This window comes from Lentzea waywayandensis, from assembly GCF_900115955.1.
Taxonomy (GTDB): domain Bacteria; phylum Actinomycetota; class Actinomycetes; order Mycobacteriales; family Pseudonocardiaceae; genus Lentzea; species Lentzea waywayandensis.
In genome coordinates, this window is sequence record NZ_FOYL01000018.1 from 1 (window position 1) to 57508 (window position 57508).

Here is a 57508-nt window from a genome sequence, read left to right on the forward strand (position 1 = left end):
GTCGTATCCGGTATTAGACCTCGTTTCCAAGGCTTATCCCAGAGTACAGGGCAGGTTACCCACGTGTTACTCACCCGTTCGCCGCTCGTGTACCCCGAAGGGCCTTACCGCTCGACTTGCATGTGTTAAGCACGCCGCCAGCGTTCGTCCTGAGCCAGGATCAAACTCTCCAATAAGGATTGTGTTTGATCGCTCCAGACGGAATATGTCTGGCATCAATCTAGTCTTGCCTCAAAGGAACTACCTCGACGAGGAGGTAATTCATATATTACTGGCTGTGTTTCGGCACGCTGTTGAGTTCTCAAAGAACACGCGCTCACCGGTTCCAGTCTCCGTTTCCGGAGGCTTTCTCTCGGGGCTGTGTTTGAAGCTTATTTGGTCTCGCTGCCCGGTGTCAAATCGGCCTCTTGGAGGCTCTTTATCTTCCGGTTTTTTGGCCAGGCCCGTTCCGGTCTGTATTTCCCGGCCCGCTTCGCTCTGACATGGAGAACATTACACGGGCCTGTTTCGATCTCCAAATCGGGGGTCCTGGTGACCGCCAAACGTGCGATCACCAGGACAAATGCGTTCGTCAGGGCGCGGAGACCCCGACATCGGCCTTCGTCAGCGGCTTCCGCACCGCCGACGAGTTGTACTCATCCGCCCCGACATCAGGCTTGCCCGAACGCGCCTGCGGGTCGAAGTCACGCGTCACATAGGAGTAGGTGCCTGCCGACGCGTCGATGGCCGGGCTACCGGAAGCAAGCCGGAACAGTCCGTTGGCGTCCTTCACCAGCTTCGGGTCCACGGACTTGTAACCGGACGCCGGCATGCTGCCTCCGGTGCCACCCCAGATGACGTTGCCTTCGTACTTCACGGTCGAACCGGCGTGCATGGAGACGACGCCACCGGAAGAACCCTTGATGACGTTGTTCGCGAGCACGCAGTCCTTCGGCTTGAAATCCCCGCCGTCGCTGTCCACCACCTCGCCGGTGCCGATCAGCGTGTTGAACGCGACCGTCACGCGGTCAGGACGATCGTGCAGCTTCGAGTCGGGGCCGCTGTCGGCCTCCTTGCCCGAGCCGAACACGATCGCGCGGTCCTTGGTGGTCTCCACGTAGTTGTTGATGACCTTGTGGTCGTTTCCGTGGAAGCGGATGCCGCTGTTGAACAGCAGGTTGCCCTCGACCGTGGTGCGGTGGCCGTGACGCAGGACGATGTAGCCCTTGCTGTTGCGGATCGTGTTGTAGCGGACGATGTTGTCCGACGACTTGATCGAGATGGCCTCGGCGTCGCCGTCCGCCTTCTCGAACAGGTTGTGCTCGACGATCGCGTTCGCCGACTTCGACTGCTTGTGGCTGTAGCCGAGCCGGATCGACTCACCGCCGTTCGCGCCGGTGAACTGGTGGTTGTAGAAGTAGTTGTGGTGGATCCACGACCGCTTGGCGATCTCGCTGCCGGGGCCGGTGATCTGGAGGTAGACGCCCTCGTTGGTCCGGTTCTGGAACGTGTTGTGGTCGATCTGGACGTCGTCGGCGCTCACGCTGAGCGAAGCGCCGTCCTTGTTCCCCGAGTACGTGTTGCGGGTGATGCGCGTGGCCTGCGCTTCCGCGGGGACCGAGAGCGTGCTGGTTCCGTTGAAGACGAAGCCCTCGATTGTCACGTCTCGAACGGCTCCGAGTTCGAAGCCGCCGCGGGTGAACACCGTGCCGCCGACGGTCTGCGCGGCGACGGTGATGCCCGACCTGGTGATCTTGATGGGCTGGTCGGCGGTGTGCAGGCCTCGGGCGAGCACGATGCGCTGACCGGCTCGCGCGGTGTCGAGGGCGGCCTGCAGGGAGGACACGCTCGAGACGCTGACGACAGCCGCGTGGGCCGGCACGTGGACGAAGGACGACAGCAGGGCGGCCGCGCCGACTGCGGCCAGTGATCGGATCATTCGCCAACTCCATAGGAGGCAAGTTGGCGGCGGTAGAGCGGAATCTACCGCAAGATTCCGGCAGGTGGGGCAGTTCGATACAAACCGAGGGCCGTATCGAGGGACGGCACGCGGTCCAGTTGTCCGACCTCTGACACGGGGAACCACTGCGCGAGGTCGGTCGAGCCGCCCACCTCGTTGCGCAGCTCGCCGCCCACGATCCGCACCTCGTACATGATGCGAAGCGCGTGGTAGTCGCGGTCCGGCTCCTCTCGGAACTCGGAGTCGATACCGAGCAGGCGGAGCACCTCGACGGTGTAGCCGGTCTCCTCCTCGACCTCCCGGATGACCCCGTCGTACGGGTGCTCGCCGTGGTCGATGCCGCCTCCGGGCAGGATCCAACGTTTGCCCTTTGGGCCAATCCAGCGCGCCAGCAGGATCTCGTCGTCGTCGTTGATGCACACCCCGTACGCGGCCACGCGCTGCTTCTTCGCCCTCATGCGATCCAGCCTAACTGGCGATCACCCCGGAAAAGTGATATCACTTAGATACTACTTCGACAGGGGGTCCGGATGAGCGCGGCGCTGGAGACGACGGTGCATATGCCTGCACCGGTGGTGCGTGAGAAGCACGCACGGGACGTGACCGGTCTTCCGATGTTCTTCGCAGGATTGGCGGTGTACGCGGTGGGCGTGTGGCTGCTGGTCGACGGCGTGATCGGCAAGGCCGCGGACGGCGGTGACCCGTCCGGGGCGATCATCGTGATCATGGTGCTGCTGTTCCTCGCGGGATCGCTGATCATGAAGGGGCTGTTCACCGTCGCGCCGGGTGAGGCGCGGGTGCTCCAGTTCCTCGGCCGTTACGTGGGCACGGTGCGCACGGATGGTCTGAGGTGGGCGAACCCGCTCACCACGCGGGAGAAGATCTCGACCCGGATCCGCAACCACGAGACCCAGACGCTGAAGGTCAACGACGCGGACGGCAACCCGATCGAGATCGCGGCCGTGGTCGTGTGGCAGGTCGAGGACACTGCGCGCGCACGGTTCGAGGTCGACGACTTCGTGCGGTTCGTCGGCATCCAGACCGAGACCGCCGTACGGCACATCGCGAACAGCTACCCGTACGACAACCACGAGGAGACCGGTCTGTCGCTGCGGGAGAACGCGGACGAGATCACCGAGACGCTCGCGATCGAGATCTCGGCACGCGTGCAGTCCGCCGGCGTGAAGGTGATCGAGTCACGGCTCACCCACCTCGCGTACGCACCGGAGATCGCCCACGCCATGTTGCAACGCCAGCAGGCGAGTGCGGTCGTGGCGGCACGGACCCGGATCGTCGAGGGCGCCGTCGGCATGGTCGAGCTCGCGCTGGATCGGCTCGCCGAGCACGACGTCGTGGAGCTCGACGAGGAACGCAAGGCGGCGATGGTGTCGAACCTGCTCGTCGTCCTGTGCGGTGACCGATCCACCCAGCCCGTGGTGAACGCGGGATCGCTCTACACCTGATGGCTGAGCGCAAAAACGTTCTGCTCAGGCTGGACCCGGCGGTGCACGACGCGTTGAGCAGGTGGGCGAACGACGAGCTGCGCAGCACCAACGCGCAGATCGAGTTCCTGCTGCGGCGTGCACTGGCGGAGGCGGGCCGGCTGCCCAGCGAGGCGAAGAAGATTCCTCGCCGCGGCAGGCCCCCCAAGAACCCGGAACCTGAAGAGCCTCCGGAACAGGCGTAGTTCCTGTTCCGGAACTCCCTGGACGCAAGGCACTGAACAGGCGTTTCACCAGCATGAAAACGCTGTCATCGAGTTCAGCCGTTCGGGGGTGTCTTGGCTGACTCCTCCACGCGATGGTGTGCGGCGGGCGCACCGGGAACGTGGAGGAGTCTTGTCTTTGTTCTCCCGCAAGCGCGCTGGACTCGGCGTGCTGGGCGTTGCTGTGGTGATTGCCTCGCTGACACCGGCCGGTGGTCTGGCGGCAGGTAGAGAGATCTATTTGGACAGTCGGGCGTCAACGGAGCGGCGGGTCGAGGACCTGCTGCGCAGAATGACGGTCGAGGAGAAGATCGGGCAGATGGCCCAGATCCGCGTCGGGAAGCTGCGCGGTGACTGCAACAACGTCAACGGGCCGTTGGTCGACTCCTGTCTGAAGACGGTGCTCGCGGACGCGCACGTGGGCTCGATCCTCTCCGGCGGCGGTGACGCGCCGCTCGACAACACGCCCAAGGCGTGGGCCGAGATGAACAACGCGATCCAGCGCTATGCGTTGGAGAACAACAGGTTGAAGATCCCGATCATCTACGGCGCGGACGGCGTGCACGGGCACAACAACGTCATCTCCGCGACGATGTTCCCGCACCAGATCGGGCTCGGCGCGACGTGGGATCCCGGGCTTCAGGAGAAGATCGGCGTGTCCGCGTCGAAGGCGTTGCGCGCCACCGGTGTCTTCTGGAATTTCGCACCGGTCTCCGACATCGCGCGGGACACGCGCTGGGGCCGTTTCTACGAGACCTACAGCGAGGACCCGTTCCTGTCCGGGCAACTGGCGGCGGCGAACGTGCGCGGGCAGCAGTCCAAGGTGGACGACACCGCGCAGCTGACCGCGACGGCGAAGCACTTCGCCGGGTACTCGGCGCCGGCGAACGGGCACGACCGCGCGGCGGCGCAGATTCCGATCCGGCAGTTGCAGGACCTCGTGCTGCCGTCGTTCCAGGCGCAGTTCGACGCGGGCGTGAAGACCGTGATGATCAACTCCGGCTCGCTCAACGGTGTGCCGGTGCACGCGTCGAAGTACATGTTGCAGACCCAGCTGCGCGACAGGATGGGCTTCAAGGGCGTCGCGGTCTCGGACTGGCAGGACATGAAGTACCTGGTGGACCGGCACAAGGTCGCGCCCGACTACAAGACGGCGATCGCGATGAGCGTCAACGCCGGTGTGGACATGGCGATGGAACCGTCGAACGCGGCCGAGTTCACGTCGTTGCTGCTGGCGAACGTCCGCGACGGTTCCGTGTCGCGCGGCCGGATCGACCAGGCCGTGCGGCGGGTGCTGAAGCTCAAGTTCGACCTGGGGCTGTTCGAGAAGCCGTACGTGGACCCGGCGAAGGCCGACGGCAACGTGGTGAACGTGGATCGCTCGCTGGCGCGCCAGGCGGCCGCCGAGGGCACGGTGCTGCTGAAGAACGACGGCGTGCTGCCGTTGTCCTCCGCTGCCAAGAAGATCGTCGTGACCGGTGAGACCGCGGACGACGTGCGTCGCCAGCTCGGCGGCTGGACCGTCGAGTGGCAGGGCGTGCCGGACGACTCGCCGTTGCCGCCGACCGCGACCGTGCTGACCGGTGTGCGCGAGGCCGTTCCCGGTGCGTCTGTCGTGCACGCACCGACTCAGGCCGCGGCGGTGGCTGAGGCGGACGGTGCGGACGCGGTCGTCGTCGTCTTGGGTGAGAAGCCCGGTGCGGAGGGTCCTGCCGACACGGAGAACCCGGTGCTGACGCCCGAGCAGCAGGCGTGGGTGGACGCGGTGCAGGCGACCGGCAAGCCGGTGGTCGTGGTGCTGCTGACCGCGCGTCCGCAGGTGCTCGGTGCGGCGGCGGACGCGAACGCGCTGGTCGCGGGCTGGTTGCCGGGCAGCGAGGGTGGCCGGGCGATCGCCGACGTGCTGTTCGGCGCGGTGAACCCGAGCGGCAAGCTGCCCGTGTCGTGGCCGAAGGCGCTGGGCGACCCGACGCTGACCTACGACCAGCTGCCGGGGGCGAACACCTCGGCGGGCGCGAAGTACGACCCGCTCTACGCTTTCGGGCACGGGCTGTCGTACACGTCGTTCACGACCTCGGGGACCTCGGTGTCCGTTGATCGTCAGAACGGCGTGGTGAAGTTCACGGTGGCGAACACCGGTGGGCGTGCGGGCACCGTTGTGGTGCCGGTCTACGTGCGTCAGCCGGCGTCCCCGGTGCTCACGCCGGACGCCCGGCTGGTGGGCTTCACGCACGTGGAACTCGCTGCTGGTCAGTCGAAGCAGGTCGAGGTGTCGTTCAAGCTCGCGCAGCTGGCCCTGACCGTCGGTGACGTGGACGGTGACGGACGGCGTGAGATCGCCCGCGGCGGTTACGAGGCCGTGGTGGGTGCCGAGAAGGCCACCTTCACGGTGCGCTGAGCTGGCCTGATATCCTTCGTCGTCGTGAACGCGCGGCTCTCCGCCGTGGAGGAGACCTGGCCCTTGTGGCCGGTGCCGACATAGCGCGTCACGAACTCCGGTTTCGACAAGAAGGGTGATGTCGCATGGCGAACATCAAGTCCCAGCTCAAGCGGATCAAGACCAACGAGAAGGCTCGCCTTCGCAACAAGTCGGTCAAGTCGTCCCTGAAGACGGCTGTCCGCAAGTTCCGCGAGGCTGCCGAGGCCGGTGACAAGGCGAAGGCCCTGGAGCTGCTGCAGGACGCGTCCCGCAAGCTCGACAAGGCCGCCAGCAAGGGCGTCATCCACGCCAACCAGGCCGCCAACAAGAAGTCGGCGATGGCGCTGCGCGCGAACTCCCTCGAGGGCTGATCTCGCTCGTAGAGCTTCGAACTTCTGCAAAGGGCTCCATCTCCTCCGGGAGGTGGAGCCCTTTCGCATGCGGCCTCGGGCACGGTAGGCGTAGCTCCATGGAATCGCTTCCGCGCATCGACTTCGTCGAGCTGCACGATCTCGACGGCACGCCGGCCGTGTTGCGCACGCTGCACACGGAGTCCATCACGACCATTTACCGGCTGACGGACGCCGCGCGCGAGTACTCCCGCCCGTTGGCACTGGCCCTGCGGTCGGGCGCGGACCACCGGATCGTCGACCTCTGCGCCGGTTCGGGCGGGCCGGTGCCGCTGATCCAGCGGCGGCTGCACGCGGAGGGCGTCCACACCCAGGTCACGCTGACGGACCTGGTGCCGAACGTGCCCGCCTTCGAACGCGTCGCCGCAGCGAACCGGCGGCGGCTGCCGGATCCGTGCTGCTCGGTGGACCACATGCCGTCGTCGGTCGACGCCACGGACTGCCGGTTGGAAGGGACGCGGACGATCTACGGCGCCTTCCACCACTTCCCGCCCGCGCTGGCCGCGCGCATGCTGCAGAACGCCGTCGACACCCGGCAGCCGATGGTCGTCGTGGACACCAAGCGGTCGTGGCTCTACGTGCTGGTGTTCCCGTTCTTCCTCACGCTGGCCGTGCTGCTGGCGGCTCCGTTCCAGCGCAATCCCCTGCCGCGCTACCTGCTGCGGCTGGCACTGACCTACGTCGTGCCGGTGCTGCCGTTCATGATGTTCTGGGACAGCGTCGTGTCGTTCCTGCGCATGTACGGGCGTGCGGAACTGCGGCGGATGGTCGACGGCCTGAACGGCACCGAGTCGTTCACGTGGACGATCGGCGTCGAACCCGGCTTCACCGGAGCCCAGTACCTGATCGGGATCCCACGCCGACAGTGATCAGCGGCGGCTGTGCGCGGCCACGATCCGGAGCACGGCACGTTCGAGCGCGTAGTCGGCGTCGGCCGCCACACCCTTCACGTCGGCGTTGAGCCCCGCGACCACCTGCATCGCGTCGGCGAGCCCCGCCTGGTCCCAGCCGCGCGACTGGGCCTGCGCCTTCTTGATCTTCCACGGCGGCATGCCGAGCGGACCGGCCAGGCTGAACGGGTCGGCGCGGCCCACGGCGGACACGCGCGCGACCGTGCGCACCGCGTCCGCCAGCGCGTCCGCGACCAGCACGTGCGGCACGCCGAGCTGCATGGCCCAGCGCAGCGCCTCCATGGCGCCCGCCCGATCACCGACGACGGCCTTCTCCGCGACGGCGAACCCCGTCACCTCGGCCTTGCCCTGGTGGTAGCGGCGGATCTCCTCGACCGTCACCTTGCCGTCGGTGTCGGAGACGAGTTGCGACGAGGCCGCGGCGAGCTCGCGCAGGTTCGTGCCCACGGCGTCGATGAGCGTGGCGACGGCCTCCGGATCGATCTTGCCGCCCGCCCGCCGCACCTCGTTGCGCACGAACGCCTCGCGCTCGGCGGACTTGGTGACCTTGGCGCATTCCGTGACCGCGGCACCGGCCTTCTTCAGCTGTCCGGGCAGGTCCTTGGCCGCCTTGCTGCGACCACCGCCCGTGTGCACGACGACGAGCGTGACCCCGTCCGCGGGCGTCTTGACGTAGGAGAGCACCGTGTCGGCGACCTCCTTGCTGATGTCCTGCCCGTTCTGCAGGACGATCACGCGACCCTCCGCGAACAGCGACGGGCTCACCAGTTCGGCCAGCTCGGGAGCCGTGAGATCAGTCACCTGGACGCGGGTCAGGTCGGCCGTCGAATCGACCTCGCGGGCGGCCTCGAGAGCCGCCCGAACAGCACGTTCGACCAGCAACTCCTCCTCGCCGATGACGAGGTGCAGTGACTCCGGTGCGCTCACGCTCCGCATCTTCCCACGTCCCGAATCGTGGACGGTTGTGGCTGACCAACGGACAGGTGCCGTAGGTTGGTAGCCACAACTGAACACCGCTCATCCAGAGGGGCAGAGGGAACGGCCCGACGAAGCCCCGGCAACCGGCGTCACCGCTATGCGCAGAACTGTGCGCACACGACGATCACGGTGCCAATTCCGACCCGTTCGATTTCGCGGGAAAGATGAGGAGATACCTCGCGATGACTGCTGTCTCTGTGCCTACGAGCACCAAGTTCGACCTCGGCCCCGCCCGCGCACTGCTGTGCCGTGAGTGCGGAAATGAAACCCCTCTCGCTCCTGAGTACGCCTGTCTCGAGTGTTTCGGGCCGCTGGAAGTGGCCTACGACTTCGGGAAGATCCGGCGCGAGGACATCGAGGCCGGCCCCAGGTCGATCTGGCGCTACCGCGGCCTTCTCCCTGTTCCGTCCACTGTGGAACAGCACCCGAACACCGATCCCGGCGGCACCCGTCTGGTCGAGGCGCACAACCTCGCCAAGGCCCTGGGCGTCCGCAAGATCTGGGTGAAGGATGACACCGGCAACCCCACCCACTCGTTCAAGGACCGCGTCGTCGGCGTCGCGCTCGCCGCCGCCCGTGAACTCGGCTTCAAGGTGCTGGCCTGCCCGTCCACCGGCAACCTGGCGAACGCCGTCGCCGCGGCCGCCGCCCGTGCGGGCTGGAAGTCGGTCGTTCTCGTTCCCTCCAATCTCGAGCGCGCCAAGATCCTCATGAGCGCGGTGTACGAAGGCGACCTGATCGCCGTCGACGGCAACTACGACGACGTGAACCGCCTCGCCCAGGAGCTCGCCGCGGAGAACGAGGACTGGGCGTTCGTGAACGTCAACGTCCGCCCGTACTACGCGGAAGGCTCGAAGACGCTCGGCTACGAGGTCGCCGAACAGCTCGGCTGGCGCCTGCCCGACCAGATCGTCGTGCCGATCGCGTCCGGCTCGCAGCTCACCAAGGTCGACAAGGCGTTCCGCGAACTCGGCCAGCTCGACCTGGTCGAAGCCACGCCGTACAAGGTCTACGGCGCGCAGGCCACCGGCTGCTCCCCGATCTCCGCCGCCTTCAAGGCGGGCCACGACGTCATCCGCCCGGTCCGCCCGGACACGATCGCGCGCTCGCTGGCGATCGGCGCCCCGGCCGACGGCCCGTACGTGCTCGACGCCGTGCGCCGCACCAACGGCGCCATCGACGACGTCACCGACGAAGAGGTCGTCGAGGGCATCAAGCTGCTCGCCCGCACCGAGGGCATCTTCGCCGAGACCGCCGGCGGCGTGACCGTCGCGACGGCGAAGAAGCTGTTCGAGTCGGGCCAGCTCGACCCGGACGCCGAGACCGTGCTGCTGATCACCGGCGACGGCCTCAAGACCCTCGACGCGCTCGGCGACACGATCGGCCCGCGCGCGACGGTCCCGCCGTCCGCCGAGGCCGTCATCAAGGCACTGGGTTCACCTCGTTAGTCACCTCCCTCCGGTTCGGGGACGCGCGTGCGTCCCCGAACCGCGTTGTGCGTGATCGTCGGCTCCTGCCATATTCCGGGCGTGGACCTGTGCCCAAGCTGCTCCGCGCCGCTGACCGGCCGGACCCTCCGCCAAGCCTCGCCTGAGGACCCGCTTCGCGCGCGCCGCAAGGACATTCGTGAGCTTCGGCGATGCGGAAACTGCTGTCACGTTGCCTGGCGACACGAAGGCGGCACGGGTCCGTGGTCCGATGGCGGATCGCTTCCCGAGCACGACTACCTGTTCGCGACGCTACGACCACTGCCTGAGCCGTGGGCGGTGATCGCTGACAAGGACACCAGGGTTGCTCTGGAAGAGCAGTTGCGTACCGAGGTCGCGAACGGACACCCGTTGTTCGGCAAGACGATCATCGCGATCGCTCGCTGCGATGCCTGCGACGAGGTGGTGTTCGGTGTCGAGGAGGACCCGGCGTGGTTCGCTCAGGTCCACCTCACGTGGGGATCGGCTCCCGACCGCCCTCCGTGGCCCGACAGCAGACGCCTTTCCCTGCCGTTGGCCGACAGTCTTCTCGGCCACCATCACTGAACGCGCCGGCTCACAGGGAGATCGCGTCCGTCTTGAGCCAGCCCGTGCGCGGGAAGCGTTGCAGGCCGTCCACGACGTGTGGCCCGACCGGTTCCACGTTCGCGCGCCACGCCACGATCCGTTGCGGCCACGGGGCTTCCGCCTTGAGCGCGTTGTAGTGGTAGTCGTGCCAGACGTCCGGCGCGATCCGCAGACCGTCGTCGAACACGTGCTCCGCGGCGAGGTCGTACGCCTCCTCCGGAGTCGCGGCCTTCGTCGGCGGCAGCACATGTGTGGTCGTCGCCCGGTACGTGACGGCGCGTGTGTCGTCTTCGAGCGTTTCGCAGACGTAGTAACCGAAATCGGGTTTGAGCTCGTCGTGCGGCCACGGCGTCGCCGAGTAGTTCGTCTGCCACAGCGCCCATGCGAGCCCTTGCGTGCCACCGGGAATCGGGTAGCGCGCGTTGAACAACCTGACCCAGACCATCTCTTCTCCTTCGTACGATTCGGTTTCCCGGCAAGACCGCCAGGTCTCCGTCCTTGTCCGTGCGCAACACCAACGCGCCTCCCGTCCGCAACACGTCGATGACGTGCGGACTCGGGTGCCCGTACCTGTTGCCCGTGCCGACGCTCACCAGCGCCACTCGCGGCCGCACCGCCTTGAGGAACGCGGGCAGCGAGTACCGCGAACCGTGGTGTGGCACCTTGAGCACCTCGGCGTTCAGGTCCCGCTCCCCCAGCAACGCCGCCTGGCCGGCCAGTTCGACGTCACCGGTGAGCAACACCCGGCCTGCCCTCGTGTGCGCCTTGAGCACGAGCGAGTAGTCGTTCACCGTCGTGTTCTCGTCCTGGGCGACCGGCGGCCGCCTCGGTCCCAGCACCTCCAACTCCAGTCCGGGCAGGGCGAACCGCTCGCCCGCCTTCGGCTCCACCACCCGCACGTGCTGAGCGCGGGCTCGTTCGCCGACCTCCCTCCACGCCCACGCGGGCTCCTTGAGCGGCCCGACCGCGACCGCTCCCACCGCACGTCCGGTGAGCACGGCGTCGAGACCGCCGATGTGATCCGCGTGCAGGTGCGTCAACACCACCAGCGGGATCTTCTTGATTCCCAACGTCTTCAGGCACCGATCGGCGGCGCCGGGATCGGGCCCGGTGTCGACCACGACCGCCGTGTCCGCCGTGTCGGTGGCCAGGACCAGCGCATCGCCCTGCCCCACGTCGCAGCTGACGACCTTCCACCCGTCGGGTGGCCAGACCGGCGCCACGACTCTCACCGGCACCAGCACCACGAACACGCCGACGAGCACCGCGACGACCAACGTCCGCGTCTTCTTGAACCGCAGCAACAACACGACCGCGGCCGTGACGGCGGCCAGCGCGATCGCCCCGGCCCAGCCGTCCGGCCAGCCGACCGCCGCACCGGGCACGGACGCCGCCTGCCGTCCGACCTGGATCAGCCAGGTCACCGCGGGCCCGGCCACGTGGGTGATGACCTCGGCCGCGCGGGGCGAGAGCGGGGCGATGGCCGCCGCCATCACACCCAGCACCGTCGCCGGCGCGACCACCGGCCCGGCGACCAGGTTGGCCACCACCGACACCAGGCTCACCTGCCCGGACAGCCCCGCCACCAAAGGAGCCGTGGCAAGGCTCGCGGCCATCGGCACGACAATCGCTTCGGCCAGCCCGTTCGGCACGCCACGCCGTTTGAGCGCCCGCGCCCACCTCGGCGCGACGAGTACCAACGCCGCCGTCGCCACCACGGACAACGCGAACCCGGGATCACCACCCAGCGCCGGATCGTGAAGCACCAGAACGAACACCGCCGTCGCGAGGCTCGGCACCGCGGACCGCTGCCGTCCCAGCACCAACGCCAGCAACGCGACGGCACCCATGACCGCGGCCCGGAGGACGCTCGGCTCCGGCCCGGCCAGGATCACGAACCCGACCAGCGCGGCCATGGCGGCCAAAGCCGCCGGACGTGGACCGAGCCGCCTGGTCAGGAGATAGACCGCGCCGCACACGATGGCCAGGTTCGCGCCGCTCACGGCGAGCAGGTGGGAGAGGCCCGCTGTGCGGAACTCGTCCACGATGCGCGGCACCATCTGCTCGGTGTCGCCCACCACGAGCGCCGGCAGAAGTCCGGCTTCCTCGTCGTCGAGCACTGTGCTGGCCTGCCGCAGGCCGTCACGGAGTTCGTCGGCCCACGTCTGCCAGACCGGCGGCGGTCGTGGGTTGCCCGGCGGACCTCGTACCCGCAGCAACGCCGACGCGAGGTCGCCGCCTCTCGGTGGGGCGAGCGTGCCTTTGACCGTGACCTTCTGGCCCGGCAACAGATCCCGCCACTTGGCCGCCGGGGCCAGCAGGACCAGCTGGGCGCCGTTCGCCGTCGCTCTGATCACGACGTTCTCCACGCCTGCCTGGGTTCCGCCGAAACCCGCGGCTCGGATTCCCTTCGGTCTGGTGGTGAGCTCGACGGTGAGGGTGGTGCTGCGGCCTTCGTTGGCGGCCAGGCGGAGTGGGTGGGACTCGGCTCGCAGAACGTGGCCGCCTACCCAGGCTGCCGCCAGCGGGCCGGAGATCAGGAGGGCTATCGCGCACGTCTTGGTCCACCACGCTCTTCGCCAGGCGGCGAGGCCGATGGCTCCTGCTGCCAGGCCGGTGATCGCCGCTGCCTGCCAGCTCAGGAAGAGGCCGGCCACGGCTGTGGTCCACACCGCGGCGGCCGCCGGGACCAGGCGGTAGTCGTGGGCTATCGAGTGCTTGCGAGACACCGGGGCCTCCCCTGGCGGGTGGGAGGTCTCGGCTCAGGGCTGGGGCTGCCTTGGCGGGGTTGCGGGAGCGTCGGAGGGCCTGGCCGTGAGTGGCGCGGGAGAGCTTGCGGCTGGATCTGGGGGCGTCGGGATGTGGGGTGGTGCCAGGCGGTGTCGATGCGTGAGTGGCGGGTGATGCGGACCGAGGGCATGGCTGACTCCGATCGGTGAGTTGGGGCGGGTGCCATGGGGCCGCTGCCCGGGGACGAGTGCGGACCGGCGGCCGATCCGGGTGGGGAATCACGGCGCGGGCGGGCGGGCCCTGCTGGTTTTCGTTGGGCTGGCAGGCGAGTTCCAGGGCCGCGGCACGTTGCCGGGGAGAAGGTCTGCGGCCGGAGGAACGGATCGGGCGGCAGGGCGTGGGCACGCGGTTGATTTCGCAGGGCCGGCAAACAGATTCAGGGGTGCACGGTTGCCGCGCACAGGCGGCAAGGTCGCTGGTGGAGAGCCGCTGGGCTGGGGAGCGGAGCGGGTGGCGCCGGGCGCGGTGGTACGGGTGGGGGCGCTGGGCTGGCGAACGGAGCGGGTGTCGCCAGGCGCGGTGGTGCGGGTGGAGGCGCTGGGAAGGCTTCGGTCAGCAGGTGGCGGAGGGCTGTCGTCAGTGGGCGGGATCGGCGGCGGGGTGGGGTTGGGGAGCGGTGGACTGGGAAGGCGACGGCCAGCCGGCGGACGGGGTGGTTGTGGTCGGCTGGGAGGAGTGACGGGCTCGTCAGGTGGCGGTACTGGGCCCTGGCGCGGTGGTAGAGGGCCAGGGCTTTGGCGGCGAGGGTCATGTGTGGACCAGTTCGGCCAGCCTGGCCAGCTTCGAGTCGCCGATGCCTTCTACGTCGCGGAGTTGGTCGACCGAGGCGAAGGGGCCTTTGCGGGTGCGGTGGTCGACGATGCGCTGAGCCGTCACCGGGCCCACGCCGGGGAGGGTGTCGAGTTCGGTCGCCGTGGCGGAGTTCAGGTTCAGCTTCGGCTGGGACGCGCCGGCCTGTGCCGCACCGCCCTGGGGCGGGGGTGGGATACCCACCGCTATCTGTTCGCCGTCGGTGAGTTTGCGGGCCAGGTTCAGGTCGTGGAGGTCGGTGCCCGGTTTCATGCCTCCGGCCAGGCGGATGGCGTCGGCCACCCGTGCGCCCGACGGTGCGGTGATCAGGCCTGGGGTGGCCACCTCACCGATCACGTTCACGACGAGTTCGGGGGCCGGGGCCGAGGTGCTCACCAGTGCCAGGTCCGGGGCGGGCTCGGCGGCAGGGCTCTGCCACCAGCTGCCCAGGCCTATCACCGCGCACGCCATGGCCACGCCCACAGCGAGCAGGCCTCGGCGTGGGAGGCGCGGCAGGCGGAAGCGGTGGCGAGGCGGGCCGTGTTCGTCCGAGTCCTCTGATCGTGCGTAGACCAGGGTCGGGTCGGCTCTCACCTTGTCGGCCAGGGCGGCGAGGCGTTCGGTCGGGAGGGTGTCCTGGTGGGAGCGGGGGAACATGCGAGCGACGTTACGGAGCGGGGTGGGCGGGGAGGTGGGGTTGGCTCCGGGGCTGTGGATTACTCGCGGGTTGTGGACAGGTCGCGATCACTCGGGCCGCGAAGACGCGGAATTGTCGGGGGTCTGTGGGAGACTGTCCGGCCCTCCCGGCAGCACCACGACGCCCAGCACGCCTGGGCCCGTGTGCGCGCCGATCACCGCGCCCACCTCCGAGATCACGCATCCCGTCGAGCCGGGCAGCCGTTCGTCCAGCCGGGTCGCCAGTTCCGCGGCGCGTTCGGGAGCGGCCAGGTGGTGCACGGCCAGTCCGACCGGGCCGTCACCCGCCGCTGCCGCCGCCAGGTCGACCAGACGGCCCACGGCACGGCTGATCGTGCGCACCTTCTCCAGCGGCACGATCCGGCCGTCGTCCATGTGCAGCAACGGTTTCACGGCCAGCGCGGTCCCCACCAGCGCCGCCGCCGTGCCGATCCGGCCGCCTCGGCGCAGGTGCTCCAGCGTCTCGAGGCAGAAGAACATCCGGGTCTGGGAAGCGGCCGAGGAAGCGGCGTCCTCCACCTCGGCGGGCGAACGTCCAGCCGCTATGGCCGCGCACGCGCGCAACACCGAAAACCCGAGTCCCATGCCCGTCGACCGCGAGTCGACGACGCGAATCCGGGAGGAATCGACCTCCTCGGCCGCCAGCCGTGCGGCCTCCCACGTCCCGGACAGCTCGCGAGAGAGATGCACGGACACGACCGCATCGGAGGACGACAAAACCTCGCGGTAGACGGCGGCCACCTCGCCAGGCGTGGGACGCGACGTGGTCACCCGGCGGTGCTCGGCGAGGGCGGCGGCCAGTTCGAAGGGACCGAAGTCGACGCCGTCGAGGCGTCCGGCACCGTCCACCGCCACGTGCAGCGGCACGACAGTGATCGCATGGCGCTTCGCGAACCCCTCAGGCAGGTATGCCGTCGAGTCGGTGACGATGGAGATGCGCACGAGCGACGAGCCTACGGGGCTCACTCCTCCGAGGGCCTCAACGCCACGGGCGAGATGGTGTCCAACGAAGAGATCAACTCCGCCATCGCCTTGCCCACCAGCTCGTGCCCCTCCCAGCCCCAGTGCATCCCGTCCGGATTTCCGGCACCGGACCGCACGTGCTCCCCGATCACGGCGGGCAGGTTCAGCAACGGCACACCCGCACCCGCGGCCCACCCGCGCACAGCGGCAACCGCAGCCGCGTGCCCCTGATGCGCATACGCGTACGTAGCCGCGCGGTGCACCGACGGCACGATCCCGACCGCCGGCATCGTGTACTGAAGATTGCGGACCGACTGGTGCATGTCCCGCAGATAGCGCGCAGTCAGCGCAGGAGGCAGCGACGCGCGCGTGTAAGGCGCCAACCGCGGCTGCACGGCCTGATAGCCCGCACGCACCCAACGCCGCAGCCAGTCCGGCCGCAGATAACGCAGCCCCTCGCGCAGATACGTCGGCAACGGCGAGGGCAGCGTGTCCATGCTGCCCACCGCGAACACCAGCACGTCCGTGCGGGGCAGCAACGACCAGATTCGCGGGTCCCCGGTCAACGCCCACCAGGCGTCCCGCGCCGTCCACCCGAACCCGGCCGCCAGCTCCGCCGATCCACCCAGCGCCTCGGCACAGATGTTGTGCCACAGGCGTGGATGATCAGCGGGCAGCGGCCCGGAAGGCCCGAAGAACGACAGCGAGTCCCCGAGGACGAGCAGTCTCAACGCGTGGTGCCCGCGTTGTACGACGACAGCCGCCACCGGTCGTTGCGGCGGGTGAACACGGTCCAGTGGCAGTTCGAGATGCCGCCGAGCTGCGACCAGTTCGCCACCGGCAGCTCCAGCAGCCGCCCGGTCAACGCGCTGATCAGGCCACCGTGCGCGCACAGCAGCACGGTCCCGGAGAACTCCGCGTCCACCTCGTTGACCACCTGGATGGCCCGCTCGGCCACCTCGACGCGCGACTCGCCGTCCGGCGGCGCGAAGGTCGGATCGGTGCGCCACACCGTGACCGCACCCGGCCACTCCCGTTCGACCTCGACCACGTTCAGGCCCTGCCACTTGCCCAGGTGGGTCTCGCGCAGCCGTTCGTCGATCCGCAACGGAACGTCCGTCGACGAGGTGAACACCCCGGCGGTGTTGCGCGCGCGTTGCAGGTCGGAGGCCACGACGATCTCCGGTTCGAACCCGGCGAGCACCGGCACGGCGAACCTGGCCTGGTTCAAGCCGGTCTCGGTGAGCGCCGAGTCCAGATGACCCTGCAGGCGACCTGTCGCGTTGTAGTCGGTCTCACCGTGCCGCCACAGCACGAGCCGGCTCAGGGCCATCAGCTACCTCATTCAGCCGTGGAGTCGGCGGGGACGTCCGCTTCGAACTCGATGCGCGGGCAGTCCTTCCACAGCCGCTCCAGGCCGTAGAAGCTGCGCTCCTCGACGTGCTGCACGTGCACCACGACGTCGACGAAGTCCAGCAGCACCCAACGGCCCTCGCGGGCCCCTTCGCGGCGCACCGGCTTCGTGCCGGCCTCCCGCAGCTTCTCCTCGATGTTGTCGACGATCGCGCCGACCTGCCGCTCGTTGGGAGCGGACGCGATCACGAACACGTCGGTGATCACGAGCTGGTCGGAGACGTCGAGCACCGTCACGTCGTGCGCCTTCTTGTCGGCCGCTGCGTTCGCCGCGACCAGCGCCAGCCGTCGTGCCTCGTCGGTGGCTGCCACGTCACTCCTCTGACTTCCGGCGAGCGTCGATACGCCCACACGAGTTACTGAGGGTACCGGCGCGCGCCAACGGGTACTTCACACCCACGCATGACGAAGGCCACCTCAGCGCCCTGAGGTGGCCTTCACCGGTGCCGAAGCCTTAGAGCGGGCGGACCTGCTGGGCCTGCGGCCCCTTCTGGCCCTGTCCGACCTCGAACTCGACCTTCTGGTTCTCTTCGAGCGAACGGAAACCCTTGGACTGGATCTCCGAGTAGTGCACGAAGACGTCAGCCGAGCCGTCGTCGGGCGCGATGAAGCCGAAGCCCTTTTCGGCGTTGAACCACTTCACGGTGCCTGTAGCCAAAGTCTTGCCTTCCACGAACCAGCAACAACCCGCTGATTGTTGCTCCCCGAGCGCTCGGATGCACGCAAAATCCACTCGAACGTGGTTACGACTCGGAGTACAGGCCTGTTTTAGCGATGTATTGGACGACACCGTCGGGGACCAGGTACCAAACGGGCTGACCGGATGCAGTACGCGCGCGGCATCCGGTCGACGAGATCGCCATGGCAGGCACCTCGACGAGCGACACGGACCCCGGCGGCAGATGGCGGTCGTTCAACGTGTAGCCCGGACGGGTGACTCCGATGAAGTGAGCCAACTCGAACGCGTCCGCCGCGCGTTTCCACGACAGGATCTGCTCCAGCGCGTCCGCGCCCGTGATGAAGAACAGGTCGGCGTCCGGGTACTGCTTCTTGAGGTCTGAGAGCGTGTCCACGGTGTACGTGGGGCCCTCGCGGTCGATGTCGACCCTGCTGACCGAGAAGCGGGGGTTGGAGGCCGTGGCGATGACCGTCATCAGGTAGCGGTCCTCGGCGGCGGAGACCGCCCGCGACGACTTCTGCCAGGGCTGTCCGGTCGGCACGAAGATCACGCGGTCCAGGTCGAACCTGGCCTGCACTTCGCTGGCGGCCACGAGGTGGCCGTGGTGAACGGGATCGAACGTGCCGCCCATGACGCCGATGCGCATCAAAACAGCGTAGACCGGCGTCGGGCCGCTCCCATGGCCTGACGCCGGTCGTGCTGATCACACCGCACGGCCCAGGGGGAGAACGGGCCGTTCGGGTCGCGGCTTACCCCGAAGCAAAGCCGCGCGCACTGGAGGAACGCGCGGACCGGTCCCCCATTACGCGGGTTGGCCCAAGATTTTTCTCACCAGGCCACGACGAGCCTCAGCGGGCCTCTGACCAGCGAACCCTTGCGGAACTCGACGGGCTCCGCGAGCCGCAGACCGGGCATCCGGCGCAGCAACGCGCCGAGCGCCACCTGAAGTTCCATCCTGGCGAGCTGCGAGCCGAGGCAGAAGTGGATGCCGTGGCCGAACTGCAGGTGCTGGCCGACCTCGCGTTCCAGGTCCAGCTCGGCGCTGTCGGCGTACATCGCCTCGTCGTGGTTCGCCGACGACACGACCACCAGCACGGCGTCGCCTTCCTTCACCAGCGCGTTGCCGACCTGGACGTCCTCGGTCGCGATGCGGGGGAAGCCGGCGCCGCTGCCCAGCGGGATGAACCGCAGCAGTTCCTCGATCGCGTTCGGCAGCATCTCGGGGTGGTCCTGGAGGCGCTTCATGGCGTCCGGGTGGTCGAACAGCGTCACGACGCTGTTCGCGAGCATGTTCGCCGTCGTCTCGTGTCCCGCGACCAGCAACGTGATGCCGAACCGGACGAGTTCGTCCTCGCTGAGCCTGTCATCGTTGTCACGGGCGGCGACGAGCGCGCTCATCAAGTCGTCCGTGGGATGCGTACGGCGTTTCGCGACGAGGTCGGTGAAGTACGCGTGCAGCTTCATCACGCCGTCCATCGCCTCTTCGGGCGTGTAGCCGCCGACCGTGGACAGTGCCTGGTTCGACCACTTGCGGAAGTCGGCGCGGTCTTCGAACGGCACGCCGAGCAGCTCGCAGATGATCGTGATCGGGAACGGCATGGTGAAGCCCTCGACCAGGTCACCGGGGTTGTCCAGGCGGTCGAGCAGCTCGTCGGTGATCTGCTGGGCGCGCGGCCGCAGCTCCTCGATCCGGCGCACCGTGAACGCCTTGGACACCAGCCGGCGCATGCGCGCGTGGTCCGCGCCGTCGTGCGTGAGGATCGATCCGCCCGGTGCGATGAGGGGCTGCATCCGCGGCACGTCCTGGCCGACCGTCCGCGCACGGCTGAAGCGCGGGTCGCCCAGGACGAACTTCGTCTCTTCGTAGGACGTGACGAGCCAACCCTCGCCGCCGTACGGGTACGTCACGCGCGAGACGGGCTCATCACGCCGTAGACGTTCATAGGTCGGATCGAGGGTCAGGCCGTCAGTTTCGGAGAACGGGTAGGTGGGAGCCATGTCTCCGAACGTAGAGCTACGCCTTCGGGCGTGTGTGTCCTTCGCCCCACACGACCCATTTAGAGGACGTCAGCTCGGTCAGGCCCATCGGACCGCGGGCGTGCAGCTTCTGCGTGGAGATGCCGATCTCCGCGCCCATGCCGAACTCCGCGCCGTCCGTGAAGGCCGTGGAGGCGTTGACGAACACCGCCGCCGCGTCCACACGGGCCGTGAACCTGCGTGCTGCCGCCACGTCGTTCGTGACGATGGCCTCGCTGTGACCGGAGCCGTACGTCGCGATGTGCTTCACCGCTTCGTCCAGCGAGCCGACGACCTTCGCCGCGATGTCGAGGCTCAGGTACTCGGTGCCCCAGTCTGCGTCGTTGGCCTCGACGACATCGGGCTGGAGCGCGAACTGCTCGTCGCCGTGGACGGTCACGCTCTCCTGCTGCAACGCCTTGGTGATGCGCGGGACGAACTCCTGCGCGACGTCCTTGTGCACCAGAAGAGACTCCGCCGCGTTGCACACGCTCGTGCGGCGCGTCTTGGCGTTGAGGACGATCGCCTCGGCCATGTCGAGGTCGGCGTGCGCGTCCACGTAGACGTGGCAGTTGCCGACGCCGGTCTCGATCGTGGGAACCGTGGCCTGCTCGACGACGGCGTTGATCAGACCCGAGCCACCACGCGGAATCACCAGATCCACCAGGCCGCGCGCGGTGATGAGGTGCGTGACGGACGCACGGTCGTGGCACGGCAGGAGCTGCACGCAGTCGGCCGGCAGATTCACGCTTTCGAGTGCGTCGCGCAGGACGGCGACGAGCGTGGTGTTGGAGTGCTCGGCGGTCGAGGAACCCCGCAGCAGCGCGGCGTTGCCCGACTTCAGCGCGAGACCGGCGGCGTCGACCGTGACGTTCGGGCGGGCCTCGTAGACCATGCCGACGACGCCCATCGGGACGCGGACCTGCTTGAGCTCCAGCCCGTTTGGGAGGATGCCGCCGGTGATCACCTGGCCGACCGGGTCGGCAAGTCCCGCAACGGTTTCCAGGCCGACGGCCACGGCGTCGACGCGGGCTTCGGTCAAGGTCAGGCGATCCAGGATGTTGTCCGGGAGACCTGCTGCCTTGCCGGCTTCGAGGTCCTTCTGGTTGGCCTCGATGATCTCTGGCGCGCGCTTGCGGAGCGCGGCGGCCATCTCGAGGAGCGCGGTGTCCTTGCGCTCGCGAGTGGCGAGGACTAGTTCGTCGGCGGCGACACGGGCGCGGCGAGCTGCCGCGTGCACCTGGTCGCGCAGGTCATCAGTCACGCCACACAGCTTACGACCTGCGACAATCACAATTGTCAGACCCGCCTGGCAGGCTTGCCGCCATGGATGACGACATCGCGAGTTCGCGTCGGTCGTCCGGCACGAGCATTCGGCCGGACGACCGACTTCCCGGCGAACTCGCCGCCGTCTGCGAAGCAGCGGCCGACAAGCACGGCCTGGCAAGCTTGCCCCTCATGGACGACATCGCGTTGCGAGAACTGGCGGAGGAACGGCTCCGGGCACTGGCGGGCCCGGAGGCGGTGCTGCGCGAGGACCAGTGGACCGCGATCCACACCCTGGTGGCCCAGCGCCGCCGAGCTCTCGTCGTCCAGCGCACGGGCTGGGGCAAGTCGGCCGTGTACTTCATCGCCACGGCGTTGCTGCGTCAGCTCGGTGAGGGCCCCACGATCATCGTGTCGCCGTTGCTCGCGTTGATGCGCAACCAGATCGACGCGGCGGCGCGGGCCGGTGTGCACGCGGTGACGATCAACTCGGCGAACCCCGGCGAGTGGGACGCCGTGCAGGAGCAGGTCGCGGCCGGGGAGGTCGACGTGCTCCTGGTGAGTCCGGAACGGCTGAACAACCCTGATTTCCGCGATGCGGTGCTGCCGTCGCTGACGGCGTCCGCGGGCTTGCTCGTCGTCGACGAGGCGCACTGCATCTCGGACTGGGGCCACGACTTCCGGCCCGACTACCGCAGGCTGCGGACGTTGCTGACGGAGCTGCCGTCTGGCGTGCCGGTGCTGGCGACGACGGCGACGGCCAATGACAGGGTGGTCCACGACGTCACCGAGCAGCTGGGGCTCGGCGCCGACGAGGGCACCCTGGTGCTGCGCGGGCCGCTGGACCGCGACAGCCTGCGTCTGTCGGTCGCTCTGCTGCCCACGGCGGAGTCCCGCCTCGGGTGGCTCGCCGAACAGCTCGACCGCATGCCCGGTTCCGGGATCATCTACACGCTCACGGTCGCGGCGGCGGACGACATCGCGGCGTACCTCGCCTCACGCGGTTTCGCGGTGGCCGCGTACTCGGGCAAGACCGAGCCCGCCGAACGGGAACGCGCCGAGGAGGACCTGCTCGGCAACAAGGTCAAGGCACTCGTCGCCACCTCCGCTCTCGGCATGGGTTTCGACAAGCCGGACCTGGGGTTCGTCGTGCACGTCGGCGCCCCGTCCTCCCCGATCGCGTACTACCAGCAGATCGGCCGGGCCGGCCGCGGCGTCGAACGGGCCGAGGTGGTCCTGCTGCCCGGCCACGAGGACCGCGACATCTGGGCGTACTTCACGTCGCTGGCGTTCCCGCCCGAGGTGGTGGTGCGGCAGGTGCTGTCCGCGCTCGACGGCGCGAGCAAACCGCTCTCGACGGCGGCGCTGGAACCGATGGTCGAGCTGTCGCGCGGCAGGCTCGAGGTGGTGCTGAAGGTGCTGGACGTCGACGGCGCGGTCCGGCGCGTACGTGGCGGCTGGGAGTCGACGGGCCGGCCGTGGGAGTACGACGGTGAGCGGTACGCGCGCATCGCGGAGGCGCGCAAGGCCGAGCAGCAGGTGATGATCGAGTACCAGCGCACCGGTTCGTGCCGGATGAAGTTCCTCCAGGACCAGCTCGACGACCCGACCTCGCACGACTGCGGGCGTTGCGACAACTGCACCGGCGAGCGGTTGTCGGTCGAGGTGTCCGAGGTGGCGGCGGAGGCCGCTCGCGAACGGCTGATGCGCCCCGGACTGGACGTGGCGCCGCGCAAGATGTGGCCGACGGGCATGGGCGCGATCGGCGTCCCGCTGTCCGGCAAGATCCCGCCGGGCGAGGTGGCCGCCACCGGCCGGGCGCTCGGCCGCCTCACCGACATCGGCTGGGGCAACCGGCTGCGCGACCTGCTCGCGGACGGCGCCGACCGCGAGATCCCGGACGACGTGTTCGCGGCCTGCGTGAAGGTGCTGACGGCGTGGGGCTGGGACGAACGGCCGGTCGGCGTGGTGACGGTCGGCTCGCGTCGGCGGCCTGAGCTGGTCGGCAGTTTCGGCCAGAAGATCGCGTCGATCGGGCGGTTGCCGTTCCTGGGCACCGTGTGGCTCGGCGAGTCGACGCACCGGGCCAACAGCGCCCAGCGCCTCGCCGGGCTCGTGCGGGCCGGCGAGGCGCCGGACCTGTCCGGTGTGGACGGTCCGGTTCTGTTGGTGGACGACCACATCGACACCGGGTGGACGATGACGGTCGCGGCTCGGATGCTCAGGAAGGAGGGGGTGTCCGCGGTGCTGCCGTTCGCGCTGGCGGTGACGAACTGACCCCCTCCGGAGCCAGTGGTGTGGCCCGGAACGTTGCGGGTGAATTCGCGGTCAGACGGGTGAGTCGTGGTGCCGCGAGGCGCCCTTCTGAACGTGAACACGCCCGTCAACGGGCCGGGTCACACCACTAGCAGTTGTGGATGGCCGAGGTCGCGGACGACACCACCAGGTCCACGCCGGGCAGGGTGATGTGGGCGCCGTTGACCTTGAGGCCGCCGGGTACCGGGACCTGTTCGTTGATCACGATCTTGCCGCCGGGCAACGAGATCGTGGTGTTGGGTGCCGTTGTGACGGCGACGGGGACGCCGGCGACCGTCAGCGTGCCGATGGTGACGTTGCCGGTCGTGGTGCCGCAGGTGCTGCGGGAGGTGGCCACCACGTCTCGCAGGGCTACCAGGCTGATGCCCAGTTCCGCCACGGACGTGCGAGCGGTTGACGTGCCGGGGGCCAGGGTCGTGGTCACCGACGTGCACAACGCCCAGGCTCCTACCGGGGCCGAGACCGTTGCGGCGCAGGGTGGTGCGGTGGTGGTGGCTCGGGCCGTGCGGACTTCGCCGGTGTCCGGAGTGGGCGCGACGGTGAGGCCCGCTGCCTTGCCGGAGAGGCCGAAGCCTCGGCCGGTCATGTGTCGCAGGCCGAGGGTGGCGGAGGTGTTGCTTGGTTCGTAGAACTGGTCGCCGGTGAACGTCGCTGTCGCGGACACGGTCGCGGCGGCGTTGAGCGGTTGGTCCGTGGAGGTGATCGTGCACTCCGCCAGGCCTGCGGCGTCGGTGGTGTCCACACAGGACTGGGTGCCACCGAGAGTGAGCTGGATGCTGCGTCCGGCTATCGGGGTGGCGTCGTCTTCGGTCAGTGTGGCCGCCAGGCGGGCCGGTTCGGCGTTGGCCGCTGTGGTGGCGCCGGTGTAGGTCAGGCTGGTTTCTTCTTTGGTCACCGCGAAATCTGTGGTGGCTGCGGACGGGAGCAGGGCTTTGCTGCCGTCGAACGTCGCGGTCAACTGGTAGGTGCCTGCCGGTTCGCCGGGTGTCAGAGCGCAGGAGGCCACGCCGTCCGCGTTCGTGGTGCCTGTGCAGGTTTCGGTGTTGTTCAGCTTGAACGTCACGGGCTGGGACGCGACCGGGGTGCCGGGGCTGGTCAGAGTGAGGCGGGCGGACACCGTTGCGGGGTCGTGGAAGTCGCCGGTCAGGGCACCGGTGTAAGTGAGCGTGGTCGGTTTGCGGGTGACGGCGAACTGGACTTCGGTGCTCGACGGCTGGTGGGTCACGTCGCCGCCGTAGCCGATCGCCAGCGGGTAGTTGCCCGCGGACTCGGCCGGGGTGATCGAGCAGGTCGCCCGGCCGTCGGCGTTGGTGGTGCCTACGCAGGTCTCGTTGGCGTTGAGGCGGAACACCAGTGAGGCGTTGGGCACCGGGCCACTGGCAGCGGTGAGGCGGGCGGAGAGGGTCACCGGGTCGCCGGTGAAGCCGGACGTGGGGCCGGTGTAGGTGATCGTGGTGGACTCGACCAGGTAGCTGATGGTCACGGACGGCTCGTCGGCCGTTTCGCCGGCGGAGAAGTTCGAGACGCCGGCGCCTGCTCGGGCTGAGCCGTGGCCGCCGTCGCCGCCGTCCACCGCAACGATCAGCGGGGTCGGCGCCTGGGCGCCGGATGCGCCGCCTCCGCCGCCGTACCAGCCACCGCCGCCTCCTCCACCGCCGCCACCGCCCGCGGTCGCGGGGTTTCCTGGCGCGCCTACTCCGGCGAGGCCGAAGATGCCTGGGAAGCCGGGGAATCCGCCTGGCCCGGGGATGCCGGGCGCGCCGCCGTTGTTGTCACCGCCGTTGCCTCCGTCGTTGCCCGAGAGGCAGCCGATCGCGAAGCAACGCCCGCCGCCGCCTCCGCCGCCTGGAGCCACGATCACCTTGTCGCACGACTGTCCTGAGCAGATCCGCACGTCGCTCGCGCCACCGCCGGCGCCGCCCGCGAACGGTGTGCCGAAGCCGCCGGACGCGCCACCGCCGTAGCCGGGGTCGCCGCCGGTCGCGCCGTTGCCGTTGCCGCCGTTCTGGCCCACGCCGACCACCAGTTGTGTCACGCCCGCGGAGACGGCCAGGTCGGCCTCGGCGCGGTGGCCCGGTCTGCCGCTGGGGGCCGAGTCGTCGCCGCCGTCCGCGCCCTTGCCGCCGCGTCCGCCGATGGCGACGACGTGGAGTTTCTTGACGCCCGCGGGGATCGTGTAGGTCTGTTCACCGCCGGTGGGGTGGAACGTCTTCGAGACGTAGTGGTCGGCGACTGCCGATGGAGCGAACACGACGCTCGCGCCTACAAGGCCGACGGTGAGTGCCATCGCGAGCCTGGCTCGGGACATCGAGGATGTGCCTTCCGTGCTGAGGGTCCCCCGACCCGGCCAAAGGGTCTCGCAAAGTGGTTCGGGATGACACGATCTTCACCCGAACGCGAATCGATGTGAGCCGTTTGGCCGCAAGAGCATTGGCCGACCAGCAGGGCGGCGACGTGTGGCACTGTCAGCGCCATGATTCCGGACGTCGTGCGGTACCGGCAGGCCGACCTTCTCTCCGGTCTGCACCGGCGGTTCGGGCCGGTCGTGCGGGTGGGGCCGTACACCTACCTGCTCGGGCCCGAGGCGAATCAGTTCGTGTTCGCCCACTCCGAGCTGTTCGAGGTGGAGGCGGCGTTCCAGTCGCTGGTGCCGGTGGACGGGCCCACGTCGTTGATCGTGAGCGACGGCGAGGACCACAAGCGGCGGCGCCGGTTCGTGCAGCCCGCGTTGGCACATCGGCAGATCGCGAGCTACGTGCCGGTCATGCGGGCCAACGCCGAGGCGACGATCGACGCGTGGCGGCCGGGCGAGACCGTCGACGCCTACCAGGAGTTCCGCAGGGCGATCCGGCGCAGCACGATCCACGCGCTGTTCGGCGAGGAACTGGCGCAGGAGTCGGACTTCTTCGGCGCGCACCTCCAGGTGCTGATCAACCTGATCGACCGGAACCCGGCGGTCGTCAAGGTGCTCAGAACGATGAAGTCACCGGGCTGGCGCAACGCGATGCGGGCGCGCCGAGCCGTTGACGCGCGGGTGTACAAGGCGATCGAGGAGACGCGTCAGGGCAAGACGGCCGGTGACGTGCTCACCTCTCTCGTGCAGGGCGACGGGCTGAGCGACCTGGAGGTGCGCGACCAGATCGTCACGCTGATCGCGGCCGGGTACGAGACGACCAGCGGCGCGATGGCGTGGGCGGTGTTCAACCTGTTGCGGCACAACGGGGTCTGGGAGCGAGCACAGCAGGACGACGACTACCTGGCCAACGTCGTCAACGAGACGCTCAGGCTGTACCCGCCGGCGGTCGTCTCGGCACGGGTCGCCGCTGCGCCGTTCGAGTTCGCCGGGAAGAAGATCAAGCAGGGCACGTTCCTGCTGTACAGCCCGTACGTCACGCACCGGCTGGCCGAGGTGTTCCCGGACCCGCTGAAGTTCGACCCGGATCGCTGGGAGACCAAGCCGGCGCCGCACGAGTTCCTGCCGTTCGGCGGCGGCCCGCACCGCTGCGTCGGCGCCGGGCTCGCCACGACCGAGCTGACCGTGATGCTGAAAGCGTTGCTGCAACGGCCGAAGCCCGAACTGCTCCCCCAGCGCCTCACGCCGACAGGTCTGGCCGCGATGCGCCCCAAGAACGGCCTCAAAATCCGAGCAGCAGGATGACCGTCGAGGCGATGCTGGCCACCGCGCGCACGTGGTTCCAGATCGTCCAGGTGCGCAGGTACTCGGGCCAGTAGGCGTCGTCGGTCCGTTCGAGCCGGTTGTTCATCGGCACGTTGACGAACATCGTCAGCAGGAACGACCCTGCGAGGTAGATCAGGCCGCCGACGATCCGTCCCTGGAAGACCTCGATGCCGCACAGGACGGCGGTACCGAGGAACACCAGCAGGAACAACGGGTTCTGAATGCGCACGTTGATCCGGCGCATGGCCGCTCGGGCCTGTTCGGCGGGCAGGTCGGCGAGACCGGGCATGACGGCGACGGAGAAGGCGAAGAACAGGCCGGCCATCAGGCCGGTAGCGGTGGCTGCGATCAGCGTGATTGTCCCCATGGCGCTAACTCTGACCGGTGGGCACCGGACTCTCAATGACAATTCATCGCGCGAGCTTGCTCGTTCGTCCAGAATCAACACCATGACGGACGCGCTGGGCGAGGCACTGCACCTGTTGAGGATGTCCGGCACCTTCTACTGCCGCAACGAGCTCACCGAGCCGTGGGGCGCGACGATGCCCGACATGGCGGACTGCCTGTGGTTCCACGTCCTGACCAGCGGCCGGTGCGACGTCGAGGTCGACGGCCAGGTCACCTCGCTCGAACCCGGCGACGTGCTGCTCGTCCCCGGTGGGCAGCGCCACCGGCTCTTCTACGGCGAGGCGGAGTCGCCGGTCGTCACGACGCTGCCGCACGAGTTCGAGACCGACAACTACGCGATCCTGCGGCACGGTGGCGGCGGCGCGGTGACGCACCTCGTGTGTGGTGCGGTCCGTTTCGACCATCCAGCCGCGAAGCACCTCATCAGCGTGCTGCCGAACGTGCTGTACGTGCGCCGCGCCGACGACATGCGCGCCACGATCGACCTGATGGCCATCGAGTCACAGGCCGTGCGCCCCGGCGGCGAGGCGGTCGTCACCAGGCTCGCGGACGTGCTGGTGATCCAGACGATCCGCTCGTGGCTGGCCAACGACCCGGCCGCGCGCACCGGCTGGCTCGGCGCGTTGCAGGACCAGCAGATCGGGCAGGCACTCGCGCTGATCCACCGCGATCCTGCCCAGCCGTGGACCGTCGAACGCCTCGCGCACCAGACCGCCATGTCCCGGTCGGCGTTCGCGGCGCGGTTCACCGAACTCGTCGGCGAACCGGCCATGCGCTACGTCACGCGGTGGCGCATGCACGTGGCGATGAACAAGTTGAAAGACCGCGACAGCACGGTCAGCGAGATCGCCCGCGGCCTCGGCTACGAGTCGGAGGCCGCGTTCAGCCGGGCGTTCAAACGGATCGTCGGGGTGTCGCCCGGTCAGGCGCGGGTGGGCTGAAGCAGGTCCCAGCGGTTGCCGTAGAGGTCCTCGAACACGGCTACGCGACCGTAGATCTCGTCGCGCGGCTCCTCGCGGAAGTGCACGCCGAACGCGACCATCCGGGCGTGGTCGCGGTCGAAGTCGTCGGTGTTCAGGAAGAACCCGACGCGGCCACCGGTCTGGTCGCCCACTCGTGCCTGCTGCAGACCTGTGTCAGCCTGTGCCAGCAACAACGACGCCCCGTCGCCCGCCGACACCACGACCCAGCGCTTGTCGCCCTGCGGAGTGTCCTCGACCAGCGTGAACCCGAGTCCGTCCACGTAGAAGCGGATCGCCTCGTCGTAGTCGCGGACCACCAACGTCACCAAACCAATAGATCGCACGGCGATGAGTATCGCTTCCCGGGAAGGTCTACTCGCACATGGCTGACTCACTCGTACTTCTGCACCCCGGCGGTGCGGACCCCTCGGCGTTCGGACCGCAGTTCGACGCTCTCGCCGACTTCGCTCTGCACGCGCCGCATCGCGTCAACCAGGCCACTCAGGACCACACCGAGATGGCCTTGGAAACCATCCAGTTCCTGGAGAAGACCGGACCCGCTCACCTGCTCGGGTGCAGCGACGGCGCCACGGTCGCGCTCCTCACGGCCGTGCTGAGACCTGATCTCGTGCAACGACTTGTGGTCGTGTGCGGCGTCTATCACCACGACGGCTGGGACCCGGCCACGGAACTGACGCCGATGCACCACCGTTCGCCCGCACTGACCGGAACAGATCTCGGGAAGTTGCCGAACCGGACGCTGATCATGATCGGTGACGACGACGAGGTGACGCTGGAGCACGCCACCGCCATGTACCGGGCGCTGCCGAATGCCGAGCTGGCAGTCGTTCCTGGCACGTCACATGGGCTGCTGCACGAGAAACCCGCGCTGTGCAACGCGATGATTACTGAGTTCCTCGCGAAGGAGCCAGTTCCGACGATTGCCCCAATACGGCGCGCCAGCGCATAACGATCCGCCCCGCGCTGGACTGGTTACTCGTTCAAAACACTGTGTGTGATTGGGTGCGTCTATGGCGGTTACTTCGGAGACGCATCGACTGCCCGTACGCACGCTCGTCGCGTCAAGCGCCGGCAACGCGGTCGAGTGGTACGACTGGGGCATCTACACGGCTTTCAGCATCTACTTCGCGACGCAGATCTTCCCCTCCGGCAACGAGGCCGCCGCGCTGCTGAGCACGTTCGCGACGTTCGCGCTCGCCTTCTTCTTCCGCCCGCTCGGCGGTTATCTGCTGGGCCGGTTCGCGGACATCCGGGGACGCCGGACCGCGATGCTGCTGACGATCGTGCTGATGTCCGGCGGCTCGGTCGCGATCGGGCTGCTGCCGACGTTCGAGCAGGTCGGCTGGCTCTCACCGGCGCTGCTGGTGCTCGCCCGCGTCGCGCAGGGCATGGCGCTGGGCGGCGAGGTGTCGAACGCGTCGGCGTACCTGGCGGAGATCGCGCCCGCTTCCCACCGCGGCCGGTACTCGTCGTTCTTCTACATCTCGACGGGTGCGGCGGTGCTGGTCGCGTCGCTGCTCGGGTTCTTCCTGTCGCGCAACCTCGACAAGGCCGCGATGGCCTCCTACGGCTGGCGCGTGCCGTTCCTGATCGGTGGCGTGCTCGGCCTGATCGGGCTGTGGCTGCGGCGGGAACTCAAGGAGACCGAGCAGTTCGAGGAGAACAAGGCCAAGGCCGAAAGCCTGCGCAACCCGTTGATGATGACCCTCAAGGAGCATCCGAAGGCCGTCGGGCAGCTCATCGGCATCACGCTGCTCTCGACGCTGAGCTTCTACACGTTCTTCAGCGCGCTGACGCCGTTCGCGGTGAAGACCAAGGGCGCCAACGACATCGACGTGTTCCTGGCGCTGTCGATCGGCACGGTCGTGTTCATCGCGTTGCAGTACCCGATGGGGTGGATGGCGGACCGCTACGGCCGCAAACCTCAGATGCTCGTGTGGTCGGCGGCGATGGCGTTGCTGGTGGTGCCGCTGTCGAGCCTGGTCAAACCCGGACTGGCGAACCTCGTGATCGTGTTCGCCGTGGGGCTCGGGCTCTACACCGCGATCACGTCGATCGCGCCCGCGATCATGAGCGAGCTGTTCCCGACCGAACTGCGCGGGCTCGGCATCGGCGCTTGGTACAACCTGACCGTCGCGGTGTTCGGCGGTACCGCCCCGCTGGTCATCCAGGCCGTGGGCGGCACCGTCTTCTTCTGGTACGTCGCGATCAGCGCGGTGATCACGTTCCTCGTCGTCCTCACGTTGCCGGAGACGAAGGGCGTGGAACTCACCTAGCCAGTGGCACCAGGTCGTCCGCGTGCACGACCTCGCGGCGTTGCTCCTCCGGCAGGTCGTGGGTCTTGCGGCCGATCAACGACGGCAGTTCCGCGGCGTCGTAGCCGACCACGCCGCGGGCCACGATCTCGCCTGCCAAGCTGACCAGCTCCACGACGTCGCCGGCCTCGAAGTCGCCGTCCACACCGGTGATTCCGGCGGCCAGCAGCGAACGACGCCTGCCCACGACCGCGGCGACCGCGCCGTCGTCGAGGTGCAGGCGGCCGTTGGCGTCGGTGGCGTAGCCGAGCCAGAAGCGGCGCGCGGTGAGGCGCGAACCCGTGGCGGCGAACGCCGTGCCGACGTCGGCGGTGGTCAGTGCACGACCCGCTTCGGCGGAACCGGTCAGCAGCACCGGGATGCCCGCGGACGAGGCCAGGCGAGCCGCGGCGAGTTTGGAGGCCATGCCGCCGGTGCCGAGGCCGGACGCACCCACCGTGCCGGCCTGCACACCGTCCACATCGGACGCTGACGCGACCTCGGAGATGCGCACGGCTCCCGGCTTGCGCGGGTCGCCCGAGTAGAGAGCGTCCACGTCCGACAGCAGGAACAACGCGTCGGCGCCGACGAGGTGGGCGACCAACGCCGCGAGACGGTCGTTGTCACCGAAGCGGATCTCTTCGGTGGCAACGGTGTCGTTCTCGTTCACGACCGGGACCGCGCCGAGTGCCAGCAGACGCGAGAACGTGCGCTGGGCGTTGCGGTAGTGGGCTCGGCGCACCACGTCGTCGGCGGTCAGCAGGACTTGACCGACGGTCAACGAGTAGCGGCCGAACGAGTTCGCGTAGGCGTGCGCGAGAGTCAGCTGCCCCACGCTCGCAGCGGCCTGCTGGGTGGCGAGGTCACGCGGGCGGCGAGACAGCTTCAACGGCGCCAGACCGGCGGCGATCGCACCCGACGACACGAGCACGACCTGGCTGCCCGCGGCGGCACGGGCGGCGAGGGCGTCGACCAGCGCGTCCAAACGCGCCGGGTCGAGCCCACCTTCCGCTGTGGTCAAAGAAGAAGAACCGACCTTGACCACGATGCGGTTCGCCGAGGCGACCGCGTTTCGAGCTTGTGAGACCACGGGGGCCGTCACAGATTTACTCCTCGTTGAAGTCGTCGCCGTAGTCACCGGGCGCGCGGCGGGCCTTCTTCAGGGCCTTGCGCTCGTGGGCGCCGATGCGGTCGTTCTGCTCGAGACGGATGTCCGTGCCACGTCCGGTCATCGTCATCGCGATGCCGGCCGGGGTGGTCGGTTCCCAGTCGAAGATCAGGTCGCCGATGGTGACCTGGCAACCGGGGACGGCGCCCATCTTCACGAGCTTGTCCTCGACGCCCAGCCTGTTGAGGCGGTCCGCGAGGTAACCGACGGCTTCGTCGTTGGAGAAGTCGGTCTGGCGGATCCAGCGCTCGGGGCGTTCGCCCTTCACGATGAAGCCACCCTCGACCGAGGGGTCCTCGGTCACGGTGAAGCCCTGGTCGTCCACGGCGGTCGGCCGCAGCACGATTCGGGTGGATTCCTTCTTGGGCTGGGCGGCGCGGTACTCGCGCACGACCTCGCCCAGCTTGAACGTCAGCTCCCGCAGGCCCTGGCGGGACACCGTCGACACCTCGAAGACCGGCAGGCCACGGGCCTCGATCTCCGGGCGGACGATGTCGGCGAGGTCCTGGGCGTCCGGGATGTCGACCTTGTTGAGGATCACCACGCGCGGACGGTCCTCGAAGTTGCCGCCCAGCGCGGGCGTGTACTCCGAGAGTTCCTTCTCCAGCGCGTCGATGTCCGCGATCGGGTCGCGGCCCGGCTCGTACGTCGCGCAGTCGACGACGTGCGCGAGCACCGCGGTGCGCTCGATGTGGCGCAGGAAGTCGAGGCCGAGGCCCTTGCCCTGCGACGCACCGGGGATCAGGCCGGGGACGTCCGCCATCGTGAAGATGGTCTCGCCCGCGGTGATCACGCCGAGGTTCGGGACCAGCGTCGTGAACGGGTAGTCGGCGATCTTCGGTTTGGCCGCGGACAGCACCGAGATCAGCGACGACTTGCCGGCCGACGGGAAGCCGAGCAGGCCGACGTCCGCGACGGACTTGAGCTCCAGCACCAGATCACGCGTCTCGCCCGGCTCACCGAGCAACGCGAAACCGGGCGCCTTGCGGGCCTTGGACGCGAGCGAGGCGTTGCCCAGACCGCCACGGCCACCGGCCGCCGCGATGAGCTGCGTGCCCTCGCCGACGAGGTCGGCCACGATCTCGCCGGACTCGGTCAGCACGACGGTGCCGTCCGGGACGCGCAGGATCAGGTCGTCGCCGTTGGCGCCGTCGCGGTTCGCACCGGCACCGGCCTTGCCGCTGGTGGCGGAGGCGTGCGGGCGGAAGTGGAAGTCCAGCAGGGTGTGCACCTGCGAGTCGACGACGAGGATGACGTTGCCGCCACTGCCTCCGTTGCCGCCGTCCGGACCGCCGAGCGGCTTGAACTTCTCGCGGTGCACTGAAGCACACCCGTTGCCCCCGTTGCCGGCGGCAGCGTGGATCACCACCCGGTCTACGAAGCGGGCCACGGAAATACTTCCTCTCAAAAGGACTTGAACAAGCAACGAGGGGCGGTGCCGGATGACCGGTCCCGCCCCTCGCAGAGGTCTAACTACGTTCCAGGAGCGGTCTTTCTCAGACCGCGACCGGAACGATGTTGACGGTCTTGCGACCGCGCTTCGTACCGAACTCCACCGCACCGGGCAGCAGGGCGAACAGCGTGTCGTCCTTGCCGATGCCGACGCCGACGCCGGGGTGGAACTTGGTGCCGCGCTGGCGGATCAGGATCTCGCCGGCCTTGACGACCTGACCGCCGAACCGCTTCACACCCAGGTACTGGGCGTTGGAGTCACGGCCGTTGCGGGAACTGGACGCACCCTTTTTGTGTGCCATGAGAAGTCAGGTCCTCACTTACCGGTGATGCCGGTGACCTCGACGCGGGTCAGCTTCTGCCTGTGACCCTGGCGCTTGTGGTAACCGGTCTTGTTCTTGAACTTGTGGATGCGAATCTTCGGGCCCTTGGTGTGCTCGACCAGCTTGCCGGTCACCGAGAACTTCTCCAGGGCCGCAGCGTCAGCGGTGACGTCAGTGCCGTCGACCACGAGCAGCGCCTGGAGGGAGATTTCGGTGCCCGGCTCGCCCTCGAGCTTCTCGACCTCGACGATGTCGCCGACAGCGACCTTGTACTGCTTGCCGCCGGTCTTGACGATCGCGTACATCAGGACGGAAGTCTCCTGCTACTCGATGGTGACGGGCCGCGCGCCAACCCGTCTGCGAAGGAAAACAGCAGAGGGGGCACACGACAGGACCCGTCGGATGGCGGGCCGTCCACAAGGTTACGGGAGTGGGTACTGCCGGAGCAAACTGGGGTGCCCCGATCACGTTCCCGCAGGCTGTGCGGTCCCTCACAAGCGAAAACCGGGGCCGCCCGCAGGCGACCCCGGTTCTCACTTTCTCGCGTCAGTCCTCCTGGACCGGCGGTCCCGCGGGCCGCGACACGGCGCGGCGCCTGCGGGTGGTGGTGACCACCGGTGCGGGCATCTGGACCTCAGGCTGCTTGGGCACCTCGACGACGATCGGCGCGGGCGCCTCCGCGGCCGGGGCACCGGCGGCGCGCTTGGCCGCACGACGCCGCGGACGGGCCGCGGGAGGCTCCACAGCGGCCACAGGGGCCACGGCGACGGGCTCGGGGGCGGAGACCGGCTGCGGGGCCGCCACGGGCTCCTGCTCGGGCTCGACCACCAGCACGGGCCGCTGGGCACCGATGCGTCCCGTCACGAGCGGCCTCGCGACCTCGACCGGGGCCTCTTCGACGACCGGTTCGACGAGCTCCTCGGCCGCCTCCTCGATCACCTCGGGCTCGGCGTCGGTGACGACGGGCTCGAGCTCGACGGGCTCCGGGTCCTCCGCGACCTCGTGCGGCACGTGACCGTTGAGCGCCTGCTCCTCGACCACGACCGCGTCGACCACGGCCTGCGGCTCCTTGTCCCGGCCACGGCGACGACGGCGACGACGGCCGTGGGCCTCGTGCTCCTGGTCGGCCGCGACCACGTCCTCGGAGGTGTCCTCGGGCTCACCGAGCTCGATGACCTCGGGCTCGACCGGGGCCTCGGGCGCCTCGACGGACGCCTCGACGATCTCGGGGGTGTCGGCCGCCTGCTCGCCGCCACCCTTGTTGCGACGCGACTTGCGGCCACCGCTCTGCTGCTGCGGCTGCGACTGCTGCTGGCCGCCACCGTTGCCACCGCCGTGCGAGTGCACGGGCTCGGTGGACACGACGACGCCACGGCCGCGGCAGTGCTCACACGTCTGGCTGAACGCCTCGAGCAGGCCGGTGCCGACCCGCTTGCGGGTCATCTGCACGAGACCCAGCGAGGTGACCTCGGCGACCTGGTGACGCGTGCGGTCGCGGCCGAGGCACTCGGTCAGGCGGCGCAGCACCAGGTCGCGGTTCGACTCCAGGACCATGTCGATGAAGTCGATGACGATGATGCCGCCGATGTCGCGCAGCCGGAGCTGGCGGACGATCTCCTCCGCCGACTCCAGGTTGTTGCGCGTGACGGTCTCTTCGAGGTTGCCGCCGGAACCGGTGAACTTGCCGGTGTTGACGTCGATGACCGTCATCGCCTCGGTGCGGTCGATGATCAGGTAACCACCCGACGGCAGCCAGACCTTGCGGTCGAGCGCCTTCATCAGCTGCTCGTCGATGCGGTACTCGACGAACGCGTCGTTGTTGCCGACGTGCTTCTTCAGGCGGTCCTGCAGGTCCGGCGCCACGTGGCGGACGTAGGAGTCGATGACCTCCCACGCCTCGTCGCCCTGGACGACGAGCTGGGCGAAGTCCTCGGTGAACAGGTCGCGGACGACCTTCACCAGCAGGTCCGGCTCTTCGTAGAGCAGCGTCGGCGCCTTGGTGGAGGTGCTGTCGGACTTCTCCTTGATGACCTTCCACTGAGCCTGCAGACGCGTGACGTCGCGGCCCAGCTCCTCCTCGGCGATGCCTTCGGAGGCGGTGCGGATGATCACGCCGGCGTCCTCGGGGACGACGCGCTTGAGGATGTCCTTGAGGCGCTTGCGCTCGTTGTCCGGCAGCTTGCGGCTGATGCCGGTGGCACCGCCGCCCGGCACGTACACGAGGAAGCGGCCGGGGAGGCTGATCTGCGTGGTGAGGCGGGCGCCCTTGTGGCCGACCGGGTCCTTGGTGACCTGGACGAGCACGCTGTCGCCGCTGGAGAGCGCCTGCTCGATCTTGCGGGACTTGCCCTCGAGACCGGCGGCGTCCCAGTCGACCTCACCGGCGTAGAGCACGGCGTTGCGGCCGCGGCCGATGTCGATGAACGCGGCTTCCATGCTCGGCAGCACGTTCTGCACGCGGCCGAGGTAGACGTTGCCCACGATCGAGCCGGAGCCCGACGACGTGACGAAGTGTTCGACCAGCACGCCGTCTTCCAGCACGCCGATCTGGGTGCGGTCGCCGCGTTCGCGGACGACCATCGTGCGGGCCACTGCCTCACGGCGGGCCAGGAACTCGGCCTCGGTGAGCACCGGGGCACGGCGGCGGCCGGCCTCGCGACCGTCACGACGGCGCTGGCGCTTGGCCTCCAGGCGCGTCGAGCCGCGGATGCTGCGCACCTCGCTCTGCGCGGCCTCGGAGTCGGCCTTGTCGTCGCGCGCGTCCCGCGTCTCGCGGACGTGCACGACCGTGTTCGGCGGGTCGTCCTCGGACGTGACCTCGTCCTCCGCGCCGGTCTTGCGGCGACGGCGGCGACGGCGGCGACGGGTCGAGCTCTCGTCACCCTCGTCCTCGGCCTCGGCGGCGTCATCGCTCTCGGCGGGCTCGGAGGCGTCCGTCTCGGCCGCAGCCTCGTCGGTCTCCTCGCCGCCCTCGGCGTCCGTGCCCTTGCCACGACCCCGGCCACGACGGCCACGGCGGCGACGACGACGGCTGTCGGACTCGTCGTCACCGTCCGCCTCGGCGTCGGTCTCGGCGGCTTCGGCTGCCTCGAGCTCGTCCGCGGCGATCTCGCCGACGGACTTCTCCTCGGCGACCGGCTCCTCCTCGACGACGAACGGCGAGGGCGGTGCCTTCGGCCGTTCGATCGGCGCGGGCGGCAGGAACACCGCGCTCGGCGCGGCGAAGATCGGCGCGAGCGCCGGTGCCTCGAACGCCGGGATCGCGGGCGCCTCGTAGTCCTCGGTGACCTCACCGGTGACCACGTCGTCCCAGTCGACGAGTGTCTCGGCGACCTTCAGCGCGACGTCGCGGCTGACGCTCGACTGCGCGCTCTTGGGGACCTCACCGAGGTCCGCCAGCGCCGTCATCACGTCCTTGCTGCTGACGTCCAGCAGTTTCGCCAGGGCATGGACCCGCAACTTGTCCGGCAGGTCCGCCAGTTCAGGGCGTGCGGCAACCACGCCCTGCCCGCCGGTGACACCGGCAGGCTTGTCCTTGTTCGACATGCAGCTCCTCCACCCCCGGGCGCGTCCCGTGAGGACGCGGCCGCGCAGGGGCCTCTCTTGTCTCTCTCCACCGCTGCTCGCGGCGGGAATCCTTGCCTCGCGCGCAGTGGCGTGGCGCCTCACTGGGCGCACGCTTGCGCAGGTCCCACGACGACGCCGCTGTCAGCGCCGCTCCTCCTGTTTGCGCGTTGCGGCCGGGCCAGACCAAACCGACACCGTCGGCGCTCGTCAGGACTCTCTGTCCTGCTGGAGCGGGTCCACCAGCCTGCCCTCGCCGTCGAGCCGTCCCTGCGCCATCCGGGTTGCTCTCGCAGGTACCGGCGGCACGAGATCGGCCACGACGCGAAGCGCATTCAGCACGTCGTCGGGTCGCACGGTAGGCGTTACCTGCCGTACGACCGTCATGAGTATCCCACACGGTCGTGACAAAGCGGTGTCATCGTGTCCGGCGTCGCTCGAACGTGGTTCGACCAGCGCTGACACGACGGCGGGCCGCACGTCGAGCATCTTCGTGCCGTTCTTGGTGAGCCGCTCGACCTCGACGGACTCTGCCTCGAGGAAGACGCTCACCGCCTTCGCGAGCTCATCGGGCTCGACACCGTCGAGCTCGATCCGCCATTCGCTCGCGTCGATGCGCTCGGTGAGGTTGCCACCGCGCGCCTGGACTATGTCGACGACGTCGATGCCGGGTGGCAACGCCTCGTCGAGCGCGATCCTGAGCGCCTCCGGGTCGAGCTCCTCGACCACCGACACCTCGACGTACTCCGCCTCGCTGGCGACGCCGGTCGGCGCGGCGCCGACCCACGACACCTTCGGGTGAGGGCTGAACCCCTGCGAGTACGCCATGGGTACGCCTGCCCTGCGCAGCGCACGTTCGAACGTGCGAGCGATGTCGCGGTGCGAAGTGAAACGCAGCCTCCCCCGCTTGGTGTAGCGAAGGCGCAGCTTCTGCACGGCGACGGCCGACGGGTTGTTGGGCAGGTTGCGGCTCAGCGGTGCTCCCCTTGGTGTTCCGACGGGTGAGCGGTCCCATCGGCGCAGGCTGTTCGTCCAGTAGGACGGTACCGTGAACCTGATTCAGAACGTTCAGCTTGTCTAGATCGTTGCGCGTGGCTACGGTCCGGCTGACTGGACGCCCTGCCGACTGGAGGTCCCTGGTGCCTCTGCCCCACCGCGCTCGAGGGGCGGCGATGACCGCACTGCTCGTCGCCGGGTGTCTGGCGGCATCCCTGCCCGCCGGCGCGGAACCGGACCCGGCACCCGTGACGGCGTCCTGCATCCAGCCAGGTCCACTGCTGCGCTACCTGGTGGTGTTTCCGCAGTCCACGCCCGCTGAGACGGCGAACGCGGAGATCACCGAGGCGTGCGGTCTGACCACCGTCTACTACCCGCAGATCTCGGTCGCGGTGGCCACCTCGCCCGACCCCGGCTTCCTCCGGTTGATCGGCCCGGAACGCGCCTACAGCGCCCAGGGCGAGAGCATCGCCAAGCGGTCGGTGAAGCGGAAGAAGGACGACACGGAGCTGTTCCGGCCCTCGGGCGTGCGCTCGGCCGAACAATGGGACATGGATCTCATCAAGGCGCCGGCCGCGCACGAGATCACCACGGGTTCCAAGTCCGTCGTCGTGGGCGTCCTGGACTCCGGCGTCGACGCCCGCCACCCCGATCTCGTCGGCGCGCTGGCCCCCGAACTGTCCGCGGGGTGCCTGACCGGCAAGCCCGACACGTCGCCGTCCGCGTGGATCCCGACGACCTCCGCCCACGGCACGCACGTCGCCGGCACCATCGCCGCCGCTGATGACGGCCGCGGCACCACGGGCGTCGCACCGGGCGTGCGCATCGCGTCCGTGAAGGTCGTGGACGACGACGGCTTCATCTACCCCGAGTACGCGGTGTGCGGCTTCATGTGGGCCGCCTCGCAGAACATGACGATCACCAACAACAGCTACTTCATCGACCCGTACCTGTTCACGTGCCAGAGCGAGCCTGGTCAGCGCATCATCTACGAGGCCGTGCGTCGTGCCGTGGACTACGCGACCTCGCGCAACGTGCTGACGGTCGCCGCCGCCGGAAACGCCGCAGCGGACCTGTCCCGGCCGGGGCGCGACTCGATGTCGCCGACGAACGGCGAGGCTCAGACGCGACCGGTGGACTCGACGTGCGTGGTGCTTCCGGCGCAGCTCAAGAACGTGGTGGGCGTGTCGGCGGTCGAGTCGACCAAGACCAAGGCCGGGTACAGCTCGTACGGGCTGGGCGCGATCGACGTGACGGCACCGGGTGGCGATCCGCGCACCCCGACCGGATGCGTGCTGTCGACCGTGCCGTCCGGCTACGACTACTCGTGCGGCACGTCGATGGCGACGCCGCACGCGACCGGGGTGGCGGCGCTGATCGCGTCCACGCATCCGGAGACCGACGCGGTGTCGTTGGGGCGCATGTTGAACGCGCAGGCCGAGACGCTGGCCTGCCCTGGTGACTACGACCTGAACGGGACGGGTGTGCAGGACGCGTTCTGCACCGGGTACTCGGAGTACAACTCGTTCTACGGTCACGGACTCGTGGACGCGCTGGCCGCCGTCACGAAGTGATCGTCAACGCCTGTCTGCGCGACGGAACGGGCGGCAGTCCGACTCTCGTCGTGGACGACGGGGATTTCAGCGATGCCGAACGCCGGGCGCTGCCTGTCCGGTACGGCGTTTCGCACGCTGTGTTCGTCGGGGCGGGCGGGGTGCTGAGGTTCTTCACATCCGAGGGCGAACTGCCTGGCTGCGGGCACGGAACCGTTGCCGCGCTTGCGGTTCTGGCCGCGGACGGCGAACGCGAGTTCACGCTTCGAACGGGCGGGAGGACGTTCCGCGGCACGGCGACGCTGGTGCCGGACGGCGTCGAGGCCGCCTTCGATCCGGGACCGATCCAGGTCCGGCCCGCCACGCCGACCGAACTGGCCGCAGTCGTGGGCGCGTTGGGCGCAGACGGCACGTGTGTGATCGCGACGCTGGGACGGCCGCGGGTGCTCATCGAGGTGCCCGACGTCGCGGCCTTGACGCCGGATCTCGCCCTGCTGCGCGCGGCGACCGACGAGTTCGGCCTGCTGGGGTGCTACGCCTACAGCTCAGGGCCCGGCCGGTACGCGGCTCGGATGTTCGCGCCGTCCATCGGTGTGCCGGAGGACATCGCCAACGCCAACAGCACAGCTTGCCTCGCGGCTCATCTGGCCGCGGACGTCGCCGTCGACATGGGTGACTCGCTCGGCCGGCCCGCCACCATCACGGCCACGGTCGCGGGACCAGGCGTGATGGTGGGCGGGATCTCGGCCGTTACGGCGTGAGAGCGGGGTTCTTCACCGGCGAGCCGACGCCGACCGGGGAGATCGGCAGCAGCTTGCGACCCGTCGGACCGACCTCGATGTCCGTGCCCATCGCCGGGCAGACACCGCAGTCGAAGCACGGGGTCCAGCGGCAGTCGTCCTGCTCGCGCTCGTCGAGCGCGTCCTGCCAGTCGGCCCAGAGCCATTCCTTGTCGAGGCCCGAGTCGAGGTGGTCCCAGGGCAGGACCTCCAGTTCCTCGCGCTCGCGGGTGGTGAACCAGGCGAGGTCGACGCCGAGCGGCTCCAGCTGTTCCGCCGCCTTCGCGGTCCAGCGGTCGTAGGAGAAGTGCTCGCTCCAGCCGTCGAACCGGCCACCGTCGCGCCACACGGCCTCGATGACCTTGCCGATGCGGCGGTCACCCCGGCTGAGCAGGCCTTCGATGAGGCTCGGCTTGCCGTCGTGGTAGCGCATGCCGATGTTGCGGCCGAGGCTGCGGTCGCTGTTCACGGCGTCGCGGAGCTTCTTCAGCCGGTCGTCGACCACGTCCGGGTCGCACTGCGCGGCCCACTGGAACGGCGTGTGCGGCTTGGGCACGAACCCGCCGATCGAGATGGTGCAGCGGACGTCGTTGCGGCCGCTGGCCTGCCGGCCCGCGCGGATGACGTTCTTCGCCATCTCCGCGATCTGCAGGACGTCCTCGTCCTCCTCGGTCGGGAGGCCGCACATGAAGTAGAGCTTCACCTGCCGCCAGCCGTTGGAGAACGCGGCCGACACCGTCCGGATGAGGTCCTCTTCGGACACCATCTTGTTGATGACGCGGCGCATCCGCTCACTGCCGCCCTCGGGCGCGAAGGTCAGACCCGAGCGCCTTCCGTTGCGGGACAACTCGTTCGCGAGATCGATGTTGAACGCGTCGACGCGGGTGCTCGGCAGGCTCAGGCCCGTGTTCGTGCCCTCGTAGCGGTCCGCGAGGCCCTTGGTGATCTCGGCGATCTCGCTGTGGTCGGCACTGGACAGGGACAGCAGCCCGACCTCTTCGAAGCCGGTCGCCGCCAGGCCCTTCTGGACCATCGCGCCGATGCCCTCGATGGACCGCTCGCGCACCGGGCGGGTGATCATGCCCGCCTGGCAGAAGCGGCAGCCGCGCGTGCAGCCGCGGAAGATCTCGACGCTCATCCGCTCGTGGACGCTCTCGGCGAGCGGCACCAGCGGCTGCTTCGGGTACGGCCACGCGTCGAGGTCCATCGTGGTGCGCTTGAAGACGCGGTACGGGACCCGGTCGCGGTTCGGCACGACGCGCTGGATGCGGCCGTCCGGCAGGTACTCCACGTCATAGAAGCGCGGGATGTACACGCCGCCGGTCTCGGCGAGCCTGGTCAGGACCTCGTCACGGCCGCCGGGGCTGCCCTCGGCCTTCCACGCCCTGACGATCTCGGTGATCTCCAGAACGGCCTCTTCGCCGTCGCCCAGCACCGCCGCGTCCACGAACTCGGAGATCGGCTCGGGGTTGAACGCCGCGTGCCCACCGGCGACCACGATCGGGTCGTCCTCGGTGCGGTCCTTGGCGTGCAGCGGGATGCCGGCGAGGTCCAGCGCCGTGAGCATGTTCGTGTAGCCCAGCTCCGTCGCGAAGCTGATGCCCATCAGGTCGAACGCCTTCACCGGGCGGTGGCCGTCCACCGTGAACTGCGGGACGTCGTGCTCACGCATGAGCTTCTCGAGGTCCGGCCACACGGCGTACGTGCGCTCGGCGAGCACGTCCGGCAGCTCGTTGAGGATCTCGTAGAGGATCATGACGCCCTGGTTGGGCAGCCCGACCTCGTACGCGTCGGGGTACATCAAAGCCCAGCGCACGGACGCCGCGTCCCAGTCCTTGACGGTCGCGTTGAGCTCCCCGCCGACGTACTGCACCGGCTTCGAGATCCGCGGCAGCAGTGGCTCCAACCTGGGGAAAACAGACTCGACACTCACACGACCAGAGTAACGGCCCCCACAGGCGTGGGCCGAATCGCGCCTCAGTCCAGCAACAACGTGCCCAATCGACGTGCCGCCACCACCGTTCCGACGGCCGCCAGCACCGCGAAGTACGCGACGTGACCGAGCATGCCCCAGCCGACAACGCCCAGCGTGAGGCCCCGCATCAGCTCGATGGCGTGGTAGAGCGGCGTCCACGTCACCACGGTCTGCAACCAGCCCGGATACACCGACAGCGGGTAGAACGTCGTCGAGAACAGGAACAACGGCAACACCGCGAGCTGCACGAGGTCGAAGTCCTGCCACGACCGCATGAACGTCGTCGCCGCCATGCCCACCGCGGCGAACGCGAACGCCACCAGCAACGCCGCCGGCAACGCGAGCAACGCCCACGGCGAGAAGATCAGCCCCATCCCAAGCATGACCGCGAGGAACCCGGCCGAGTACAGGCCACCCCTGATGAGCGCCCAGGCGATCTCGCCGATCGCGATGTCCATCGGCCCCATCGGCGTCGTGAGCATCGCGTCGTACAGCTTCACGTACTTGAACTTGAAGAACACGTTGAACGTCGCGTCGTACACGGCCCCGTTCATCGCGCTCGCCGCCAGCAGCGCGGGCGCCACGAACGCCGCGTAGCTGATCGGCCGCCCGTCCGGCCCGGCCACCGCCGTCACCATCTGCCCGAACCCGAGCCCCAGCGACCACAGGAACAGCACGGGCTCGAACGCCCCGCCGACCAGCACGAACCACGCGCGCCGGTTCACGATCGCAGCGCGTTCGACGAGCATGCTCGCCTTGCCGCCGTAGAGCCCCGGCGGAATCACGCGCCACAACAGCCCCACGCTGGCGGGCACGGCCTTCTCGCGATCGAGGGTCTGCGTCATACCGCCAGCCTCCGGTGGAAGAACTTCACGCCGAGCGCGATGCCCGCGGCCGTCAGCGCCGTCAGGTACGCGAGGTGCCCCAACGCCGGTAAGAGGTCCAATGTGCCGAACGTCGTGCCTCTCGCGAGCTCGATGCCGTGCCACGCGGGCGTCAGCCACACCACCGGCAACAACCAGTCCGGCAGTTGGCTGACCGGGAAGAACGCCCCGGTGAACAGCGTCATCGGCATCATCACGAACCGGAAGATCGTGGTGAAGCCGTCCGGCTTGTCCAACGTCGCGCTGTAGGCGACCAACGGCGCACTGAACGCCAACGCCGCCACCGTCGCAACCGGAATCGACACGAGGATGCCGGGCCCCGCCGCCGCGCCGAGGACGACCGCGATCCCCACGAACACCGCGGACCGCACGAACATCTGCGACCCGATCCACAACATCTGCCCGTAGAGCACCTGCGCGGGCGTGATCGGCGTGGCCACCATCCCGACGTACGACTTCTGCCACAGAAACGCCGACATGATCGCGTACGTCGACTCGAACGTCGCCCCCTGCAACGCCGTCACGACGACCAGCGCGGGCGCGAGGTACTCCAGATACGGCACCCCGCCGATCAACGCCGTCGACTGCACCTGCGACCCGAACCCGAGCCCCAGCGCGAGCAGGAACAACACGGGCGTCAGAAAGCTCGACACGACCGTGGCCCGCCAGTTGCGCCGGTACCACGTCCAGTGCTTCTCGAACCCGAACCAGGAGGCCCTGAGCGTCTGCATCAGTCCACCAACGTCCGGCCGGTGAGCCGTAGGAACACGTCCTCCAGCGAACTGCGCCGCACGAGACTCTGCACCGGCGCAACCCCGTGCTCATGGACTCTTTGGAGGGTCGCTTCGCCGTCCTGCGTGTAGAGCAGCAACCGATCCGGCAGCACTTCGACCCGCTCCGCGAACCTCTCCAGGTCCGGTTTCTCCGCGCCGGGCTGGAACCGCAACTCCAGCACCTCCCTGGTGGAGTACCTGTTGATCAGCTCGCTGGGCGACCCTTCCGCCGCGATCCGTCCACCGTCCATCACCACGAGCCGGTCGCACAGCTGCTCGGCCTCGTCCATGTAATGCGTGGTGATGATGAGCGTGACACCGTCCTGCTTGAGCCGGAACAGCCTGTCCCACAACAGATGCCGCGCCTGCGGATCCAACCCGGTCGTCGGCTCGTCAAGCAGCAGCAACTCCGGATCGTTCACAAGGGACCTGGCGATCGTGAGCCGCCGCTTCATCCCGCCGCTGAGCGGCTCGACCTCGTGATCGGCCCGGTCGGCCAGCTGCGCGAACTCCAGCAACTCCGCGGCCTTCTCCCGGCACTTCTGCCGCGACATCCCGAAGTACCGCCCGTAGATCTGCAGGTTCTGCCGAACCGTCAGCTCAGTGTCGAGGTTGTCGAGCTGCGGCACCACCCCGAGCCGAGCCCGGATCAGCGGCCCTTGTGTGGCCGGATCCATGCCCAGCACCTTGAGCTCGCCACCGCTCCGCCCGGACACGCACGAGATCATCCGCATGGTCGACGACTTCCCCGCCCCGTTGGGCCCGAGAAACCCGAACGCCTCACCTCTGCGCACCTCGACGTCGATGCCGCGCACGGCCTCAAACGACCCGAAGTGCTTGGTCAGAGCCTTGGCCTCAACGAGGTTGTCCACCCGCCCGACGTTAACGAACAGGTCTGACAATTCTCGACGCAATTACGATCGCCCCATGCCCACGACGACCCTGCACTGGCTCTCGGAAGCCGACGACCACCTCCGCACCGAGATCCACGCAGTCGTGCACGACGTGGTAGCGGCAGGCGGCGCGGTCGGCTACCACGAACCGCCAACCCACGAACGCATCTCGACCTGGCTGGACACCGTCCTGAAACAGGTCCGCGAAGGTGACGCAGCCTTCGCCGTCGCACTCGTCGACGGCGTGGTGCGCGCCGTGGGCCTGTGGCGCCGAGGCTCGACCGCCGTCTTCCAGCACCGAGCCGAAATCCAGCAGATCATGGCCCACCCTTCGGCCCGCGGCCTGGGCCTCGGCAAGCTGGTGATGGAGGGCTTGATCGCCAACGCCCGCGAGCAGGCCGTCGAGATCCTCTCGCTAGGCGTGCGCGGCAACAACCACGGCGCCATCGAACTCTACGAGTCCTTGGGCTTCCGGGAATGCGGCCGCATGCCGAACGCGATCGCCGTAGGAACCGAGCGCTGGGACGACGTGTGGATGTACCTGCCGCTCGGCTACCCGGAGGGCACGTCACTGAACGGCGCGGCGGCGGGTGGACTGGGCGGCAGCCCACGACGAGGAGCCTGATCCAGCCCGCGAAGCCGAAGTCGAGCAGTCAGAGCGCGCAATCACGGCAAACGCCGCCCACCCGCGATGCCGAAGGCGAGCCGTCCTTACCGTGCGGTCTGGGTGGGGTGGTTTCGTCACGAGTCGTGCCACAGCTCTTGCTGCATGCAAGGAGGGGTGTCAACTCGACACGCTTTTCGTCGAGTTGACACCCCTCCTTGCATGTGGCCCGCTCTTGGCTCGGCTCGTGACGAAACCACCCCACCAACGCAACCACCAAAGCAACGCGCCTCCGCCCAAAGCACCAGGCGTGCCATCAACCCACGCACGGCGTAGGCCCCGGTTTTGGATCAGATTGGCGGGGTCTGGGGCGGAGCCCCAGGAAGCAGCGCAACCTGAACGCCCGCAACCCAACCACCTACGGACTCGCAACGCGCACCCGCCAACGAAACAGGGGGACGACCCACGCAACGACCGCGCACGCCGAAGGCGTCACACCCGATCAGGCCGAACCACAATGACGCTGACCGTGTAATCCCCCCAAAGCGTGGTGTGGATCAACATCCGAGAGTCCAAGGACAACGCCGAAAACTCAGGAACCCAAAGCTCCCGGCCGTCCTCCTCGAACAACCACCCCCGCAACTGCCCGCAAGCACCACCGGCAACGGACAGGCCTACTTCTCCGTCCCCCACCCGGCCCGACAACCGAACCCGAGCCCACCGGGGCTCCCCATCGACAGCACCGGGATCCCGCAAATCAACACAGAGCAGAAACTCACGCCGCTCATCGAAGAGCTCGTACGAGGTGGCCATCCGCCACCACTCGGCGTTGATCCGGGAAACGAACTCAGGGTCGTCGATGCTGACCGCGGACGAGTCGAAGCGCCCATGCTCACGCAGGCTGGAGGCGGCGCCACGATCAGGCGGCGTGGGCAGCTCAGGCTGCTGTTCCCACAGCCCGAGGAACACGAGTCCCGCTCTGGCGAGATCGTCAGCAAGCTCGGCTTCAGTCAACGGCACAGCCCGAAAATAGCGAGTGGCCCCAACCGATTTTGCCGGCCAGGGCCACTCACGAACATCAAAGGTTCAACCCTCGAAGGTCGAACCCTCAGAGGTTCGGGAACCAGATCTTGATCTCGCGCTCCGCCGACTCGGCCGAGTCCGACCCGTGCACCAGGTTGTACTGGACCTCGGTCCCGAAGTCGCCACGAATCGTGCCGGGCGTCGCCTTCTCGATGGGGTCGGTCCCACCGGCGAGCTGACGGAAGGCCGGGATCGCCCGGACACCCTCCACCACGATGGCAACGAGCGGCCCACCGGTGATGAAGTCGACGAGGTCGCCGTAGAACGACTTGCCGTCGTGCTCCGCGTAGTGCTGCTCAGCGGTGGCGCGGTCGGCGGTGCGCAGCTCCAGGGCGGCGAGCTTGAGGCCCTTGCGCTCGATGCGGGCGATCACCTCGCCAACGAGACCACGGGCAACGCCATCGGGCTTAACGAGAACCAGGGTGCGCTCGGACACGACGGTGTGACTCCTTGAAGAACAGGTACGGGATGTGGGCAACAGGGTAGCCACCCGCCCGGCCAGGCCTGTGCCTGACCACCCGTCCGGCCAAGCCTGGCCTGACCTCGCTGTCTCGGCGGCGGACGACATGGCGGCGGTGAACGGCATGGCGGCGGCGAACGGCACGGCGGCGGTCGACGACGCGGCGGCGGCGATGGACGGCACGACGGCAGTGGACGGCACGACGGCGGCGAACGACGCAGCGGCGACGGACGACGCGGCGGCGGACGATCTGACCGGGCAGACCCGGTAAGCCATAGTTCTGCGTCATGAGCGCAAAGCACACGGGGTCCGCTCTGACCGGCGCCGCTGTCCTGTTCGTCCTCCTGCGGCTCCTCGCCGTCAGCCACTACGACTGGCACACGGCGTTCGCGCTCCTCCACACACTCGAACTGGACGACGCGCCTGGGCTGTTCCTCGGCACGTTCATGGCCGACGACCGCATCAGCACGGTTCTGCTGATGATCGTCACGCCGGCGACGTTCTTCTTCTACTTCCGCACGCGCAAGGATCCCGAGCGTGCGAACACGACGGCGCTTCTCACGTTGATCGTGCTCATCGCGCTGATGGTGTCCCACACGCTCACGTACCACCGTTGGTGGCTCGCGCTCGGGGCCGTGGCGATCGGTGCGGCCATGGTGCTGGCCATTCGCAACGCGCGGTGGTTGCTCAAGTGGTTCGCCTGGCTGCTGGCCGGGTCTGCGCTGGCGGTCGCCGCCATCGTCAGCACGCCATGGGTACCCAAGGAGCGGATCAACGACGCCGAGGAGGTCTACGTGTTCGAGACGAGCCCCGGCTTCCTGAAAGTCCTGGGCGCACACGACCGCAAGTTCCGGATCTTGCGCACGGAAGACGTCCGGAAGCGCGAAGAGCTGGCCGATCACTGACGATTTCCATAGACATTGGATAAATACAAGAATATTGTGCCACACGATCTGGAATGCTTCACTCGATCGTGTGATTTCGGGCGTGCCCGTACGACTCCTGCGGGTAGGAAGTAACGGCGGCGGTCGCTCTTCAGATGAGCGGGAAGTGCCCATTGGGCGGTGATTCGGCCAGGATTCCGCCCAGTAATCCCGAATTAACCCGGAGTGACTTCTGAAACGCGACTACCGAGCCGCATTCGACGTCCTCGCACACGCCTTGGCGCAATGCCACATTGATCAGTTCACCGGAGCATTGCGCGTCGCGGGCAACGCGGGCGGGCTGTTCCACCTGCGCGACGGCGCGGTGATCGCGGTGGACAGCGCGGGCTCACCTGGAGTGGAGGTGCTGCTGCTGGGCTCGGTCAGGGTCAGTGCGGAGGACTGGAACGCGGCGCTGGTGGAGAGCGTCGAGACGGGGTCGCTTCAGGCGGCGCTCATCGCTCGCGGGCACCTCGGGCCCGACGAGATCCAGGCCGTAGCCCTGGCCGCCATGCAGGACGGCGCGTTCGCCGTTGCAGCCGGTGACGTCGAAAGATGCGTCGTCGAAGACGACACAGAAGAACCCCTGCTGCCCTCGGCCGAGGGTGTCGCGCCGGAGGTGTTGCTGGCGGACACGGCCGATCGGCTGGACGCGATCGCCTCACTGCCGGTCCCGTTGTCGCCCTACCGGGACCGCGTGGTGGCCGCCCGCGGAGCCGAGCCGTCCAGCGCGGAACGGCGGGAGATCATCGCGCACGCCACCGGAAGACGCAGTGCACGAGACGTGGCTTTCGCGATCGGACGGAGTCTGCACTCGGTCACCGTCGAGGTCTCCCGAATGCTCGATGAAGGACTGCTGGAAATCGCCCCGCCGGCGACCGCGTTCAGTTTTTCACACTGGGGCCTGCCCTCGTTGCGCCCCCGTACAGAAACAGGGCAGACCAGCGGAAAGGAACTGCATTGGACTACGACGCCCTGGCCGCCGAACTGCGGAAGCTTCGAGAAAACGTCGCCGGAGTGACCGACACGGTGCTGGCCGCGTCCGACGGAATTCCCATTCTCACCGATGTTGCGAAGAACGTCGAGCCAGCACACATCTCCGCGCTCGCCGCCGCCGACCTCGGCATCGCACGCCAGGCGGCGGAGGTGATCGGCCTGGGCAAGCTCAACCAGACCGTGGTGTTCGGCAGCAACGGCTACATGGCCGTGTACGCCGTCAGCAGGACGGCGCTGATGGTCGTGCTCGGGGACAACGGACTGAACCTCGGGCGTCTGCTTCACGAGTCCAGGCCCGCGATCGAGCGAATCGGCTCGATCATGGCGCCCACCGCACCGTCCACCGAATAAAAATGGTCGCAGCACATGTCCGAATTGGGTTCATTGCTCTCGGCAATGTGGAGACGTGTCCGCATGCGATCGAGGAGCGAGAAACCGGTCACGTCGCCTCGATCACCAGTTGACATAGAGGAGTGGAGTCTGATGAACATCGATATCGCAATGAAAGAGGCCATGGCCATCTCCGGCGCCGTCGGCGTCGCGCTGGTCGACTACGACAGCGGGATGTCGCTCGGTACCAGCGGCGGAGGTGACTGGCTGAACCTGGAGGTCGCGGCGGCCGGGAACACCGAGGTCGTCCGCTCGAAGCTCCGCGTGATGCAGACCCTCGGCCTGAGCGACACCATCGAGGACATCCTGATCACGCTGCACCGCCAGTACCACCTGATCCGGCTGATGAGCGGCATGAAATCCAGAGGCTCGCTCTTCCTGTACCTCGTGCTGGAAAGGGAATCGTCGAACCTCGCGCTGGCCCGGCACCACCTCAAGCGCATCGAGTCCGAGCTGCAGATCTAGTCGCACCAAAAAAGGGTGTCGGAGCCGCCGAACCGGCCCCGGCACCCTTTTCCCGTGTTTTCGGTCAATGCACCAGAACGGGTCCGGAATCCCGCGACACGGTGACCTGCCGCAGCACGAACACCGCCAGGCCCAAAGCCACTGCCACGAGCACGGCCGAGATCCAGAACGCCAGGTGGAAGCCCGAGGTCAGCGCCTCCAGCCGGCCGACGCCCGACGCCAGCAGCGACGACGTGTAGCTGGTCGAGGTCGTGGCCAGCACGGCGAGCCCCAGAGCACCGCCCACCTGCGCGGTCGTGTTCACCAGACCGGACGCGAGGCCCGCCTCGTCGTGGGAGGCACCGGACATCGCCAGCGTCATCAGCGCCGGGAACGACAGGCCAAGGCCGATGCCCAGCGGCGCGACGGCGGGCAGGATGTGCGCAAGGTACGAGCCGTCGACCGGCACCTGCGTGAACACCACCATGCCGACCAGCATGAACAGCAGGCCCACGATCAGCATGTTGCGCTCGCCGAACCGGGAGTTCAGGCGCGCCGACAGCGACACCGAGAACACCGCGATCGCACCGGCGACGGGCATGAACGCCAGGCCGATCTGCAACGGCGTGTACTGGAGCACGAGCTGCATGTAGAGCGTGCCGAGGAAGAACAGCCCGAACATGCCGGCGACCATCGAGATCTGCACGAGGTTCGCGCCGGTCACGTTGCGGGACTTGAACACCCGCAACGGCAGCAACGGCTTCGCGGCAGTCCGTTGGCGCAGCACGAATCCAACGAGCAGGGCCACCGCCACGGCGCCCAGCCCCAGCGTGTGGACCGAGCCGAAGCCGTAGTGCTCCGCCTTGACGATCGTGTAGACGCCGAGCATCACCGCGGCGACGATCAGCAGCGCGCCGAGAACGTCCGCACCCTCGCGCAGGCCGAGGCCGACGGAGTCAGGAACCAGACGCACGGCGGCGACAGCGGCCACGATGCCGATCGGGATGTTCACGAAGAAGATCCAGTGCCACGACATGGCGTCGGTCAGCACACCGCCGAGCAACAGGCCGAGGGACGCGCCCGCCGCCGCGACGAAGCTGAACACACCGATGGCGCGCCTCTGCTCGTCAGGCTCGGGGAACATCGTCACGACCATGCCCAGCGTCACGGACGTGGCCAGCGCACCGCCCGCGCCCTGCACGAAGCGCGACACGATCAGCATCTCGGCGCTGAGGGACAAGCCGCACAGCAGCGACGCGACCGTGAAGACGCCGAGGCCGATCAGGAACACCTTCTTGTGCCCGATCAAGTCGCCCAGGCGACCCGCGAGCAGCAGCAGACCGCCGTAGGCGATCAGGTACGCGTTCACGACCCAGGCCAGACCGGCCTGGCCGAACTTGAGGTCTTCTTCGATCGCGGGCAGCGCGACGTTCACGATCGTCTGGTCCAGCACGATCATCAACATCCCTGCGCACAGCACGATCAGCGCGAGCCAGCGCGAATCCGTCTTCGGTCCCCCTGAAGTCATAAGAGGAACCGTAGCAGATAGTTTTGTACGGGACTATCTTCTACCCAACTGCATGACGTAGAGCACGCTTGCGCGGCGGCTTCTCACACGGCACGACGGTGCTCAGGCGGCCTTCCACCAACCTCGTCAGACCCTTGACCAGGCCTTCCCGCTCGTCACCCGGCAACGAGCCGAGCACGCTGCCCACGACTTCCGCGTACACGTCGTCGGCCTTCGCCACAATCTCGCGCCCCGAGTCGGTCACGACCACAACGCGCGCACGGCGGTCCGTCGGCGACGGCTTGCGCTCGGCGTAACCAGCGGATTCGAGCGCGTCCATCGTCACGACCATGGTCGTCTTGTCGATGTCGACCACGTCGGCGATCTCGGTCTGCGTGAGCCCTGCGTCCAGAGCGACGGACAACACGCAGCGGGCTCGCGGAGTCAGTCCGATCTCCGCGAGCCTCGCCGTCAGCTCTGTCTCCAGCGCGTGCGACGTCCGATGCAGCAGCATCATCAGGTCAGTACACCCCGTCGTGCCCATGGGCACTACGGTAGCAAACTACTCTGGAACAAAACTATTTCTCAGCGGGACTATCGCTCGAGCACCACGACCGAACGCGCGGCTCCCACCTTCTTCTCGCTGGTCAGCGGCTTCCAGTCACCTGCGGGCAGCGTCACGGCCCGGTCCGTCGGGCACGGGTTGATCACCACGACCAGCCCGCGACGAGCCGGGTCCACGTCCGGCCCGGCCGTGTCGTCGACGTGCATGACGATCACGCCGGACTCGGCCGCGGGGAACGACACCTTCTGCTGCACCAGATCCGCGTCGCCAAGGGAGAACAGCGGCGACGACTGCCGGATCCGCAGCAGCTCCAGGGTCGCGTCCAGCGAGGCCTTCATGTCCGCGGACGACGGCTTCGGCCCGGCCAGCAGCGGTTTCGCGTACGGCCACTTCGACTCGTTGTCGGCCTTCGGCGGCAGCCCGCGGCCGAAACCGTTGTCGCGCAACGACGGGTCGTAGGCGTTGAACCAGTCCCCCGAGTCGTAACTGTTGCGGTCCAACGACTTCGAGCGCAGGAACTCGGTGCCCGCGTGCACGAACGGCCGCCCCTGCCCGAGCAACGCCGGTGCCAGCGCCACCGTCTGCATCTTCACGCGGTCGGCGGCGGACGTCTCGGGCTTCAGCTTGTAGGTCAACGCGTCGAACAACGTCTCGTTGTCGTGCGCGTCGACGTACGTGATCGCCTCCAGCGGTTGTCCGGTGTACCCGGCGGCCGTGCCGTTGTACCTCACGTCCCGGCCGGCGACGACGGGCCCGGCCGTCGACTGGAAGCGGTACGAGGCCATGTTGCCCGCCATGCCCAGCTTCACCAGGTCGCTGTAGTTCTCCAGCCGCGCGGCCACGTCGCCGTTGGCGGGCGAGGAGTTCACGTCCCCGGCCAGACCGGAGCCGAGACCCTGCACGCGCGGGTCGTCGTCGAACGGACCGCCGCCACGCACCGCGTCCCGGAGCCGGTCGCTGAACGTGCCGATGCCCGTACCGGCCATGTTCGCCTGCGTGGCCTGCTCGAACCGGGCGTTGCCGGCGACCTCGCCGAAGTCCCAGCCCTCGCCGTAGACGCCGATCTTGCGCCCGTCCACGCCATCACGTTCGACGGTCAACGCGTCCAGTGCCGCGCGCACCGCGAGGATGTTCGCCTTCGGGTGGTGGCCCATCAGGTCGAACCGGAAGCCGTCGACCTTGTAGTTGCGCGCCCAGCGCACCACCGAGTCCACGACGAGCTTGCCCATCATGGCGTTCTCGGTCGCGGTGTTCGCGCAGCACGTGGAGTTCGCGACCGAGCCGTCGAGGTTGAGGCGCTGGTAGTAGCCGGGCACGACCTTGTCCAGCACGGACGTCGGTGCGTCGCCGAACGCCGCCGTGTGGTTGTAGACGACGTCCACCACCACGCGGTTGCCGTTGTCGTGCAACGACTTCACCATCTCGCGGTACTGCTTCGAGCGCGCCTGGCCGTTCTGCGCGTCCGCCGTGGCGTACGAGCCCTCTGGCACGTCGTAGTGGAACGGGTCGTAGCCCCAGTTGAAGCCGTCCTTGCCCGCGACCGCGCCGACGCAGGCCTGCTGCTGGTCGGAATCGGCCGGAAGCGAGGGCAGGTCGCAGGCCGGGGTGGCCTGGTCGGAGCGCTTCTCGGGGATCGTCGCGATGTCGAACGTCGGCAGCAGGTGCACGGTGTCCATGCCCGCCGCGGCCAGCGTCCTGAGGTGCTTCATGCCGGTCGATTCGCGGTGTGTGAACGCCTTGTAGGTGCCGCGATCCCCAGCCGGGACGGACTGGTCGTTGATCGAGAAGTCCCGCACGTGCAGCTCGGTGATCGCGCCGCCCATGCCCTTGGCCACGTCCTTCGACCATCCGGCAGGCATCGAACGGCTGTCCTTGAGGTCGGCGAACTGCGAGTGCGTCGAGTTCACCGACAGCGCCACGGAGTACGGGTCGGTGACCACGACCGTGCGCTGCCAGTTGGTCACCTCGAACTGGTAGTACTTGTTCTTCCAGTCGCCCGAACCGCTCCACGAGCCCGAGGCGTCGTCACGCTTGAGCTGGACGACCTTCTTCGGTTCGCCGGAAGGCTGGTCGAACAGGCGCAGCTTGACGTTGGCGGCGGTCGGCGCCCACAACCGCACCGACGCGCAGTCGTGGTCGAACGTCGGCCCGAACGTCAGTTTCGTTGCGGCGGAAGCGAACCGATCATCGAGCACGCCCGCGATCTGCACGCTCGTGCGGTGCCTGATCGCGCCGCCCGCGTCGACGTGCACGGCGGAGAGCTTGTCCCGCAACGCCTCGTCCACGAACCCGCGCACGGCGAACACCGGCTTGCCCTTGAGGTGCGGGAACTGCGCCGGGACCGCCTCTGTCGTGGGCGACAGCCGCAGCACCCGTGCGCCGTATTCGAGGCGGTAGCCGTCGGACTGCACGGACGGCACGTCCCAGACGACCTTGTCCTTGGAGATCCAGATCGCCTTGGCCTTGGTCAGGTCGTCATCGGCGGCCGGGCCGACACTGGACGGCAGCAGGTACGTCTCGTTGCCCTGCAACTGCCACACCTCGTTCCCCTTCTGCCCCAGGTCGAGGAACTGGTCGGGGCCCGGATCCTTGGTGTCGCCGCGGTGGACGATGTAGCTCAGGCCTGCCGCGCCGGCCGCGAGCGGCACCGACCAGTAGACGCCGAACTGGTCACGCCCGTCCGGCACCCGCGACTGGTTCCAGCCCGGCGACGGCTCGGCGGAACCCGTCCAGTGGTACATCGTCCAGTCCGTGTAGTCGCCGTCCGCGCGGTTGTAGTGGATCACCGCCCGGTTCTCGGCGGCGGCCTTCGTAGCGTGCACCTTCCCGCCCGCGACCCACGAGTGGCCACTCGTGAACTTGCCCGTCGCCTCCACGGTCGTGCCGCGCACGACGGAGAAGTCGGTGGTGGGCGGAAGTTCCGCGACACCGCTGGTGAACGGCACGTCAGCTCGTCCGGCAACGCGCACCACGGCACCGGACGCGTCGCCGAGGTAGTGGACGACCGCCTTGCCCGTCGCCGCCTGTTCGGACGGGTGCACGGCCGGGTCGCCCTGCTTCAGCCAGATCTCGGGCGTCACGCTCGGGTCGACGAACCGGTCGACGGACGTGTCCTTCTCGTCGCCCTTGTGCGCGATGAGCCCGACCGACTTGGCGCCCGGCTTCAGCTTGATCCAGGCGAAGCGCCCGTAGACGTCCTCCCCCGCGAACGGCAGCGGGGCGTTCCACTCGGTCGGCGTCTCGACGTCGCCCCAGGCGTGCAGGCCCCAGCCGTCGTAGTTGTCGCGCGCGTAGTGCACGACCAGCCAGTCCGGGTTCTTCGTACCGGGATCGGGGATCGGCGGCGCGGCCACGAGCGACACGAACGCGCCGTCCGCGCCGATCTCACCGGACTTCGCGACCACCCGCAGCTCGACGCGCTTGCCGACGGCCGCGCCCGGAAGTGTCGACAGGTCAGCGAAAACGCGGTAGGGAGCGGCGTCGTCGGTGCCGAGCACGGTCCAGTCGCGGGTGCCCTCGACGCGGGCGGCGAAGGTGGCGGCGGCGTTGGGCGCGCTGATGCCGTCCGCGCGGAGCTCGACGCGCTTGTCCAGCACGGTTCCGGCGGCCGGAGCGACCAGCACAGGCGCCGGCTTCGACTTCGCGACGTCGCTGGTTCCCTTGAGCACCAGGGAGGACAGCGCGGGCACGGTCACCGTGACGCGGCCGTTCTGGACCTGTGCGTTCTCAAAAGCCGAAGACGACACGGGCACGGTGACGGTCGCCGGCGAGGTGCCTGCGTTCGCGACGACGAGGTGTTCACGGCCGAGGATGCGGCTGAACGCGAAGACGTCACCGTCGGCGTACCGGAGCACCTGGTTGCCGTCACGCCACACGGGATCGCGGTCGACCTGCGCGGCCAGGGCCTTGAGCTGCTGGTACAGCGGGTGGGTCGTGGTGAAGTTGTCCTGGGCGCCGGTGCGGTCGCTGCCGACGAGCTTCTCCGCCATGTACTCCGGCGTCTTGGAGGCGAACATGTCCTGACGCGCCAGCTTGTCGCCGCCCGTGCCCGCGAAGCCCTGCTCGTCGCCGTAGTAGACGACCGGGTTGCCGCGCCACAGGTACATCAGGGTGTTGCCGAGTTTGAGGCGCTCCAGCAGTTCCGCGTCCGAGATGCCCGGCTTGTCGTTGCGGATCATCCACGCGACGCGGCCCATGTCGTGGTTGCCGAGGAACGTGGGCAGCGACGAGGCGTTGGAGTCGGCGTCGGTGTAGCGGTCGTCGTCCAGCAGCACTTCACCGAGGCGCTGGGAACCCTTGCCGGACAGGAAGCTCAGCGCGCTGCTCTGGAACGGGAAGTCCAGCGTGGCCTGCATCCTGCCGGCCGTCGTGTACTTCGAGGTGTTCTCCGGGGAGGAGTCGAAGACCTCGCCGAACACGAAGAAGTCCTTCTTGCCCTTGCGGTTCGCGTACTGCTTCACGTGCGGCGCGAGGGCCCGCCAGAACTCCAGGTTGACGTGCTTGACGGTGTCGACGCGGTAGCCGTCGATGTCGAGCGTGTCGATCCAGTTGGTGAAGATGTCCTTCATGCCGTTGACCACGCGCGGGTGCTCGGTCATCAGGTCGTCGAGGCCGGAGAAGTCGCCCTGCTCGCTCGACTCGCCGGAGAACGTCGAGTCGCCGCGGTTGTGGTAGAGCGTGGAGTCGTTGAGCCACAACGGATACTTCGTCTGGCCGTCCCTGACCGGGGTGTACGGGAAGGACTTCTGGGCGTCGAGCTTCGGGAACGTGGACTTGCCCGCGTAGTCCGCGATGTCGAACGGCTTGCCGTCCGCGTCGAGATACGGCTGCGCGCCCGTGCTGACGTACTGGGTCTTGTTCTCCGCGTACTTGATCACGTCGGCGGTGTGGTTCGCGACGATGTCGAAGAAGACCTTGATGCCGCGACGGTGCGCGTCCTTGATCAGGTCGCGCATCTCCTGCGTGGTGCCGAAGTGCGGGTCCAGCTTGGTGAAGTCGAGCGTCCAGTAGCCGTGATAACCGGCGCTGTCGCCCTGCACCCAGCGGTTGAGGAACATCGGCGTCATCCAGATCGCCGTGATGCCCATGCCGTCGAGGTAGTCGAGCTTCCCATGCAGGCCCTTGAGGTCGCCGCCGTGGTAGAAGCCCTTGTCAGCGGGGTTGAAGCCGTTCTCGGCGGCGTTCGAGCGGCCGCGGTCGTTGCCGGGGTCGCCGTTCGCGAACCGGTCGGGCATCACGAAGTAGAAGCGCTCGCCCCGCAGGTCGTCTCGCTTGGGCGGCAACGCGAGTCTCGCGTCCCCGTCGCGCACACCGGGCGCTATGTCCACCACCTCCCCCACGGCCAGACGTTGCGGTGGTGCGGCAACGGCCTGAACGGGTGTGAGGGGCAGCAGAACCAGTGCAGCGAGCGCGGCGACGACCCGACGCATCGCGACCTCCTTGTCGCAAACTCTTGCAGGGTTGCTGCA

Annotated in this window: 51 protein-coding genes, 1 rRNA gene and 1 riboswitch; of the genes, 20 read left to right on the top strand and 32 right to left on the bottom strand. The window is 68.4% G+C overall.

Annotation, left to right across the window (positions count from 1 at the left end; genetic code table 11):
- The 3 genes from BM417_RS41635 to BM417_RS41645 form a co-directional block, all read right to left on the bottom strand.
- Window positions 1–176, bottom strand: a 16S ribosomal RNA gene (locus BM417_RS41635); the annotation flags it as partial.
- 395 nt (window positions 177–571) lie between these two features.
- Window positions 572–1918, bottom strand: coding sequence for a polysaccharide lyase 6 family protein (locus BM417_RS41640; RefSeq protein WP_093605640.1), 1347 nt, complete (start codon window positions 1916–1918; stop codon window positions 572–574).
- 44 nt (window positions 1919–1962) lie between these two features.
- Window positions 1963–2397 (bottom strand): NUDIX hydrolase, encoded by a 435-nt coding sequence (locus BM417_RS41645; RefSeq protein WP_093605641.1) that lies wholly within the window; start codon window positions 2395–2397, stop codon window positions 1963–1965.
- Window positions 2398–2469: 72 nt separating this feature from the next.
- On the opposite strand from BM417_RS41645, the gene BM417_RS41650 reads away from it, so the two are divergent.
- The 5 genes from BM417_RS41650 (at window position 2470) to BM417_RS41670 (ending at window position 7342) form a co-directional block, all read left to right on the top strand.
- A complete protein-coding gene (locus BM417_RS41650; protein WP_093605642.1) occupies window positions 2470–3402 on the top strand; it encodes an SPFH domain-containing protein in 933 nt (310 codons plus the stop codon).
- Entirely contained in the window at window positions 3402–3626 is a 225-nt protein-coding gene (locus tag BM417_RS41655; RefSeq protein WP_093605643.1) for a hypothetical protein, read from the top strand. Before BM417_RS41650 ends, BM417_RS41655 begins: the two co-directional genes overlap by 1 nt.
- 151 nt (window positions 3627–3777) lie before the next feature.
- Window positions 3778–6042: a glycoside hydrolase family 3 N-terminal domain-containing protein gene (locus BM417_RS41660; RefSeq protein ID WP_143139047.1), complete on the top strand. Its 2265-nt coding sequence runs from the start codon at window positions 3778–3780 to the stop codon at window positions 6040–6042.
- Window positions 6043–6167: 125 nt separating this feature from the next.
- Entirely contained in the window at window positions 6168–6434 is a 267-nt protein-coding gene (gene rpsT, locus BM417_RS41665) for a 30S ribosomal protein S20 (protein WP_093605645.1), read from the top strand.
- 98 nt (window positions 6435–6532) lie between these two features.
- Window positions 6533–7342: a class I SAM-dependent methyltransferase gene (locus BM417_RS41670; protein WP_093605646.1), complete on the top strand. Its 810-nt coding sequence runs from the start codon at window positions 6533–6535 to the stop codon at window positions 7340–7342.
- On the opposite strand, the gene holA is transcribed toward BM417_RS41670, so the two are convergent.
- Window positions 7343–8320: a DNA polymerase III subunit delta gene (holA, locus tag BM417_RS41675; RefSeq protein WP_093605647.1), complete on the bottom strand. Its 978-nt coding sequence runs from the start codon at window positions 8318–8320 to the stop codon at window positions 7343–7345.
- A gap of 78 nt (window positions 8321–8398) precedes the next feature.
- Window positions 8399–8533: riboswitch (SAM riboswitch) on the top strand.
- A gap of 11 nt (window positions 8534–8544) precedes the next feature.
- On the opposite strand from holA, the gene thrC reads away from it, so the two are divergent.
- Window positions 8545–9810 (top strand): threonine synthase, encoded by a 1266-nt coding sequence (gene thrC, locus BM417_RS41680; RefSeq protein WP_093605648.1) that lies wholly within the window; start codon window positions 8545–8547, stop codon window positions 9808–9810.
- Window positions 9811–9861: 51 nt separating this feature from the next.
- Window positions 9862–10395: a hypothetical protein gene (locus BM417_RS47310; RefSeq protein ID WP_143139048.1), complete on the top strand. Its 534-nt coding sequence runs from the start codon at window positions 9862–9864 to the stop codon at window positions 10393–10395.
- Here the strand turns inward: BM417_RS47310 and BM417_RS41690 are convergent.
- The 10 genes from BM417_RS41690 to BM417_RS41735 all read right to left on the bottom strand — a co-directional run bounded on the left by BM417_RS41690 (window position 10389) and on the right by BM417_RS41735 (window position 21059).
- Window positions 10389–13145: a DNA internalization-related competence protein ComEC/Rec2 gene (locus BM417_RS41690; RefSeq protein ID WP_322789058.1), complete on the bottom strand. Its 2757-nt coding sequence runs from the start codon at window positions 13143–13145 to the stop codon at window positions 10389–10391. The genes BM417_RS47310 and BM417_RS41690 overlap by 7 nt on opposite strands.
- Window positions 13146–13953: 808 nt before the next feature.
- Window positions 13954–14652 (bottom strand): ComEA family DNA-binding protein, encoded by a 699-nt coding sequence (locus BM417_RS41695; protein WP_093605650.1) that lies wholly within the window; start codon window positions 14650–14652, stop codon window positions 13954–13956.
- An 87-nt stretch (window positions 14653–14739) separates the two neighbouring features.
- Window positions 14740–15633, bottom strand: a complete 894-nt coding sequence (locus BM417_RS41700; RefSeq protein ID WP_093605651.1) for a DegV family protein — start codon at window positions 15631–15633, stop codon at window positions 14740–14742.
- Between the two features lie 20 nt (window positions 15634–15653).
- Complete coding sequence (gene octT, locus BM417_RS41705; RefSeq protein ID WP_093605778.1) at window positions 15654–16385, bottom strand: diglucosylglycerate octanoyltransferase; 732 nt, start codon at window positions 16383–16385, stop codon at window positions 15654–15656.
- A complete protein-coding gene (locus BM417_RS41710) occupies window positions 16382–16987 on the bottom strand; it encodes a histidine phosphatase family protein (protein WP_093605652.1) in 606 nt (201 codons plus the stop codon). The genes octT and BM417_RS41710 overlap by 4 nt, the downstream gene beginning before the upstream one ends.
- 8 nt (window positions 16988–16995) lie before the next feature.
- Window positions 16996–17379 (bottom strand): ribosome silencing factor, encoded by a 384-nt coding sequence (rsfS, locus tag BM417_RS41715; protein ID WP_030468098.1) that lies wholly within the window; start codon window positions 17377–17379, stop codon window positions 16996–16998.
- Between the two features lie 142 nt (window positions 17380–17521).
- Complete coding sequence (gene cspE / locus BM417_RS41720) at window positions 17522–17725, bottom strand: transcription antiterminator/RNA stability regulator CspE (RefSeq protein ID WP_030468099.1); 204 nt, start codon at window positions 17723–17725, stop codon at window positions 17522–17524.
- A gap of 85 nt (window positions 17726–17810) precedes the next feature.
- Entirely contained in the window at window positions 17811–18392 is a 582-nt protein-coding gene (gene nadD / locus BM417_RS41725; protein ID WP_093605653.1) for a nicotinate-nucleotide adenylyltransferase, read from the bottom strand.
- A 182-nt stretch (window positions 18393–18574) separates the two neighbouring features.
- Window positions 18575–19744, bottom strand: a complete 1170-nt coding sequence (locus BM417_RS41730; RefSeq protein ID WP_093605654.1) for a cytochrome P450 — start codon at window positions 19742–19744, stop codon at window positions 18575–18577.
- A gap of 16 nt (window positions 19745–19760) precedes the next feature.
- Window positions 19761–21059, bottom strand: coding sequence for a glutamate-5-semialdehyde dehydrogenase (locus BM417_RS41735; RefSeq protein ID WP_218164742.1), 1299 nt, complete (start codon window positions 21057–21059; stop codon window positions 19761–19763).
- Window positions 21060–21220: 161 nt separating this feature from the next.
- Between BM417_RS41735 and BM417_RS41740 the strand changes: the two genes are divergently transcribed.
- A complete protein-coding gene (locus BM417_RS41740) occupies window positions 21221–23305 on the top strand; it encodes a RecQ family ATP-dependent DNA helicase (protein ID WP_093605779.1) in 2085 nt (694 codons plus the stop codon).
- 127 nt (window positions 23306–23432) lie between these two features.
- On the opposite strand, the gene BM417_RS41745 is transcribed toward BM417_RS41740, so the two are convergent.
- Complete coding sequence (locus BM417_RS41745; RefSeq protein WP_143139049.1) at window positions 23433–25652, bottom strand: Ig-like domain-containing protein; 2220 nt, start codon at window positions 25650–25652, stop codon at window positions 23433–23435.
- Between the two features lie 165 nt (window positions 25653–25817).
- On the opposite strand from BM417_RS41745, the gene BM417_RS41750 reads away from it, so the two are divergent.
- Complete coding sequence (locus BM417_RS41750) at window positions 25818–27002, top strand: cytochrome P450 (RefSeq protein ID WP_218164733.1); 1185 nt, start codon at window positions 25818–25820, stop codon at window positions 27000–27002.
- On the opposite strand, the gene BM417_RS41755 is transcribed toward BM417_RS41750, so the two are convergent.
- Window positions 26980–27390, bottom strand: coding sequence for an anthrone oxygenase family protein (locus BM417_RS41755; RefSeq protein WP_093605657.1), 411 nt, complete (start codon window positions 27388–27390; stop codon window positions 26980–26982). The two genes, BM417_RS41750 and BM417_RS41755, sit on opposite strands and share 23 nt — an antisense overlap.
- Window positions 27391–27472: 82 nt before the next feature.
- Here BM417_RS41755 and BM417_RS41760 point away from each other — a divergent pair, with 82 nt between their 5' ends.
- Entirely contained in the window at window positions 27473–28372 is a 900-nt protein-coding gene (locus BM417_RS41760; RefSeq protein ID WP_093605658.1) for an AraC family transcriptional regulator, read from the top strand.
- Here BM417_RS41760 and BM417_RS41765 read toward each other — a convergent pair.
- Window positions 28354–28719, bottom strand: a complete 366-nt coding sequence (locus BM417_RS41765) for a VOC family protein (protein ID WP_245822708.1) — start codon at window positions 28717–28719, stop codon at window positions 28354–28356. The two genes, BM417_RS41760 and BM417_RS41765, sit on opposite strands and share 19 nt — an antisense overlap.
- Before the next feature lie 56 nt (window positions 28720–28775).
- On the opposite strand from BM417_RS41765, the gene BM417_RS41770 reads away from it, so the two are divergent.
- Together BM417_RS41770 and BM417_RS41775 are read left to right on the top strand one after the other, a co-directional pair.
- Window positions 28776–29363 carry an alpha/beta fold hydrolase gene (locus tag BM417_RS41770; protein ID WP_093605660.1) on the top strand — a complete coding sequence of 196 codons (588 nt, stop codon included), beginning with the start codon at window positions 28776–28778 and terminating at the stop codon, window positions 29361–29363.
- A gap of 61 nt (window positions 29364–29424) precedes the next feature.
- On the top strand, window positions 29425–30690 hold the full coding sequence (locus tag BM417_RS41775; RefSeq protein WP_093605661.1) for an MFS transporter: 1266 nt from the start codon (window positions 29425–29427) through the stop codon (window positions 30688–30690).
- On the opposite strand, the gene proB is transcribed toward BM417_RS41775, so the two are convergent.
- The 6 genes from proB to BM417_RS41805 form a co-directional block, all read right to left on the bottom strand.
- Complete coding sequence (gene proB, locus BM417_RS41780; protein ID WP_093605662.1) at window positions 30683–31810, bottom strand: glutamate 5-kinase; 1128 nt, start codon at window positions 31808–31810, stop codon at window positions 30683–30685. The two genes, BM417_RS41775 and proB, sit on opposite strands and share 8 nt — an antisense overlap.
- 4 nt (window positions 31811–31814) lie before the next feature.
- Complete coding sequence (gene obgE, locus BM417_RS41785; protein WP_093605663.1) at window positions 31815–33266, bottom strand: GTPase ObgE; 1452 nt, start codon at window positions 33264–33266, stop codon at window positions 31815–31817.
- Between the two features lie 106 nt (window positions 33267–33372).
- Entirely contained in the window at window positions 33373–33630 is a 258-nt protein-coding gene (gene rpmA, locus BM417_RS41790) for a 50S ribosomal protein L27 (protein WP_093605664.1), read from the bottom strand.
- Between the two features lie 14 nt (window positions 33631–33644).
- A complete protein-coding gene (gene rplU / locus BM417_RS41795; RefSeq protein ID WP_093605665.1) occupies window positions 33645–33956 on the bottom strand; it encodes a 50S ribosomal protein L21 in 312 nt (103 codons plus the stop codon).
- Between the two features lie 241 nt (window positions 33957–34197).
- Window positions 34198–37197 (bottom strand): translation initiation factor IF-2 N-terminal domain-containing protein, encoded by a 3000-nt coding sequence (locus tag BM417_RS41800; protein WP_093605666.1) that lies wholly within the window; start codon window positions 37195–37197, stop codon window positions 34198–34200.
- Between the two features lie 228 nt (window positions 37198–37425).
- On the bottom strand, window positions 37426–38151 hold the full coding sequence (locus BM417_RS41805) for a TIGR03936 family radical SAM-associated protein (protein WP_093605667.1): 726 nt from the start codon (window positions 38149–38151) through the stop codon (window positions 37426–37428).
- Between the two features lie 236 nt (window positions 38152–38387).
- Here BM417_RS41805 and BM417_RS41810 point away from each other — a divergent pair, with 236 nt between their 5' ends.
- On the top strand, window positions 38388–39785 hold the full coding sequence (locus BM417_RS41810) for a S8 family peptidase (protein ID WP_093605668.1): 1398 nt from the start codon (window positions 38388–38390) through the stop codon (window positions 39783–39785).
- The gene (locus BM417_RS41815; protein ID WP_093605669.1) at window positions 39782–40525 is read left to right on the top strand and encodes a PhzF family phenazine biosynthesis protein; all 744 of its coding nucleotides are present in this window, start codon (window positions 39782–39784) and stop codon (window positions 40523–40525) included. The genes BM417_RS41810 and BM417_RS41815 overlap by 4 nt, the downstream gene beginning before the upstream one ends.
- Here the strand turns inward: BM417_RS41815 and BM417_RS41820 are convergent.
- Genes BM417_RS41820 through BM417_RS41835 form a run of 4 tightly spaced genes read right to left on the bottom strand, consistent with a single transcriptional unit; the run spans window position 40515 to window position 45047 of the window.
- Window positions 40515–42476: a TIGR03960 family B12-binding radical SAM protein gene (locus tag BM417_RS41820; protein WP_093605670.1), complete on the bottom strand. Its 1962-nt coding sequence runs from the start codon at window positions 42474–42476 to the stop codon at window positions 40515–40517. The genes BM417_RS41815 and BM417_RS41820 overlap by 11 nt on opposite strands.
- Window positions 42477–42520: 44 nt before the next feature.
- Window positions 42521–43363, bottom strand: coding sequence for an ABC transporter permease (locus BM417_RS41825; RefSeq protein WP_093605671.1), 843 nt, complete (start codon window positions 43361–43363; stop codon window positions 42521–42523).
- On the bottom strand, window positions 43360–44133 hold the full coding sequence (locus tag BM417_RS41830; RefSeq protein WP_093605672.1) for an ABC transporter permease: 774 nt from the start codon (window positions 44131–44133) through the stop codon (window positions 43360–43362). The genes BM417_RS41825 and BM417_RS41830 overlap by 4 nt, the downstream gene beginning before the upstream one ends.
- Window positions 44133–45047, bottom strand: coding sequence for an ABC transporter ATP-binding protein (locus tag BM417_RS41835; protein ID WP_245822710.1), 915 nt, complete (start codon window positions 45045–45047; stop codon window positions 44133–44135). The genes BM417_RS41830 and BM417_RS41835 overlap by 1 nt, the downstream gene beginning before the upstream one ends.
- Window positions 45048–45102: 55 nt before the next feature.
- Between BM417_RS41835 and BM417_RS41840 the strand changes: the two genes are divergently transcribed.
- Entirely contained in the window at window positions 45103–45693 is a 591-nt protein-coding gene (locus tag BM417_RS41840) for a GNAT family N-acetyltransferase (protein WP_093605674.1), read from the top strand.
- A 471-nt stretch (window positions 45694–46164) separates the two neighbouring features.
- Here BM417_RS41840 and BM417_RS48270 read toward each other — a convergent pair whose 3' ends face one another.
- Both BM417_RS48270 and ndk read right to left on the bottom strand, forming a co-directional pair.
- Window positions 46165–46692: a hypothetical protein gene (locus BM417_RS48270; protein WP_177320912.1), complete on the bottom strand. Its 528-nt coding sequence runs from the start codon at window positions 46690–46692 to the stop codon at window positions 46165–46167.
- An 88-nt stretch (window positions 46693–46780) separates the two neighbouring features.
- Window positions 46781–47191, bottom strand: a complete 411-nt coding sequence (ndk, locus tag BM417_RS41850; protein WP_093605675.1) for a nucleoside-diphosphate kinase — start codon at window positions 47189–47191, stop codon at window positions 46781–46783.
- 34 nt (window positions 47192–47225) lie between these two features.
- On the opposite strand from ndk, the gene BM417_RS41855 reads away from it, so the two are divergent.
- The 5 genes from BM417_RS41855 (at window position 47226) to BM417_RS41875 (ending at window position 49989) form a co-directional block, all read left to right on the top strand.
- Window positions 47226–47486, top strand: a complete 261-nt coding sequence (locus tag BM417_RS41855; protein WP_143139050.1) for a hypothetical protein — start codon at window positions 47226–47228, stop codon at window positions 47484–47486.
- 16 nt (window positions 47487–47502) lie between these two features.
- Complete coding sequence (locus tag BM417_RS41860) at window positions 47503–48120, top strand: hypothetical protein (RefSeq protein WP_093605677.1); 618 nt, start codon at window positions 47503–47505, stop codon at window positions 48118–48120.
- 292 nt (window positions 48121–48412) lie between these two features.
- Window positions 48413–49159: a hypothetical protein gene (locus BM417_RS41865; protein ID WP_093605678.1), complete on the top strand. Its 747-nt coding sequence runs from the start codon at window positions 48413–48415 to the stop codon at window positions 49157–49159.
- A complete protein-coding gene (locus tag BM417_RS41870; RefSeq protein ID WP_245822712.1) occupies window positions 49156–49485 on the top strand; it encodes a roadblock/LC7 domain-containing protein in 330 nt (109 codons plus the stop codon). The genes BM417_RS41865 and BM417_RS41870 overlap by 4 nt, the downstream gene beginning before the upstream one ends.
- Before the next feature lie 132 nt (window positions 49486–49617).
- Window positions 49618–49989, top strand: a complete 372-nt coding sequence (locus BM417_RS41875) for a hypothetical protein (protein ID WP_177320913.1) — start codon at window positions 49618–49620, stop codon at window positions 49987–49989.
- A 64-nt stretch (window positions 49990–50053) separates the two neighbouring features.
- On the opposite strand, the gene BM417_RS41880 is transcribed toward BM417_RS41875, so the two are convergent.
- Genes BM417_RS41880 through pulA form a run of 3 tightly spaced genes read right to left on the bottom strand, consistent with a single transcriptional unit; the run spans window position 50054 to window position 57469 of the window.
- Window positions 50054–51496, bottom strand: a complete 1443-nt coding sequence (locus BM417_RS41880) for a DHA2 family efflux MFS transporter permease subunit (RefSeq protein ID WP_093605680.1) — start codon at window positions 51494–51496, stop codon at window positions 50054–50056.
- A gap of 40 nt (window positions 51497–51536) precedes the next feature.
- Window positions 51537–52019, bottom strand: a complete 483-nt coding sequence (locus BM417_RS41885) for a MarR family winged helix-turn-helix transcriptional regulator (RefSeq protein ID WP_218164735.1) — start codon at window positions 52017–52019, stop codon at window positions 51537–51539.
- A 50-nt stretch (window positions 52020–52069) separates the two neighbouring features.
- The gene (gene pulA, locus BM417_RS41890) at window positions 52070–57469 is read right to left on the bottom strand and encodes a pullulanase-type alpha-1,6-glucosidase (protein WP_093605682.1); all 5400 of its coding nucleotides are present in this window, start codon (window positions 57467–57469) and stop codon (window positions 52070–52072) included.
- Between the last annotated feature and the right edge of the window lie 39 nt (window positions 57470–57508).

Coding starts and splice junctions, on each gene's coding strand:
- BM417_RS41640 (WP_093605640.1), bottom strand. CDS start 1,918: ATGATCCGATCACTGGCCGCAGTCGGCGCGGCCGCCCTGCTGTCGTCC.
- BM417_RS41645 (WP_093605641.1), bottom strand. CDS start 2,397: ATGAGGGCGAAGAAGCAGCGCGTGGCCGCGTACGGGGTGTGCATCAAC.
- BM417_RS41650 (WP_093605642.1), top strand. CDS start 2,470: ATGAGCGCGGCGCTGGAGACGACGGTGCATATGCCTGCACCGGTGGTG.
- BM417_RS41655 (WP_093605643.1), top strand. CDS start 3,402: ATGGCTGAGCGCAAAAACGTTCTGCTCAGGCTGGACCCGGCGGTGCAC.
- rpsT (WP_093605645.1), top strand. CDS start 6,168: ATGGCGAACATCAAGTCCCAGCTCAAGCGGATCAAGACCAACGAGAAG.
- BM417_RS41670 (WP_093605646.1), top strand. CDS start 6,533: ATGGAATCGCTTCCGCGCATCGACTTCGTCGAGCTGCACGATCTCGAC.
- holA (WP_093605647.1), bottom strand. CDS start 8,320: ATGCGGAGCGTGAGCGCACCGGAGTCACTGCACCTCGTCATCGGCGAG.
- thrC (WP_093605648.1), top strand. CDS start 8,545: ATGACTGCTGTCTCTGTGCCTACGAGCACCAAGTTCGACCTCGGCCCC.
- BM417_RS41695 (WP_093605650.1), bottom strand. CDS start 14,652: ATGTTCCCCCGCTCCCACCAGGACACCCTCCCGACCGAACGCCTCGCC.
- BM417_RS41710 (WP_093605652.1), bottom strand. CDS start 16,987: ATGGCCCTGAGCCGGCTCGTGCTGTGGCGGCACGGTGAGACCGACTAC.
- nadD (WP_093605653.1), bottom strand. CDS start 18,392: ATGCGCATCGGCGTCATGGGCGGCACGTTCGATCCCGTTCACCACGGC.
- BM417_RS41730 (WP_093605654.1), bottom strand. CDS start 19,744: ATGGCTCCCACCTACCCGTTCTCCGAAACTGACGGCCTGACCCTCGAT.
- BM417_RS41740 (WP_093605779.1), top strand. CDS start 21,221: ATGGACGACATCGCGTTGCGAGAACTGGCGGAGGAACGGCTCCGGGCA.
- BM417_RS41745 (WP_143139049.1), bottom strand. CDS start 25,652: ATGTCCCGAGCCAGGCTCGCGATGGCACTCACCGTCGGCCTTGTAGGC.
- BM417_RS41750 (WP_218164733.1), top strand. CDS start 25,818: ATGATTCCGGACGTCGTGCGGTACCGGCAGGCCGACCTTCTCTCCGGT.
- BM417_RS41755 (WP_093605657.1), bottom strand. CDS start 27,390: ATGGGGACAATCACGCTGATCGCAGCCACCGCTACCGGCCTGATGGCC.
- BM417_RS41760 (WP_093605658.1), top strand. CDS start 27,473: ATGACGGACGCGCTGGGCGAGGCACTGCACCTGTTGAGGATGTCCGGC.
- BM417_RS41770 (WP_093605660.1), top strand. CDS start 28,776: ATGGCTGACTCACTCGTACTTCTGCACCCCGGCGGTGCGGACCCCTCG.
- BM417_RS41775 (WP_093605661.1), top strand. CDS start 29,425: ATGGCGGTTACTTCGGAGACGCATCGACTGCCCGTACGCACGCTCGTC.
- rpmA (WP_093605664.1), bottom strand. CDS start 33,630: ATGGCACACAAAAAGGGTGCGTCCAGTTCCCGCAACGGCCGTGACTCC.
- rplU (WP_093605665.1), bottom strand. CDS start 33,956: ATGTACGCGATCGTCAAGACCGGCGGCAAGCAGTACAAGGTCGCTGTC.
- BM417_RS41800 (WP_093605666.1), bottom strand. CDS start 37,197: ATGTCGAACAAGGACAAGCCTGCCGGTGTCACCGGCGGGCAGGGCGTG.
- BM417_RS41810 (WP_093605668.1), top strand. CDS start 38,388: ATGACCGCACTGCTCGTCGCCGGGTGTCTGGCGGCATCCCTGCCCGCC.
- BM417_RS41825 (WP_093605671.1), bottom strand. CDS start 43,363: ATGACGCAGACCCTCGATCGCGAGAAGGCCGTGCCCGCCAGCGTGGGG.
- BM417_RS41830 (WP_093605672.1), bottom strand. CDS start 44,133: ATGCAGACGCTCAGGGCCTCCTGGTTCGGGTTCGAGAAGCACTGGACG.
- BM417_RS41840 (WP_093605674.1), top strand. CDS start 45,103: ATGCCCACGACGACCCTGCACTGGCTCTCGGAAGCCGACGACCACCTC.
- BM417_RS41860 (WP_093605677.1), top strand. CDS start 47,503: ATGAGCGCAAAGCACACGGGGTCCGCTCTGACCGGCGCCGCTGTCCTG.
- BM417_RS41875 (WP_177320913.1), top strand. CDS start 49,618: ATGAACATCGATATCGCAATGAAAGAGGCCATGGCCATCTCCGGCGCC.
- BM417_RS41880 (WP_093605680.1), bottom strand. CDS start 51,496: ATGACTTCAGGGGGACCGAAGACGGATTCGCGCTGGCTCGCGCTGATC.
- BM417_RS41885 (WP_218164735.1), bottom strand. CDS start 52,019: ATGGGCACGACGGGGTGTACTGACCTGATGATGCTGCTGCATCGGACG.
- pulA (WP_093605682.1), bottom strand. CDS start 57,469: ATGCGTCGGGTCGTCGCCGCGCTCGCTGCACTGGTTCTGCTGCCCCTC.